The sequence below is a fragment of the Massilia eurypsychrophila genome (assembly GCF_002760655.1).
GTDB lineage: Bacteria > Pseudomonadota > Gammaproteobacteria > Burkholderiales > Burkholderiaceae_D > JAFCUW01.
Genome location: NZ_PDOC01000006.1, coordinates 1 through 57,671, shown reverse-complemented (window position 1 = coordinate 57,671; position 57,671 = coordinate 1). Strand labels below are relative to the sequence as shown.

The window sequence follows — 57,671 nt, the reverse complement described above, 5'->3', positions numbered from 1 at the left end:
CTGACGCTCTGATGAAAAGGCAAGCCAGTCATCGGTTGACGGATAGCCCGAGATACGGCCTTTTCGGGTCTAAACAGTACGAAGCGAAGGGAGCTCGTAGATTCAGTGGGGGGCGGCAGCGTCCAAAGCGCCTTTTAGATTCCAAAGGGTCGCAGTTCAGCATGTGGACGGCTTTGTGGCCAATTTAAACTCCCGTCTCACAGGCTCAGCGAGCTGGCGAACTGACGTGCTGATGGGGCATATGGCAACCACCGTAGCGCAGTGTTCCCTTCTGGATAGGTCCTGCGGCACGCGAACGACAAATGTGGCCGGTGCTCTGCGTGAGGCGTCATCGAGAACTGACGCTGGCACTACGCACGCCTCAACTTCAGGGGCTCGGCCGAGGTTTTGTTAACCGAACAGACGCCTGCATAGACGGCGAAACTTGCTTAGGTCAATAGTGCCTCAACATACCGCACAATTACGGCCTAAGAGGAGCTAAGATCAGGCCCCCCGCAAACAAAAAAAGGAATTACGATTTCTCGTAATTCCTTCAATTTTGCTTACTGCGCATTCGTGGTAGGCCGTGCGGGATTCGAACCTGCGACCAACGGATTAAAAGTCCGCTGCTCTACCAGCTGAGCTAACGACCCGAAAGAAGCAAGATTATAGGGGGCGCCAGCGTTCCTGTCAAATGCCCAAGGCCATATTTTTTTGCAATTTGCCTTACTTCAGCGTTGCCAGGCGGTCTTTCGCGGCGGCCGCGGCCGACGAGTCAGGGTACTTCAGCACCAGCTGCTGCAAGGCCTTCCTGGCGTTCTTCTTGTCCTTCAGCTCGGTGTAGCTGCTGGCAATGTTGAGGATCGCGTCAGGCGCCGTGGCACTGTCCTTGTACGTGCTTGCAACGACTTCCTGCGCCGTGATCGCGCTCTTGTAATCGCGCTGCGCGTAGAACGCGTTGCCGAGGTAGTACTGCGCGTTCGGCGAGTAGCTCGAATCGGGATAGCGGCGCACGAACGCCGACAGCGCATTGGCGGCCGTCTTGTAGTCGCCCGACTTGAAGATCGCCATCGCCGCTTGATACGACTTCAGTTCGCTGGCGTCGACTTCTTCCTGCTTGCCGTCGATGTTCACCTGGCGCGGCTCGAGTTTGGCGATGCGCGAATCGAGGTCGGCGTAGAAATCCTTCTGCCGTTTTTGCGAGTTGGAGATTTCGTTGGCCAGCACTTCGAGCTGGCCGCGCAGGCGCGCGATCTCCTGCATCGTCTGTTCGTGCTGATTGACCAGCTCGAGCGAGGCGCTCTTGTCGGACTTGGTGTCGATGCGCGCGTTCATGTCGCGCGACAGGTTCTCGACCTTCACGCGCAGGTCGAGGATCGCCTTGCGCGCTTCGTCGTCGTCGAGCAGGCCGGCACTGGCATGCAGCGGAATCCAGGCGGCCAGCGCCAGGCATGCGGCTGCAATGCGGAATTTGGTATTTTTCATGGTCGTGACTTTCTGAAAAAAGCGGGGCGGATGCAGTCTGTACCGCATGCCGCCCCGTTGTCAATCGGCCGTATCAGGCAATCGATTAATAGACGATATCGGCGCGGCGGTTCTCAGCCCAGGCCGCTTCGTTGGCGCCTACAGCTTTCGGCTTTTCTTCGCCCAGCGAGACCGCTTCCATCTGCGTCTCGGCTACGCCCATCGTGCTCATTGCCTTGCGCACCGCTTCAGCACGCTTCTGGCCCAGCGCCAGGTTGTACTCGGTGCCGCCGCGCTCGTCGGTATTGCCCTGGATCAGGACCTTGCGCGCCTTGTTCTTGGTCAGGTAACCGGAGTGGTTCTCGACCGTCTGGCGGGCATCGTCACGCACGACGAAGCTGTCGTAGTCGAAGTAGATGCTGCGCTTGGCCAGCACGCCTTTTGGATCGTTCAGCGGATCGGCGGAGCCGGTCTCGACTGGACGGATGTCGCGGCTGTCGGCCACTGGCTGTGCGGCGCGCTCTGGCGTGCGCTCGACAACCGGGGCGTCGTTCAATTTAACGGGCGAGCTGCAAGCGGACAGCAAGGCTGCGCTCGAAACTATGAAGGCCAAACTCTTAAAGTTGCGCATGTTATTTTCTCCTGGTCAGTGTTAAAAACTTACTTCATGAATGGGCCCCAGCTGGGCGCCCTGATATTTCCTGCATTCGTCGTCAGGCGCTGCTTGACGCGCCCGTCCACCGACACTACGGCCAGGCCGCTGCGACCGGCCGTCGCGTACATGATGTATTTGCCGTTCGGTGAAAAACTCGGTTCGGTGGCGCCAACTGCCAGGCGCTGTTCCTGGCCGCTGGCCAGGTCCATCGCGTACAGCGAGTAGGCGCCGTCGCGCTGCGAGATCCACGCCAGCGTCTTGCCGTCCGACGAGATGCGCGGGCTGACGTTGTAGCTGCCGTTGAAGGTGACGCGGGTGGCGTTGCCGCCGCTGGCGCTCATCTTGTAGATCTGCGGGCCGCCGCTGCGGTCGCTGAGAAAATAGATGCTCTGGCCATCGGCCGAAAACTGCGGCTCGGTGTCGATGCCGTTGCTGTTCGACAGCCGGCGCAGGCCGCTGCCGTCGGCATTCACGCCGTAAATCTGCGAGTGGCCGTCCTTCGACAAGGTCACCGCCAGGCGCGCGCCGTCCGGCGACCAGGCCGGCGCCGAGTTGCTGCCTTTTTGGTTCGAGATGACCTTGCGCTCGCCGGTGACCAGGTTCTGCACATAGACAACTGGCTTGCGCTGCTCGAACGACACGTAGGCGACCTTGCCGCCGTCGGGCGACCAGGCCGGCGAAATGATCGGCTCCTTGCCGCGCGCGGCGACCTGCATGCCTTCGCCGTCGGCGTCGGCCACTTCGAGGCGGTAGTCACTGTTGCTCACTTTGTTGACGTAAGCGATGCGGGTCGAGAAGGCGCCGCGCGTGCCGGTCAGCTTCTCGTAGATGTCGTCGGCGATGCGGTGCCCCTGCAGGCGAGCGTACTTGGCCGTGACGGTGTTCGACAGCGCCGACAGCTGCGACGACTTGATCGTGTCGAGCAGCTTGTAGCGCACTTCGAAGCGGCCGTCGGCGGCGCGCACGACGCTGCCGACGACGAGCGCATCGGCGCCGCGCGACTTCCACTGGGCGAAGTCGATCGCCGACGTGTCCGACAGCGCGGTGCCGGCGTCTATTACCTTGAACACGCCGCTGCGCTCGAGGTCGGCCTTGATGACGGCCGACATCTGCGCCGGCGCCACGCCTTCATCGGCAAACGCGGCAATCGCGATCGGGATCTGGGTGCTCGAGACACCCTGGATTTCAACGCGCACCTGCGCCTGCGCGGCGCCGGCGATCAGGCTAAGTCCAAACAAAAAGAGGGGGATTTTTTTCTTCATGGGTCGATTCGGTCCAGGTTGATGGAAACGGGCGCTATCATTTCAAGTCCTTCATCGCGAAAGCAATCTCAAGCGTGCGCAACACGGTACCATTTTTATTCTTTGGCAGTGGCGACGATTTGAGAATGCCTTTCTCTACCGCATCATCGAAGGCGGGGATGCCGCTGCTCTTGGTCAGCCGCACGGAGATAATCTCGCCGCTCGGCAACTGCTCAATCTTGAAGACCACTTCCGGCTTGCCGGGCACTGCGGTGCTGCCGGCGTACGACGTGCTGCTCTTGATCTTGCTGTTAATGGCTGCCAGGTAGCTGGTGTCGACGCGCGACGCGGTCGACTTCGCCGCTTCGCCGCTGGTGCCCGCGCCGGCCATCATGCGGCTCAGTTCGGCGGCGCGACGTTTCTCGGACGCTGCTTCCTCTTTCGCCTTGGCCATTTTTTCGGCCTTCAGCTTTTCGGCCAGCTTCTTTTCTTCCAGCTTCTTGGCCAGCTCTTGTTCTTTCTGCTCGGCTTTCTTGTCGGCCAGCTCTTGTTCCTTCTTGTCGGCCAGTTCCTGTGCCTTCTTGTCGGCCAGTTGCTTCGCCTTCATTTCCTTGGCCAGCTTCTGCTCTTCCAGCTTTTTCTCTTCTTCCAGTTCCTTGCGCTTTTCGGCCTTGCGCTTCTCGCGTTCGAGGGCGATGTCGGGCGCTTTCGGCGCGACCGGCTCTTCCACCTTCGGCGGCGGCTGCTGCACCACCTTCGGCACCGGCACCGGCACCGGCTGCGGCACCGGCACCGGCGCCGGCTCGATCACTTCCGGCGGCGGCGGTGGCGGCGGCGCCGCGCTTTGCGTCTTCATGTCCCATACTTCGGCCTCGACCTGCACCGGCGTGGTGTTCTGCCAGCTCACGCCGATGTACAGGAACGCGAGCAAACCGGCATGCACCGCCGCGGCCAGCACGATCGACGGCCAGCGGCTCGGTTCGGGCGGCACGTGGTAGGGGGCGCCGTTTGCAGTTGCGCTAGTCATTGTGTTCGGCCATTACTTGGTTGCCAGTCCGACCCGGTTGATGCCCATCTTCTTCGCTTCCGAGATCAGCTGGACGACGTCGTCGTACTTGCTTTCCTTGTCGCCGGCGATCAGCACCGGGTACTCCGGGTTTTCCGCGTGCAAGGTGCGCAGGCTGCGCAGCAGGGCGGTGCGGTTCGGCATGTCCTGCGGCGCGCTGCGGTTCTTGCCGTTGATGCCGATCGACAGCGACGTGTCCGGCTTGAGCACCACGTGGATGTAATCGTCCGGCGGCAACGCCGACTTTTCCGCGCTCGGCAGGTTGATCACGCTCGGGCTGTTGGCCGGCGGAACCACCATGAAGATGATCAGCAGCACCAGCATCACGTCGATGTACGGCACGACGTTGATCTCGGACTTGAATTTTCGGCCGCGGCCACCGCGCAAGCTGCTGGAAAAGGATGCCATCTGGTTCTCCGTTCAGTGCTTAGCGCGACTGGCGCTGCAAGATGTTCGAGAATTCTTCGACGAAGCTCTCGAAGCGGATCGCCAGGCGGTCGATGTCGTGGGTGAAGCGGTTGTACGCCACCACCGCCGGGATCGCGGCGAACAGGCCGATCGCGGTGGCGATCAGCGCTTCGGCGATGCCGGGCGCCACTGCCGCCAGGGTTGCCTGCTGCACGTTGGCCAAGCCGCGGAACGCATTCATGATGCCCCACACGGTGCCGAGCAGGCCGACGTACGGCGACACCGAGCCGACCGAGGCGAGGAAATTCAGGTGGATGTCGAGGCCGTCGAGCTCGCGCTGGAAGGCGGCGCGCATGGCGCGGCGCGCGCTGTCGAGCACGGCGCCCATGTCGAGCGCGTCCTTGGCGACCTGCTTGCCCTTGATGAATTCGCCCATGCCGGCTTCGAAGATGCGGGCCAGCGCGCCGCTCTGGTCGCGCTGGCTGCTGGCGCTCTGGTGCAGGGTGTGCAGGTTGCCGCCGGCCCAGAAGCTGCGCTCGAACTGTTCGGTCTGGCGGCGCGCGGCGCGGATCGCGAACATCTTGCGGAAGATATAGGTCCAGCTGGTCAGCGAGACGATCAGCAACAGCGCCATGATGAGCTGAACGATCAGGTGGGCGTTGCCGATCAGGGCCAGGAAGGAAAGATCTTGAGCTGCATTCATCGAGTGGTCGCTATGCTTTGAATAGGTGGGTGAGTGTCAGGCGGCACGCATTTTATCAGCGACCGCGTCGGGCAGGGGCCGCGGCTTGACGGCGCGGTCGACGCAGCCGACCTTGACGCGCGCGCTGGCCAGCAGCGCGTCACCGCGCGTTGCCTGCTGCACGAACAGAATCGACGCCCGGCCGAGCTTTTCGATCCCCAGTGTCAATGTTATAACATCATCGAGTTTCGCCGGCGCATGATAGTCGATGGTCGCCGACTTGACGACGAACATCGCGTCGTGCTGCGCGGCCAGTTCGTGCTGATCGACGCCGATTGCGCGCAGCCACTCGGTCCGCGCGCGCTCGAAAAACTTCAGGTAGTTGGCGTAGTACACAATGCCGCCGGCGTCGGTATCCTCGTAGTACACGCGGACGGTCCAGGTGAAAACAGAGGGCATTTCAATAGGCATTTAGTGAACTTGAGAAACATTTTACGGCATTTTGCGTTTCGAATGTACTGCAGCGTACATATGCCGGCCTGAGCGGGAAGGCGTCCGTAGTAGACGTTAGCGGGGGATGCGAGGCCAAGCGCCGTAACAATTGCTAACAATTAGCGGCACAACGATACATGCCGCCACCATTACCCCCACCTCCAAACCAAAAACCGTGCCGAGGTCTGTGGTCCGAATCGGATGTCCTAGACGCGCTTGATGGCGAACGGGCCGAAGCCCTGGCACGTCGGCATCATCTCGATACTGTTTACATTGATATGCGGCGGCAGCGTCGCGATCCAGTATGCCGTCTGCGCGATATCCTTGGCCGTCAACGGCACCGTGCCTTCGTACACCTTGGCTGCGGCCGCATCGTCGCCCTTGAAGCGCACGTTGGAAAACTCGGTGCCGCCGCACAGCCCCGGCGCCAGGTTGGTCGCGCGCACGCCCGTGCCCACCAGGTCGGCGCGCAGGTTCAGGGTGAACTGGTCGACGAACGCCTTGGTTGCGCCGTACACGTTGCCACCCGGGTAAGGATAGGCGCCGGCGACCGAACCGAGGTTGATGATCAGCCCGCTACCGCGCGCGACCATGGCCGGCAGCAGCGCGCGCGTCATCGTCACCAGGCCGGTGCAGTTGGTCGCGATCATGGTTTCCCAGTCGGCCAGCGGCGCCTCGTGGGCCGGCTGGGTGCCCAGCGCCAGTCCGGCATTGTTGATCAGCACGTCGACCTGGCGCCACGATTGCGGCAGCAGCGACAGCGCCTCGTTGATCGACGCCTTGTCCGTCACGTCCATCACCAGCGGCAGCGCCAGCTCGCCCAGTTCCGCGGCGAGTGCGTCGAGCCGGTCTTGGCGGCGCCCGCTGATGACCACCTGGTGGCCGTGGCCGACGAACGTGCGCGCCATCTCGGCGCCGAAGCCGGCCGAAGCGCCGGTAATGAATACGATCATGATGGAATTTCCGTGTGAGGAGGAAAGGAGGGGAGTTGGCATAAATTGTAGCTGAAACGGAAGCTTTTGCCCGTGTCTGCCTCGAATTGCCCCTTGAATGGCTGTTTCCTTGCCCAAACCGGGGCTTTAACTTACAATTTGTCCTCCATTACGTCTCACGTAACTGGCGAAAAGCCGCGGCCTGTCAGGCCAGTCGGCGAAAGGTGGGCTTCCACCGGGGAACGTGAGATTTCATTAGCCGTTCGCCTGGGCAGCCACCGATGGAAGTCGCGCGATGAGGCTGCCTGTTCGGTTCTCCGGTCTCCCTCATTTCGATCCATACTGCCAGGTGCTCCGCACCGATATTCGATTGGAGTTTTTTTCATGTTTGCAAAAGATCACACGCTCGCCAAGGTTGACCCGGACCTGTTCGCCGCCATCCAGAAGGAAAACCAGCGCCAGCAAGACCACATCGAACTGATTGCGTCCGAAAACTACACCTCGCCAGCTGTAATGGAAGCGCAAGGCTCGCAGCTGACCAACAAGTACGCCGAAGGCTATCCGGGCAAGCGCTACTACGGCGGCTGCGAATTCGTCGACATCGCCGAGCAGTTGGCGATCGACCGCGTCAAGCAGCTGTTCGGCGCGGAAGCGGCCAACGTGCAGCCGAACTCCGGCTCGCAGGCCAACCAGGGCGTGTTCTTCGCCATGCTCAAACCTGGCGACACCATCATGGGCATGTCGCTGGCCGAAGGCGGCCACCTGACCCACGGCATGGCGCTGAACATGTCGGGCAAGTGGTTCAACGTCGTCTCCTACGGCCTGACGCCGGAAGAAGACATCGACTACGAGGCGATGGAGCGCCTGGCGCGCGAACACAAGCCGAAGCTGATCATCGCCGGCGCCTCGGCGTTCTCGCTGAAGATCGACTTCGAGCGCTTCTCGAAAATCGCCAAGGAAATCGGCGCCTACTTCATGGTCGACATGGCGCACTACGCCGGCCTGATCGCCGCCGGCCTGTACCCGAACCCGGTGCCGCACGCCGACTTCGTCACCTCGACCACGCACAAGTCGCTGCGCGGCCCGCGCGGCGGCATCATCCTGATGAAGGCCGAATTCGAAAAGCAGATCAACTCGGCGATCTTCCCCGGCATCCAGGGCGGCCCGCTGATGCACGTCATCGCCGGCAAGGCAGTCGCCTTCAAGGAAGCGCTCGAACCTGCATTCGTCGAGTACCAGACCCAGGTCGTCAAGAACGCCGACGCGCTGGCCAAGGCGCTCATCGCGCGCGGCCTGCGCATCGTCTCGGGCCGCACCGAGTCGCACGTCATGCTGGTCGACCTGCGTTCGAAAAACCTGACCGGCAAGGAAGCCGAAGCGATCCTCGGCCGCGCCCACATGACGTGCAATAAGAACGGCATCCCGAACGATCCGCAAAAACCGTTCGTCACGTCCGGCATCCGCCTCGGCAGCCCTGCGTTCACCACGCGCGGCTTCAAGGAAGACGACGCGACCACGGTCGGCAACCTGATCGCCGACGTGCTCGATAACCCGAACGACGAAGCGACGATCGAACGCGTCAAGGTCGAAGTCAAGAAGCTGACCGACAAGTATCCGGTCTACGCCGCCTGAGTAGTTTGCAGCACCCCGCGGGCCGCCTGATGGTGGTCCGCGCCGATCAAGCAGCGCACGCAGGGCCACCATGAAATGTCCGTTCTGCCAGCATGACGAAACCCAGGTCCTCGATACGCGCGTGTCCGAGGAGGGCGACGCCGTGCGGCGCCGGCGCCGCTGCGCGCAGTGCGACAAACGCTTTACCACCTACGAGCGCATCGAGCTGTCGATGCCGATCATCGTCAAGAAGAACGGCAGCCGCACCGAGTTCGCGCCGGCCAAGCTGCGCGGCAGTTTCATGCTGGCGCTGCGCAAGCGCCCGGTGTCGGCCGAGGCGATCGACACCGCCGTGGCCACCATCGAGGAAAAGCTGCTCACCAGCGGACGCCGCGAAGTCGACAGCGGCTACGTCGGCGAACTGGTGATGCAGGAGCTCAAACGCCTCGACAAGATCGCCTACATCCGCTTCGCCTCCGTCTACAAGAACTTCGAGGACCTGGCCGAATTCCAAGAAGCGATCGCCGAAGTCGGACAAGCGCCCAAACCGCGCAAATAGCGCCGTCGTTTTTCACCTTCCCTGCACGATTGAGCCACCTCACGGCTGGCTTCAACACGCCTGATAACTTGGTACTCAAGCGATCCAGGTCACTACGCAGCATGCAGGCTCTGCAGTAAAAAACTGCCGGCCGCGCACGCGCCTGCAAGAGCGCAGCTTACGGAGGTGGAGTGGTGCGATTGGCTTTGCGGGCGCGTTATCATCTTCTTCTTCGTCCTTGTCGCCTGGCTTCCAGCAGCGGCTACTCGCTCCTTGAAGTGCTGGTGGCGGTCTTCGTGCTCGCCGTCGGCATTCTCGGCGCCGCCGCCACCCAGCTCGCGGCGCAGCGCACCCGCCACCAATCGAGCCTGATGTCGAACGGCGTGCAGCTGGCCAGCAGCCTGGCCGACAGCATGCGTGCCAATGCCGCTGCCGGCGCGCCTTTGCTGGACCTCGATTACGACGCCGCCGCCGACGGACCGCCCGCGCCAACTGGCCCGCACTGCCTGCCTGGCGACGCCTGCAGCGGCGCGCAAATGGCCGCCGCCGAACTCTTTCGCCTCAAGCTCGCCGTCCACGCCGGCTTTCCTGGCGGGCGCGTGGTGGTATGCCGCGACAGCGACGTGTGGGATCCGGCCCGCGGCGCGCTGCGCTGGGCCTGTGGCGGCGATGCGACCGCGCCGTTTGTCGTCAAGCTCGGATGGCGCGGCAAGGAGGGCAACGGCAGCGATGCGCATGACGGCGCCGGTGAATTCGCGCCCAGCGTGGCCATCGCGTGGCCGGGAGCTGCCAAATGATCGCGCGGCGGCGCCAGCGCGGCGCCACCCTGGCCGAACTAATGGTCGCCTGCGCCGTCGGCATGCTCGCTATGCTGCTGGCCGGCGGCCTGCTGGTGTCGGCCAATGCCGCCTACCTGGTGCAGGTCGACGCCGCGGGGCTGGACGACAATGGCCGCTACGCGCTCGAAGTCGTCACGCGCGCGGCGCGCCAGGCGGCGTTCGTCAACTGGGAGCGCGACCAGGCCGGCGCCGACCAGGCCACGGCGCCGCCGTACATCCGCGGCATCGACGCCCGCTCGCTCAGCCGCGCGGCCGAAGGCATCGACTCGCCGCTTGCCGACGCCGTCAACGGCAGCGACGTGCTGGCGGTGCGCTTCAGCGGCGCCGCCGACGGCAGCGTGGTCAGCTGCGCCGGCTTTGCCGTCGGCGAGGACGACGACGGCTGGAGCATCTTCTACGTCGGCCGCAACGCCGGCGGCGAGGCGGAGCTGCGCTGCAAATACCGCGGCAAGACCCGCTGGGGCGCGGACGCGATCATCGGCGGCGTCGATACCTTCCAGGTGCTGTACGGCGTCGATACCGATTCGCCGCCCGATGGCGTGGCCAACGAGTTTGCCAGCGCGTCCGTCGTCGACGAGCGCGACGCCGCGCTGGTGCTGGCGGCGGCCGACCCGGCGGCGCGCGAACGCGAACTGCGCCGGCGCACGCATTGGAAGCGCGTCACCGCCGTGCGGGTGGCGCTGGTGCTGCATGGCGCGCGGGCCCGGCCCGGCGGCGAGCCGATCGTGTTCGACCTGTTCGGCCGCGCATATTCCGACGGCTTCGGCGTCGCCGACCGCGGCGTGCAGCTGGCCGAAGACCGGCTGCCCGACGAGCTGCGCGACCGCGAGCGGCGCCTGTTCGCCGCCGCCGTCCTGCTGCGCAATGCGCCGGCCGAGGTGGCGCGATGAGGCGCGCTGGGCGCGCCGGCGGCGCTGCGTTGATGACGGCGCTGTTCGTGCTGGTGGCGATCACGATCGTCGGCCTGGCGGCGGCGCACACCGCGCTCAATGCCGAGAAATCGGCGCGCAGTGAACGCGACCGCCACATCGCCTTCCAGGCAGCGGAGGCCGGCCTTGCCGACGCCGAGCGCGACATCGAAGGCGGCGCCAATCCGGTGTCTGCGCGCGCCGCGCTGTTCGCCGGCGGCAGCGCGCTGGGCTTTGCCGACGGCTGCGGGCGAGGGCAGGACAACCTCGGATTATGCGCGTACGCGCAGGCTGCGCCGGCCTGGCACATGGTGAACCTGTCCGGCGCAACCGATGCCGCCGTCCCGTATGGACAATTCACCGGCGCCGCGCTGCCCACTGGCGGCGGCGCGCTGCCGGGCAGGGCGCCGCGCTATGTCATCGAACTGATGCCGCTGGGGCGCGCCGGCGAGGGCGCCGGCCAGCTGACTGCCAACGTCTATCGCGTCACCGCGATCGGATTCGGCGTTCGTCCCAGCACGCACGTGGTGCTGCAGTCGTTCTACCGCAAGGTGGTGGCGACAGGCCCGTCCGCGGCGCAGGGGTTGAGACGCCCCGCGGACGCGCTGCCCGGCCAGCGAGACGTAGCCGGCGCGACCGCTACTCCTAGTCGGGCAGGCAGGATAAGCCCGACAGCGTGCATGCGCGCCGCGGCCACGCCGCTTCAGCCAGGGCAACGCCCCGGCCGCTCCGCGGTCGCCGTGCGCGGCAATGGATCTGGCGTGCTGCTCGAATCAAGCTTCGACGATGTAACCTGGACCGGCCAACTGACTTCGCGCGGGTTGGCCGTTGGTGCGGACGGCACGGTCTCGATCGACGGCACACCGCTGTGGGAGGCGGGCGCCGTGCTGACGGGAAGTCCCACGCCGCGGCCATCCCCGCAAGAGCGCAAGATCTACACGCTGCTGCGCAACGCGGACGAATCAACCGCCAGCGTCCCATTCGAATGGGACGCTTTGGCCAACGAAGAACGTGGCTGGCTCGATGCCGGCGGGCTTGGCGCAGACCGGGTGGCGTTCCTGCGCGGAGAGCGGGGGCGCGAGATCGGCCAGCCGGACGGCGTATTCCGCCGCCGCGCCGGCGTCCTCGGCGACACCATTCACAGCACGCCGCTCTTCGTCGGCGCGCCATCGCCTGCGGTGGCGGGACCGGGCTACGATGCCTTTCATGCGCGCTACAGGCGCCGCGTCGAGGCGGTCTACCTCGGCGCCAACGACGGCATGCTGCATGCGTTCGATGCCCGCGACGGCGCCGAACTGTTCGCCTACATCCCCAACGCGCTGCTGCCCGTGCTCGGCCAGCTGAGCGACCCGGGCTACCGTCACCGCCCCTACGTCGACGCCAGCGCAGGCCAGGCCGAGGCACTGCTGGGCGATCGCTGGCGCTCGGTGTTGGTGTCGGGCATGGGCATGGGCGCGCGCGGCGTGTTCGCGCTCGATGTCAGCGACCCTGCCGCGTTCGAGGGCGGCGAGCGCGCCTTGTGGGAGTTCACCGAGCGCGACGACCCTGCCATCGGCCACGTCGGCCTCGCGCCGCTGATCGCCAGGATCAAGGTCGGCATCAAGGAATCGGCGCCGCAGTACCGCTATTTTGCGGTGGTCGCGAGCGGCGCCGAGGCCGGACCGGATGGCGCGCTGTTCCTGCTGGCGCTGGACAAACCGGCCACCGAGCGCTGGCAGCGCGACATCAACTACTACAAGCTCGATGTGATCCCGGCCGTCCCCGGCCTGGCAAACGCGCTCGGCCAGCCAGGGCTGGTGCGGGCCAGCGATGGCAGCGTGCGTTATGCCTACGCCGGCGACTCGCACGGCACGATGTGGCGCTTCGACCTGAGCAAGCTGCCGTTTTCCATCGGGCCGCTGTTCGAGGCGCGCGACGACGAAGGCCGGCGCCAGCCGATCAGCCATGCGCCGCAGGCGGTGTTTGCGCCTGGCGGCGGCTACCTGATCCTGTTCGGCACCGGCAGCCAGGACGGGCAGACGGCCAATTTCGCCGTGCAGTCGTTCTACGCGGTGAAGGACAGCGCGGCCAGTCCGCCGGAAATGGTGAACGGGCGCAGCGAACTGGTGCGCCGCACGCTGTCGGGCGATGAGACCTACACCATCGACGGCGATGAATTCGACTACACCGGGCCGCGCGCCAGGAAGGGATGGTATTTCGACTTTCCCTATTCGTCGACCGATGGCGAGCGGCTCGGCGCCAGCCCTGTTGTGGCGGGCCGCACAGTCCTTGTCAGCACGGTCATTCCAGGCGCCGATCCTTGCGCCGGCCCGTCGACCCGTACCTACATGCTCGATACGCTGTATGGATTCGCATTCGACAGCAGCGGCGCGGCGCTTGGCGGCAATTCAACAGGGAAGAAGAGGAAAGGCCCGCTTCCGGTCATTCTGCAACTGAGCGCCATCAGCGCCGCGCCCACGCCAACTGGCGCCGCGCGCGTGACCCGCAAGCTTGGCGTCGTTCACCTGCAGGCCGACGGCGGTGCGCCTGAGGTAGAGCAAGTCGACATCGGCGTGCCGGCTGGCCGCGTCAGTTGGCGCGAAGTGGCCAACTGGCAGGAACTGCACGAAGCCGCCACCAAGTAAAGGAAAGTGATGAAGCCCGAGCGCGGATTTACGCTGGTCGAGGTGCTGGTCGTGCTGGCGATCGTGGTGATACTCGCCGCCATCGCCTATCCGAGCTACGCCGGCTTCGTCACCAAGACGCGCCGGCTGGAAGGGCAGATCGCGCTGATCGAGACGATCCAGCAGCAGGAGCGCTTCTACACGCGCGCCAACACCTACATCGGCTTTTCGTCCGAGTCGAGCGACGCGCAGGAAAAGCGCTTCAAGTGGTATTCCGGCGGCGCCGCGGCCGGCAGCGCGTACGAACTGAGTGCGCGCGCCTGCCCTGGCCGCGAGCTGTCGCAGTGCGTCGAGGTGCTGGCCACGCCAGGCACCGCCAAGGTCGACGCCAATTTCCGCGACGCCGACTGCGAAACGCTCACGCTCAACAGCGCCGGTGAACGCAGCGCCAGCGGACCGTCCGGCCGCTGCTGGCCATGAGCACCCGGCGCCGGCGCGGCTTCACGCTGGTGGAACTGGCGGTCGTGCTGGCGATTGCGGCGGTGACGATGAGCGTCGCGCTGCCCGACCTGCGCCAGATGATCCGGTCGCAACAGCTGAAGGCGGCGGTCGGCGACCTGTTCGGCGCCATCGACCTGGCCCGCACGCAGGCGATCGCGCGCGGGCGCAAGGTGATGCTCGTGCCTGCCGACAGCGCGGCCGTTGACTGGAGCGGCGGCTGGGTGGTGTTCGTCGACGCGGATGGCGACCGCCGGCCCGGCGGCGCCGAGGAGGTCATCATGCGGCACGAGCCGCTGGCGCCGGGTATCGCCGTCGACGGCGCATTTTCGAGCCAACAGGGCGCGGCCTATCTTGCTTATAATAGTATGGGTCGCAGCTGTTCCGATACCAGCAGCCTGGCGGCGCGCTGGGGCACGCTGTCGCTGGCGATGGGCCAGCAGCGCCGGCGCATCAAGATCAACATGCTGGGCCGCGCGCGCATCTGCGATCCGGCGCGCGACGGCGCCAGCTGCGGCGGCGACGATCCCTGATTCACCAACCGACAAGACGACCGTGCAAATACTGAACGACACCGATGGCATGACGCTGGCGCTGGAATGGGCCGCCCGCGGCATGTTCATCACCGCGCCCAATCCGCGCATCGGCTGCGTGATCGTGCAGGGCGGCGCGGTGATCGGCGCCGGCCACACGCAGCCGGCCGGCCAGGCGCACGCCGAGATCGAGGCGCTGCGCGACGCCGCCGCGCGCGGCAACGACGTGCGCGGCGCCACCGCCTACGTCACGCTCGAGCCGTGCAACCACCATGGCCGCACGCCGCCGTGTTCGGACGCGCTGGTGCGCGCCGGCCTTGGCCGGGTGGTGGCGGCGATGGAAGACCCGAATCCGCTGGTGGCCGGGCAGGGGCTGGCCAGGCTGAAGGCGGCCGGCATCGCGGTCGCCTCCGGCGTGCTGGCCGAGCAGGCCTACGAAATGAACATCGGCTTCTTCTCGCGCATGCGGCGCGGCCTGCCGTGGGTGCGCCTGAAGGCGGCGGCCAGCCTTGACGGCATGACGGCGCTGCACAGCGGCGAAAGCCAGTGGATTACCGGGCCCGAAGCGCGCGCCGACGGCCACGCCTGGCGCGCGCGCGCCTGCGCCATCCTGACCGGCATCGGCACCGTCAAGGCCGACGATCCGCAACTGACCGTGCGCGGCATCGACACGCCGCGCCAGCCGCGCCGCGTGATCGTCGACAGCAACCTCGACATCGCGCTCGACGCGCGCGTGCTGGCTGGCGCCGCCAGCTGGATCGTCGCGGCCAGCGCCAATCCGGCGAAGGAAGCGGCCCTGCGCGCAGCCGGCCATGAAGTCATCATGCTGCCCAACGACGCCGGCAAGGTCGACCTGCCGGCGCTGATGCGCGAACTGGGACGGCGCGAGATCAACGAGGTGCACGTCGAAGCCGGCGCCAAGCTGAACGGTTCGCTGATCCGCGAGGGCTGCGTCGACGAGCTGCTGGTGTACCTGGCGCCCAGCCTGATCGGCGACGCGCAAGGCATGTTCGCTATCGGGCCGCTGCAGTCGCTGGAGCTGCGTCAGCGGCTCAAATTCCACGAGGTCAAGCAGGTTGGAGAAGACTTGCGTATCCTTGCAAGAATCCCCCATATTTAGGAAGTACGCCGCATGTTTACTGGAATTGTCGCCGCCGTAGGAAAAATCAGTTCGGTCCAACCGCTCGCTGGCGGCCTCGAAGCGGGCGTGCGCCTGGACATCGACGCCGGCCCGCTGTCGCTGGACGACGTCGCGCTGGGCGACTCGATCGCCATCAACGGCGCCTGCATGACCGTGGTCGAAAAGACGGCGTCCGCATTCAGCGTCGACGTCTCGCGCGAGAGCCTCAACTGCACCGCAGGGCTCGATGCCATCGGCGAAGTCAATCTCGAAAAGGCGCTGACCCTGGCCGAGCGCCTCGGCGGCCACCTGGTGTCGGGCCACGTCGATGGACTGGGCATCGTGCACCGGTTCGAGGCGGTCGGCGAATCGTGGGAGCTGGTCATCGATGCGCCGCGCGAGCTGGCCAAGTTCCTGGCATTTAAAGGGTCGGTGGTGGTCAATGGCGTGTCGCTGACGGTGAACCGGGTCCAGGATATCGACGGCGGCGTGTGCCGCTTCTCGATCAACCTGATCCCGCACACGATTTCGGTCACGACGCTCAAGCACCTGCGCGCCGGCAGCCGGGTCAATCTCGAGATCGACCTGATTGCGCGCTACGTCGAGCGGATGCTGTCGGTGCAAAAGGCATAGTCAAACGGTTCGCTGGAAGCAAAAACGCCGCGTCATGTTCGCGGCGTTTTCTTTGGTGCTCCTGGCACATCATCGTCCAGCAGTCGCGCGTCCCTATTTCTTTTCGGGGTACAGCACCAGCTGCACGTAGTTGTTCAGGTCGAAGTAGCGCCTGGCCGCTTCCTTCAGGTCGTTCGCCGACACCGCCGCCAGCCGCTGTTCGTACGTCAAAATCGAATCCGGCTCATAGTCCTGCAGCGCCGTCAGCTTCAGGTACGACAGCCAGTAGCCGTTCTCGCGAATCGAGCGGCGGTGCGTCTGCAGCAGGTTCTGCTTGACCTTGTCGAGGTCGGCCGCGGCCGGCCCCTGTTCCTTCATCTGCGCGATCTCGGCAAAGGTCGCGGCGATCACCTTGTCGACGTTGGCCGGCCCGGTCGGCAGCGACACGCCGATCGAATAGCTGCCGTACGGGATCTTGCTGACGGTGCCGCCCATGCCGCCGCCGTAGATCAGCGTGAGCTTCTCGCGCAGGATATCGGTGATGCGGATGTTCATCACGTCCATCAGCACGCGAAGGCGCAGCGCTTCTTCGCGCGAGTACACGGCGTCGCCGTGGAAGGTGAGCGAGACATGGCTCTTCGCTTCCGAGCCGGCGTACACCTCTTTCTTGACCACGCCGGTCACCGGGCGCACGCCGACGTCCTTGTAGCCGATGGGCAGATCGGTGGTCGGCAGGCTGGCCAGGTAGGTGGCGATCAGCGGCCGGATCCTGGCTTTGTCGAAGCTGCCGACCACGATGAAGGTCATGCCCTTGGCGCTGCTGAAGCGTTCCTTGAAAATGGCGATGCTGCGATCGAGGCTCAGCTTCGAAAAGTCGTCCGGCCGCGGCGGCCGCGCGATCCACGGATTGTTGTTGTACAGGGTCGAGATCAGGGTGTCCTGGAACACCGCCTCCGGCTGAGCCATGACGTTGCGCGCGCTCTCCACCTGCTTGCCCAGGAAGGACTTGTACAAGTCCTCGTCGCGCCGCACGGTGGTGAACTTCAGGTACAGCATCTGCAGCATGGTCTCGACGTCGGCCGTGCCTGAGCTGGCCAGGATATTGTCGGCGTATTGGCCGAGGCCGACGCTGACCGAGGCGGCTTTGCCGGCCAGGACCTTGCGCATCTCCTGCAAGGACATGTCGGCCAGGCCCATCGTTGTGACGACCGCGCTGGCGTAGCGCGCGTTGAGGATGTCGGCTTCGGCAAACAGGGTCTGGCCGCCGAAGCGGTCGGCGCTCAGGATCACCTGGTCGTTATTGAAGTCGGTCGGTTTGAGGATGACCTTGACGCCGTTCGACAGCGTCAGCGTGGTCAGGCCAAGCGCCTTGTCCTCGACTTCGCCGACGATGCTGCCGGCGGTCGGCAGCTTTGCCATCAACGAATCGGCGACCGGCTTTTCTTCGCGCGCGGCGACCTTGACCCTGGCGGCGGCGCCGGTCCAGGCCAGCAGCTGCGGGCCGGTCGGCGCCGGCGTTTCGGCCTTGTCCGAGCCGGAGTACGCCACCAGCATCGAGGTGTCGACCGGGATCGTCTTGCGCGCGAAGCGGTTAACTTCATCGACGCTAATGCCGGGCACGAGCTCTTGCACGTAGCGGTATTCGTTCTCGATGCCGGCGATCGATTCCTGCTGCAGGAAGTTGCGGATGTATTCGGCGGCGTAGACGCGCGAGTTGGTTTTATCGCGCTCGCTGTGGGCGCGTTCCATGGTGCGCATCAGGTTTTTCTTGACGCGTTCGAGTTCCTGCGCGCTGAAGCCGAACTGGCGCGCGCGCTGGTTTTCCTGCACCAGCGCGTCGATCGCCGGCGCCGCGCCGCCCTTGCCGAGCGCCGCGTTCAGCTCATACGCTTCGTAGCGCGGGGTGATGCGCGACAGCGAACTGCTGGCGGCCATGAACGGCGGCTCGGCCTGCTGCGCCATTTCCTGCAGCCGCTGGCTCATCATCGAGGCGAACAGCGACTGGATCAGCTTTTCGCGGTAGTCGGCAAAAGTATCGCGGTCGCGCGCTTCCTGGACCGGATAGCGGATCGTGACGGTGTTTCCCGATGCCTCCTTGTCGGTGACGACCACCGCCTCGGTGTTCGACAGGGTCGGGATGCGCACCGGCTGGCGCGCGCGCGGGCGCGGCGGATTTTTCAGGCCTGAAAAGTGCGCCTTGACCAGCTTCTCGGCGGCGGCCGGCTCGATGTCGCCGACCACCACCACCGCCATCAGGTTGGGGCGATACCAGTCGCGGTAGAAGCGGCGCACGGCGTCGTGCTTGAAGTTTTTCAGTACCGCTTCCTGGCCGATCGGCAGGCGCTGCGCGTAGCGCGAGCCGTTGAAGAACTTCGGCAGCAGCACCTTGCTCATGCGGTCGTCGGCGCCTTTGCCGAGGCGCGCCTCTTCGAGCACGATGCCGCGCTCCTTGTCGATGTCGTCCGGGTTCAGGGTCATGCCCTGGGCCCAGTCCTGCAGCACCAGGAAGCCCTTGCGCACGTTCTCGCTGCTGTCGGTCGGGATGGGCAGGATGTAGACCGTCTCGTCGAAGCTGGTGTACGCATTCAGGTCGGCGCCGAACTTGACGCCGATCGACTGCAAGTACGAGATCAGTTCGTGCTTCTTGAAGTTGGTCGAGCCGTTGAAGGCCATGTGCTCGAGGAAGTGGGCGAGGCCCTGCTGGTCGTCGTCTTCGAGCACCGAGCCGGCCTTGATCACCAGGCGCAGTTCGAGCTTCTTTTCGGGCTTGCCGTTTTTCTGGATGTAGTAAGTGAGCCCGTTGGGCAGCTTCCCCACCTTCACTTGCGGGCCGACCGGGATCGGGTCGGACAGCCGGATGGCGGCCAGCGCCGCGGAAGCGTGCAGCAGCAGGGAAGCTGCCAGACATACGGTGGTGAGGAGATTTTTCTTGGTCATCGGGACGAGTAGAATAGGAGTGGCCGCAAGAAGGCGCGCGATGGCGCATTGTACGGGCGAACGGCCGGGTTCCGAATGGTCGAGATGATTAGTCTATCAGCAATGTTTCCGGGCGGCCCGACGAATTTCGCTGCCGATGAGTTGAACTGCGGCAGCGTTTAGCCGGTGGGATGCCGCCAAATCCTTTAAAATAGCGGATTGCGCAACTCGCCCGTCCCAGAGGAATCCCATATGTCTATCTCCAGCACCCAGGAAATCGTTGCCGAACTGCGCGCAGGCCGGATGGTCATCCTGGTCGACGAGGAAGACCGCGAGAACGAGGGCGACCTGGTGCTGGCCGCCGATTTCGTCACGCCCGAGGCCATCAATTTCATGGCCAAGCATGCGCGCGGCCTGATCTGCCTGACGCTCACCGAAGAGCGCTGCGACCAGCTCGACATCGGCATGATGACGTCGCGTAACGGCACCTCGTTTGGCACCAATTTCACCGTTTCGATCGAGGCCGCCGAAGGCGTCACCACCGGCATCTCGGCCGCCGACCGCGCCAAGACGGTGCAGGTGGCCGTCGCCAAGGGCGCCAAGCCGTCCGACATCGTGCAGCCCGGCCATATCTTTCCGCTCAAGGCCGTCAAGGGCGGCGTGCTGATGCGCGCCGGCCACACTGAAGCCGGCTGCGACCTGACCGAGATGGCCGGCCTGACGCCGGCGTCGGTGATCTGCGAGATCATGAACGACGACGGCACCATGGCGCGCCTGCCGGACCTGCTCGAGTTTGCCAGGGAACACAAGCTGAAGATCGGCACCATTGCCGACCTGATCCATTACCGCGGGCAGAACGAGTGCCTGGTCGAACGCGTGGCCGAGCGCCAGGTCAACACCGAGTTTGGCGAATTCCGCCTGGTCGCTTTCCGCGACACGCCGAGCGGCTCGGCGCACTTGGCGATGGTGCATGGCGAACTGGCGCCGAACCTGGAGTCGCTGGTGCGCGTGCACCAGCCGGTCTCGATCCTCGACTTGCTGGAAAGCCGCGCCACGACGCACTCGTGGACGATGGCGTCGGCGATGCAGGCGATCAAGCAGTCCGAACGCGGCGTGATGGTGTTGCTCAATTGCGGCGAATCGGCCGACCAGCTGTTTGCCCACTTTGCCGCGCTCGACACGCCGGCGCTCAAGCCGGCCGGCCGCGCCGCCAGCATGGACTTGCGCACCTACGGCATCGGCGCCCAGATCCTGAAGGACCTTGGCGTGGGCAAGATGCAACTGCTGGCCAGCCCGCGCAAGATGCCGTCGATGACAGGTTTCGACCTCGAAGTGACCGGATATCTCGCCAAGCCGGGCGCCTGAAGCGTACCATTGACGCATTCATTCAAATATTTACCCACATATCAAGAGGCCAGCCATGACGGTAGGAACTTATGAAAGCAATTTGACCGGTAGCGGACTGCGCATCGGCATCGTGCAGGCGCGCTTTAACGCCGACGTCGGCCATGGCCTGTTGTCGTCCTGCCTGGCCGAGCTCAAGCACCTGGGCGTGTCGGACGAAGACGTGCTGCACGTGACCGTGCCGGGCGCGCTGGAAATTCCGCTGGCGCTGCAGAAGATGGCCGAGACCCAGCAGTTCGACGCGCTGGTGGCGCTGGGCGCGGTGATCCGCGGCGAGACCTACCACTTCGAGCTGGTATCGAACGAGTCCGGCGCCGGCATCACCCGCATCGGCCTCGACTACGGCATGCCGATTGCCAATGCGGTGCTGACCACCGAGAACGACGAGCAGGCCGAAGCGCGCATGGCGGAGAAGGGCACCGAAGCGGCGCGCTGCGCCGTCGAGATGGCCAACCTGCTGCTGGCGCTCGAAGAGTTGCAAGCCGACGAAGATTAAAACCGGATTTAAGAACAGGTAAGTACACCATGACAGACAAGACCCCGCACGCCAACCCGAGCAAGAACCGCACGCCCCGTCATCGGGCGCGCGAGTTTGCGTTGCAGGGACTATATCAGTGGCTGCTCAATAATGAAGACGCGACCACCGTCGTCAACAACATCCGCGCCGCACACGGTTTCGAGAAGGCCGATGCCGATCACTTCGCCGCGTTGCTGTATGGCGCGATCAAGGATTCGGTGGCGCTGCGCGAGGCGTTCGCGCCGCTGATCGACCGCGGCGTCAAGGAATTGTCGCCGATCGAGCACGGGGTGTTGCTGCTTGGCGCATACGAGCTGAAGAACAATCTGGAAATTCCTTACCGCGTGGTCATCAACGAGGCGGTCGAGCTGACCAAGTCGTTCGGCGGCATCGACGGGCACAAGTATGTCAACGGCGTGCTCGACAAGCTGGCGCCGAAGCTGCGCGCCGACGAAGTGGCGGCGGATTCGCGCCGGTAACCGGTTCGCAGGCAGCATCGATGCAATGAAAAAGCCGCCGCAGTGATGCAGGCGGCTTTTGCACATGTGTGCTCAGCATGGTTCCTCGCGAAGATGGCGGGGACGTAAAAAAAGCCACCGCAGACTGCCGGTGGCTTTTTTACGTGCGTCGCGGTCAGATTACAGACCGGCGATGGCGTCGTTGCCTTGCTCCGGCAGCGTTACTTCAGGCTTCGGCTCTGCCGGGGCGGGCGCCGCCTTGGCAACAACCTGGGCTGGCGAGTTCGTCGTCGGTACGCGCTGGCCGCCGGCAACCTGCTTCAGGCGGCGATACTCAGCCAGCACCTTCGAGCCGTAGCCGGAGTCGGTCTCGAACGCGGCAGCGCCAACGTACTTTTTCAGGCCGGCTTCAATCGAACCGCCGCGGGTGACGTAATCCTTGAGGATCAGCGCGCCGACGCGGATGTTCGCCACTGGATTGAGCGCAGCCTGCACGCCGCCCAGCTTCTGGAACTTTTCGTGGTGAATCTTCGACATCACTTGCATCAGCCCCTGCGCGCCAACCGAACTTTCAGCAAACGGGTTCAGGCCCGATTCGATCGCCATCACGGCCAGGATCAGCAGCGGGTCGAGCTTGATGTCGTGCGCCGTGGAGTAGGCGGTCGATACCAGCATGTTGGCGGCGTCGCCGGCAACGCGGTAACGCTTGGCCAGCCACGAGGTGACGAATTGCTGCTGCTTCGTGTTGCCTGCCATTGCCTTGCCGGATGCGACCGGTATCGGCGCCACGTCGACGGCGGCACTGGCCACAGGCTGCTCATGCATCAGCGAAGCGAGTACTGGCGCGGGCGCTGACGCTGGCGCCGCCTGTGCAACTACCGGCGCCGGCGGCGCAAGGAACTGCGAAACCTGGTGTGCCATGTCGGGACGGGCATACAGGACGGCCACAACTGCTACTGCGGAAAGACCGAATACGGTCAGGGTGTGCTGCGCGGTGGTCGCGAGACCACGGGCCGTTTTCGTCACGGAAGACCACGTGACAGGCTGGGCAGCCATAGTTTGGGCGAGCTTTACTGTCGCCCCGTTGAAACGATTTATCATCGAATTCCCCTTTGTCGCGGAAAAAGCTGTCCCCACGGCGCTAAAAAAGCGCACATCGGACATCAAATGCCGTGCATCAGAAATATCGTCTATCGCCGCTGTTGCGTGCGAATCAACGCCGTCATTGCTTGCTTGAGCTGGCCGTTCCCAGAGGTATTGGGCCAGTGGCTAAACAACTGTTTCCGGGGATAAGGCAGACGCCTATTGGAAACACTCCTAAAATGTCATGTGGGGCCCCGACCCCGTGAAAGTATGAGAACAGGCTAAAATCATGTCCTTTGGACGTACCGCTCTCATCAAGTAGGCAAATTGTAGAAGCTGGTTTATATCAAGTCAATACTAGCACGACAGTTCTTTATAACTTTTAGATCTTACTTATGATACTGCATCGCAGCAAAGTCGCATGAAATCAATCACTTATCGTGGCTAATTCAACAACTCCCTATCTGCCGAAGAAAAATTAAAAACCGATGAAATACACTGATCTGCGTGATTTTGTTTCTCAGTTGCAAGAAATTGGCGAATTAAAGCGCATTTCCACGCCCGTTTCGCCAAATCTGGAGATGACTGAGGTGTGCGACCGCGTTTTGCGCGCCGGCGGACCGGCCTTGCTGTTCGAGCATCCCACCGGCCACGACATGCCGGTGCTGGGCAACCTGTTCGGCACGCCGCGCCGGGTCGCGCTCGGGATGGGCGCCACCGACGTGGGCGAGCTGCGCAAGATCGGCCACGTGCTGGCGCAGCTGAAGGAGCCGGAGCCGCCGAAAGGCTTCAAGGACTTGATGGGACTCGGTTCGCTCGTGAAGGCGGTGTGGGACATGTCGCCGAAGGAAGTGCGCGGCGCGCCTTGCCAGGAAATCGTCTGGGAAGGCAACGACGTCGACCTGTCGCGCCTGCCGATCCAGCACTGCTGGCCGGGCGACGCCGCTCCGCTCATTACCTGGGGCCTGGTCATTACCAAGGGGCCCAACAAGAAGCGCCAGAACCTGGGCATTTATCGCCAGCAGGTGCTCGGGCCCAACAAGGTGATCATGCGCTGGCTGGCGCACCGCGGCGGGGCGCTCGACTTTCGTGAGCACGGCATTGCCAGCAAGGGTCAGCCGTATCCGGTTGCCGTCGCGCTCGGCGCCGATCCGGCCACCATCCTGGGCGCCGTGACGCCGGTGCCCGACAGCCTGTCCGAATACCAGTTCGCCGGCCTGTTGCGCGGCAGCCGGACCACGCTGGTGAAGGCGATTGGCAGCGAGCTGCGCGTGCCGGCCTCGGCCGAGATCGTGCTGGAAGGCCATATCCTGGCCGATCCGAACCATCCGTCCGGCTACGAGCACGCGCTGGAGGGCCCGTTTGGCGACCATACCGGCTATTACAATGAGCAGGACAGCTTTCCGGTGTTTACGATCGAGCGCATCACGATGCGGCGCAATCCGATCTATCACTCTACGTATACAGGCAAGCCGCCGGACGAGCCTGCCGTGCTGGGCGTGGCGCTCAACGAGGTCTTCATTCCGCTGCTGCAAAAGCAGTTCAGCGAAATCACCGATTTCTACCTGCCGCCGGAAGGCTGCAGCTATCGGATGGCGGTAGTGCAGATCAAGAAGCAGTATGCCGGCCATGCCAAGCGGGTGATGTTCGGCGTCTGGAGTTTCCTGCGCCAGTTCATGTACACCAAGTTCATTGTCGTGGTCGACGAAGACGTCGACATCCGCGACTGGAAGGAAGTGATCTGGGCGATCACGACCCGGGTCGATCCGCTGCGCGACACGCTGCTGGTCGACAACACGCCGATCGACTACCTCGATTTCGCCTCGCCGGTGAGCGGCCTTGGCAGCAAGATGGGCATCGACGCCACCAACAAGTGGCCGGGCGAAACGAACCGCGAATGGGGCACGACGATTGCGATGACGCCGGCCGTGAAGGCGCGCATCGACACCATCTGGCAAGAACTCGGCATCTAACTTCCTCCGGGGTCAGTGCCGGCAATCGGACACGAGCTCAACATCAGCCGCCGCTACACCTCCGGGGGGGTGGTGGTTGTTTCCATTATCGAGCGGGTCGGTTATAATGATCGCTGGCGGGCCCCTGCGCATCGTGGCATGGCTAACCTGGTCAGGTCGGGAACGAAGCAGCCACGGCTATTACCCATGAGTGCCGCAGATCAGGCTCGCCTCCTCATTCTTTCTCAGCGCGTTTTCGACGCGCTTTCAGTGCCGCTTTCACCCTCCCCACATCGACTGCTACAATTGCCGCCCAGGCAGCATGTTTCCCCGCTGCGCCCGCTATCTACGGTAAAATCCCAGCATGTCCTATCAAGTTCTCGCCCGTAAATACCGTCCCCGCAACTTTGAAACGCTGGTCGGCCAGGAACACGTCGTCCGTGCCTTGTCGCACGCGCTGCAAACCGGCCGCCTGCACCACGCCTATCTGTTTACAGGTACGCGCGGCGTCGGCAAGACCACGCTGTCGCGGATCCTGGCCAAATCGCTCAATTGCATCGGCCCGGACGGCACCGGCGGCATCACCGCCACCCCGTGCGGCGTGTGCGATGCCTGCACCGCGATCGATGCCGGCCGCTTCGTCGACTATATAGAGATGGACGCGGCGTCGAACCGCGGCGTCGACGAGATGGCCCAGCTGCTCGAGCAGGCGGTGTACGCGCCATCGAACGCGCGCTTCAAGGTCTACATGATCGACGAGGTGCACATGCTGACCAACCACGCCTTCAACTCGATGCTGAAGACGCTGGAAGAGCCGCCCGAGCACGTCAAGTTCATCCTGGCAACGACCGATCCGCAGAAGATTCCCGTCACCGTGCTGTCGCGCTGCCTTCAGTTCAACCTGAAACAGATGCCGCCGGGGCATATCATCAGCCACCTCGACAATATTCTCGGGCAGGAGGGCATTACCTTCGAACAGCCGGCGCTGCGCCTGCTGGCGCAAGGCGCGCACGGCTCGATGCGCGATGCGCTGTCGCTGACCGACCAGGCCATCGCCTACGCCGCCGGCGAAGTGACGCTCGAAGCGGTGCAGGGCATGCTCGGCGCGCTCGACCAGTCGTACCTGGTGCGCCTGCTCGACGCGCTGCTGGCGCAGGACGGCGCCGACCTGATGGCGGTGGCCGACGAGATGGCCAGCCGCAGCCTGTCGTACAACGGCGCGCTGCAGGATCTCGGCACCTTGCTGCACCGGATCGCGCTGGCCCAATCGGTGCCGTCGGCGGTGCCGGAAGACTTGCCGGAACTGGCCGACATCATGCGCCTGGCAGCGGCCTTCGATGCGCAGGAAGTGCAGTTGTTCTACCAGATCGCGGTGCATGGCCGTAACGAGATCGGCCTCGCGCCGGATGAGTACGCCGGCTTTGCGATGACCTTGCTGCGCATGCTCGCTTTCCGTCCAGGCAATGGCGGCGCGGAAGGCGTTGCGCCGGCCGGCCCGGCTGTCGCGCGTCCGCCGGTGCAGCCGCGTCCGGCTCCATCGCCAGCGCCGGCGCGCGCCGCGTCCGCGGCAGTGGCAAGCCACGCCGCGGTGACGCCGCCGCCGCCGGTCCAGCAGGCACGTCCGGCGCCGCCGCCGCCGGTGCAAGCTGCGCCGCCGGCCGCTCCCGCAGCGACCGGCGCGCCGGCAATGAATTCGGCGCGCGCCGCCATCAATGCAGCCCTTGAAGCGGCCCGCGCGGCCAGCCGCGGCCAGAACGTGTCGCCGAAGCGGCCGACAGCGATGTCGAACCAGGCAGCCGCCAACGCCGCCGCGCCGCAAGCGGCGGCGCCGCCGCCTGACCCGGAGCCCGCGCCGCCACCACCGCCGCCAGCCGCGGCCGCCGCGGCGCCATCAGTTGTGGCCAAGGCAGCGCCGTCCGCGCCGTCCGCGCCGCCGCCGCCATGGGATCAGCCTGCCGCGCAGCAAGCCGACGAGGATGACGGCCCGCCATCGTGGGTCACCGAATTTTCCGACGACACCGCGCTGACGCAGGAAGCGCCGGCCGTGGCCGCCGCACCGGCCGCCGCGCGCGCGCCGGCCGCGCCGCGCCCTGAGTACGTGATTGCGCCGGTGCCGGAAATCGAATGGGACGGCAACTGGCCGGCGCTGGCGGCAACGCTGGCATTGCGCGGCGTGTCGCAGCAGCTGGCGCTGCAGACCGAACTGATCGACTGCACCAGCGACGGCCACCAGAGCACGTTCCGGCTGCGCGCGCCGATCGATACGCTGCGCGCCGGCGGCAACACCGAAAAGCTGACGGCCGCCATCCAGGACCGCTTCCCGAACACCCGCGTCGCCGTCGAGATCGACCTCGGCCAGGTGTGGTACACCGCCAGCGTCGAGGCGCAGGCTTACCGCGAGCAACGCATGCAGCAGGCCGAGCAGACCGTCGCCGCCGATCCGTTCGTGCAGGAAATGGCGCGCCAGTTCGGCGCCTTCGTTGTGCAAGGTTCAGTGCGACCGCCGGCCGTCGCCCCCTGAACGGAATTAATCACCCTATTGTTTGTCTACTTTTTAGATCTCGGAGAACACCATCATGATGAAGAACCAGCTCGCAGGCTTGATGAAGCAAGCCCAGACCATGCAGGACAACATGAAGAAGGCGCAGGAGCAGCTGGCGCTGGTCGAAGTCGAAGGCCAGTCCGGCGCCGGCCTGGTGAAAATCGTCATGACGTGCAAGAACGACGTCAAGCGCGTGTCGATCGATCCGTCGCTGCTGGCCGACGACAAGGACATGCTCGAAGACCTGGTCGCCGCCGCCTTCAACGATGCGGTGCGCAAAGCGGAAGCGACTTCGGCTGAAAAGATGAGCGGCATGACCGCCGGCATGGCGCTGCCGCCAGGCTTCAAGATGCCGTTCTGATTCGCCCATGTCGAAGTCGCTCGATTTCCTGACCGAGGCGTTGCGCAGGTTGCCAGGCGTCGGCCCGAAATCGGCGCAGCGCATGGCGTTTCATTTGCTGCAGCATGACCGCGAGGGCGCGGCGATGCTGTCGCGCGCGCTCTACCAGGCGGTCGACACGGTGCACCACTGCGCCATGTGCAATACCTTCGCCGAAACCGACGTGTGCGACCTGTGCCAGGACGACGCGCGCGACCGCGCCTTGCTGTGCGTCGTCGAAACGCCGGCCGACCAGATGATGATCGAGCAGACGCTGACGTACAAGGGCCTGTACTTCGTGCTGATGGGGCGCCTGTCGCCGCTGGACGGCATCGGCCCGAAAGACATCCACCTCGAAAAACTGATCGGGCGCGCCGCCGACGGCGTCGTCGGCGAAGTAGTGCTGGCCACCAACTTCACCAACGAAGGCGAAGCGACGGCGCACTACATCAGCGAGATGCTCAAAGCGCGCGGCCTGCGCGTGTCGCGCCTGGCGCGCGGCGTGCCGGTCGGCGGCGAACTCGAATACGTCGACGCCGGCACCATCGCGCGCGCCATGCTCGACCGGCGCGCTACCTGAGCCGGCGCCACTACTGAACGCCGAGCGCCGAGCGCCGAGCCCGCCACTGCCGGCGCGCCGCGCTGCAAGGTCGTTGACCGGATCCATTTGAGTGTGCGCAAACCGCCGCTGTCATGCGCTGCTATCGTGGGCCTCACTCAAGTGGGTCTCCAGCATGCACCTCGTCGATATCACCATGTTCTATGCCGCGGAAGGCGGCGGCGTCAGCACCTACCTGAACGCCAAGGCCCGCTGGCTGGCCCAGCGCAGCCGCATCGCCCACAGCATCGTCAGCCCGAATGTCCATAGCGGCGGCGTCGCGCCGGCGCTGGTGGAGATTCCTTCCATCCCGTTTCCCGGCATCCACGGCTACCGCATGCCGACGTCGATCGGCGCCACCGCCAACATCCTGCGCGCGCTGCAGCCGGACCTGATCGAGGCGGGCGATGCCGGTCACGGCGCCTGGGCGGCGCTGCGCGTCAAGCGCGAGCTCGGCATCCCGGTGGTGGCCTTCTACCACTCCGACCTGCCGCGCCTGATGTTGAACCGCTTCGGCGATTTGGCCATGCGCGGCACCCGCAGCTACCTGGCGCGGCTGTACCGCCGCTTCGACATGGTGATGGCGCCGAGCAAGCTGATGGTCCAGCAACTGAACGAGATGGGCATCGACGGCGCGGTCCACCAGCCGCTCGGCATCGATGCCGACATCTTCCGCCCGCAGCGCCGCATCGAAACCTTGCGTCAGCACCTGCACCTGCCGGGCGACGCGCGGCTGCTGGTGTACGCCGGCCGCTTCACGGCGGAGAAAAAACTCCAGGTGCTGATCGACGCGGTGCGCAAACTCGGCCGGCCGTATCACCTGGTGCTGGTCGGCGGCGGCGAAACGCTGCCGCGCTATCCGCAGATCACCTACATCCCGTTCAAGCGCGACCAGCGCGCGCTGGCGCGGCTGCTGGCCAGCTGCGACGTGATGGTCCATCCGGGCGATTGCGAAACGTTCGGCCTGATCGCGCTCGAGGCAATGGCGTGCGGCCTGCCGGTGGTGGCCACCGGCGGCGGCGTTGCCGAACTGGTCGACGAGAAAACCGGCCTCGTCGTACGGCCCGACAGCGCGGCCTGCCTGGCCGAAGGCATCGAGGCGATCTTCTGCCGCGACCTGGCAGCGCTGGGCGTCAATGCGCGGCGCAAGGCGCAGGAGCATTACGACTGGAGCCTGATCATGCCGCAACTGCTGAACCGCTACGGCGGCCTGCTCGCCAGCCACCAGCGCGCCGAATTCGACGCCGAGCGCATCTGTGCCACTGACTGACAGAACGCTGTGCGTGGCCATCCACGACGTCGCGCCCGACACCTGGGACGACTGCCTGCGCCTGCACCAGGCGGTGCGCGCGGTGGCCGATATTCCGCTGACGTGGCTGGTGGTGCCGCGCTATCACGGCCGCTCGCTGCCGTCGGCGCCGATGGAGCGCGCGCTCGACGCGTTGCTGGCGCAAGGCCACGAGCTGGCGCTGCACGGCTACACGCACCTCGACAGCGCGCCGCCGCACGCCAGCTGGCGCAGCCGCTTTCTGCGCAACGTGTTCACGCAAGGCGAGGGCGAGTTCGCCGCCATCGGCGAGCAGGAGGCGCGGCAGCAGATCGAACTGGGCCTGGCCTGGTTTGCCGAGCGCGGCTGGGCCGTACGCGGCTTCGTGCCGCCGGCCTGGCTGCTGGGGGCGGGCGCGTGGCGCGCGCTGCGCACCTTCGCGCTCGACTACACCACCACAATGACGCACTTCCACCTGCTGCGCACGCGCCGGTCGTTGCTGGCGCCGTCGCTGGTGTACACGGCGCGCAACCGGGCCGGGCGCCTGCTGTCGCCGCGCCTGGCTGGCGCCACGGCGGCGGCGATGAAGCCGGCGCCGTTAGTGCGCCTGGGCCTGCATCCGCGCGACGCGCACTATCCGGCCCTGCTGCGTCATGCGCAGCGCCTGGTCGAGCGCCTGCTGGCCGAGCGGCGCCCGCGCACCAAGGCGGAGTTCGCGGCCGCGTGGGACGATGTGCCGGCCAAAACAGGCGTCACCAGTATGGACCCCACAGGCCGCCGCCGCCCCAGTGCGAACGCCCAAAGCCCCCATACACGCGCGTCGGATGGCCATAGCGGGTGATGTCGTCCTTGGTGCTGAGCTGCAGCACGCAGTTGCGCCACGGATCCGACTGCGGCTGGTAGCCGAGCCTGGCACATGCGGGACCGTACTCGACGATGATGCGATCCATGTCCGCTTGCATGCGGGCGGCGCGGTCCTGGGGAGTGGTGCAGCCGGCGAGCAGGAGCGCGCTGGCCGCGGCGAACATGAGCTGTCGCATATCGATTCCTTTCAATGTGCAGCGGACGCCTCGCGGCAGAGCGCTAGATTTCAGCTTAGGAGCGAGCCCTTCGCGATGCCTGATCCATGTCAATCGGGCCGAAGAAAACCGATGGCAGAGGCGGCGCCGAAATTGTTCCCGAGTTGGTAGTTTTCTGGCACCATTCCTCCAAACACAGATAACGAGGGGAATCGATGCGACGAGGCGCCGTCAAGAGCTGGTCGGTACGGGTACTGTTGGGACTGCTGGCCCTGCTGGCGCTGGTGTTGCTCGGCGCGTGGCTGTATCTGCGCGCCAGTCTGCCGCAGCTCGACGGCGAGCGCCGCGTCGCCGGACTGAACGCCGCCGTGACGGTGACGCGCGACGATCATGGCGTGCCGCTGATTGCTGGGAGCAATCGCCACGACCTGGCCTACGCCACCGGTTTTATCCATGCGCAAGACCGCTTTTTCCAGATGGATCTGCTGCGCCGGGTCGGCGCCGGCGAACTGGCCGAGTTGTTCGGCCCCAAGGCGGTACCGGTCGACGCGGTTCGCCGGAAGCACCGCTTCCGCGCGCGCGCCGAGGCAGTGCTCGAATCGATGCCGGCCGACGACCGCCAGTTCATCGAGCGTTACGTCGCCGGCATCAACGACGGCCTGCACGCGCTTGGCGCCAGGCCGTTCGAGTATGCGCTGACCGGCACCGCGCCGCGGCCGTGGAGCGCGGCCGATTCGCTGTTGGTGGTGTGGGCGATGTTCTTCGATTTGCAGGGCATGCAGGAGCCGCGCGAACTGGCGCGCGGCTGGATCGCCGACCACACCGATGCCGCCCAGCGCGCCTTTTTGCTGCCCGAGTCGACCGAGTGGGACGCGCCACTCGACCAGGGTGCGGTGGCCGCATCGCGCGCGCCGATTCCACCGGCGGCGCCAGCCTGGTGGGGCCAGCGTCGCCCGGTTGGCGCGCCGCTGCGCACCGCGTCGGCGGACTTCGTCGATTCCGTCGGCAGCAATAACTGGGCCGTCGCCGGCAGCCGCAGCGCGGACGGCGGCGCCATCGTATCGGACGACATGCACCTCGGCCTGCAGCTGCCGACCACCTGGTATCGGCTGGCGCTGCAGTTCCCTGACGCCCAGGGCAAGCCGCGCCGCATGGTGGGCATTACCTTGCCCGGCTCGCCGCCGGTGGTCACGGTCGGCAGCAATGGCCACGTCGCCTGGGGCTACACCAACAGCTACGGCGACTTCCTCGACCTGGTCGCGCTCGAAGCCGATCCGGCCAACGCGGCGCGCGTACGCACGCCGAACGGCTGGGAGACGCTGGCCAGTATCGAAGAGACGATCCTCGTCAAGGGCGCTCCGGCGCGGAAAATCATCGTGCGCGAAAGTTCGCTGGGACCGGTGCGCGAGGCGGGCGGGCGCACCTATGCGATCCACTGGATCGCGCATTTGCCGGCGTCGCTCAACCTCAATCACCGCAAGCTCGAGACGACCGACACGCTCAATGAAGCCTTGAGCGTGGCGGCGACGATCGGCATCCCGGCGCAAAATTTTGTCGCCGGCGACGACAAGGGCAACATCGGCTGGACCATCACGGGCGTGCTGCCGCACCGCACGCAGGACGCGGCAACGGCCAGCTTTCCGATCGCTGCCGGCGGCGCGGCGACGACATGGGACCGGCCGCTGGCGCCGGCGGAATATCCGCGCTTGATGAATCCGGCCGACGGCCAGCTGTCGACCGCCAACAGCCGCCAGCTGATGGGCGCGGGCGCTAGCGTGATCGGCGACGGCGGCTTCGACATCGGCGCGCGCAACCGGCAGGTGCGCGACGGCTTGCGCGCGCTCGGGCCGAAGGTCGACATCAAGGCGGTGTACGGCGTCGCGCTCGACGACCGGGCGATCTTCATGGCCGGCTGGCGCACGCGCGCCATCGCCGCGCTCGACGCCGCTGCGGTAAAGGACAAGCCGCAGCGCGCCGAATTTTTACGCTTGCTGCAAACCGGCTGGAGCGGACGCGCCAGCGTCGACTCGACCGGCTACCGGCTCGCGCGCGGCTTCATGTGGGCGCTGCACGACCAGCTGTTCGATGCGGCCAACAGCGCCATGGCGGCAGTCGACGACAAGGCGACGATGCAGGCGGCGAGCACGCGCTGGCCGGCGGTGGTGGCGCGCCTGCTCGACGAGCGCCCGGTCGGCTGGTTGCCGGCGGCGTATCCGGACTGGCGCGCGCTGCAGCTGGCGGCGATCGACCAGGTGATCGCCGAGCTGACGCGCGACGGCGCGCCGCTGGCCTCGGCGACATGGGGCGCGCGCAACACGGCCGCAGTGGCGCATCCGATCAGCATGGCGGCGCCGGCGCTGCGGCGCTGGCTGTCGGCGCCGCCCGACCAGCTGGCGGGCGACTCGAACATGCCGCGCGTGGCCGGCCGCGCTTTCGGCCAGTCGCAGCGGATGACGGTCACGCCGGGGAAAGAGGAGCAGGGGATTTTCAACATGCCGGGCGGGCAGAGCGGGCATCCGCTGTCGCCGTTTTTCCTGCGCGGGCATGCCGAGTGGGTGGCCGGAACGCCGGGCCGGCTGCTGCCCGGCCCCGCGGTCCACACGCTGCGCTTCGAGAGGTAGCCGAAGCCACCAGGCTCGCAGGTCGGATTCGCCGCAGCGCTTATTTCGTCGGGGTTGGCTCGGCGCAGGGCTGCAGCAGCATCTGCGTGATCGCCTCGTGCGGCGACGGGTGGCCCAGGTAGAAACCCTGCACCAGGTCGCAGCCGTACTCCTGCAGCAGCCCCAGTTGCGCGTCGGTCTCGACACCTTCGGCCACCACCACCATCTTCAACCCATGCGCCATCGCGATGATGGCGCGCGTGATGGCGGCGTTCTCGGAGTCCTGCGGCAGCCCGCTGATGAAGCTCTTGTCGATCTTTAGCGCCCGCACGTCGAAGCGCTTGAGGTAGTTCATCGACGAGTAGCCGGTGCCGAAGTCGTCGATCGACAGGTGCACGCCGATGCCGCGCAGCTGCTCGAGCGTGGCCATCGTCGCGCGCGCGTCGTCCATCAGCGTGCCTTCGGTCAGCTCGAGTTCGAGCAGCCGCGGGTCGAGCCCCGTGTCGTGCAGCGCCGACACCACGATCTGGGTCAGGTTCTCGTCCTTGAACTGCTTGGCCGACAGGTTCACCGCCATCCGCAGCGACCGCTTGGCCACGCGCTGCCACGCCATCGCCTGTTTGCACGCGGTGCGCAGCACCCATTCGCCGATCGGCACGATCAAGCCGGTTTCTTCGGCCAGCGGGATGAATTCGGTCGGCGAGATGATGCCGCGCTCGGGATGGCGCCAGCGCACCAGCGCTTCGACGCCGACGATGTCGCCGGTGCGCACGTCGATCTGCGGCTGGTACAGCAGGTACAGCTCTTCGTTCTTGAGCGCCTTGCGCAGGCCCACTTCGAGCTTCACGTGGCTCATGATCTGCATCGTCAGCGATGAGCTGTACAGCTTCGCGTTGTTCTTGCCGCAATTCTTGGCGTGGTACATCGCGGTGTCGGCAAACTTGAGCAGCGAATTGCAGTCGTCGCCGTCTTCCGGGAACAGCGAGATGCCGATGCTGGCGGTGACGAAAATCTCGTTGCCCTCGATGAGGAACGGCCGGCGCATCGCTTCCTTGACGCGGTGCGCCACGGCGAGCGCGTTCTCGACCCGTTCGAGGTCCGGGATCAGGATCGTGAATTCGTCGCCCCCCAGGCGCGCCAGGTTGTGCGACTGGTCGCCGCGCGACACCAGGTCGCTCGGCCGGGTCGTTTCGCGCAGGCGCTCGGAGACGATCTTGAGCAGGTGGTCGCCGACGTTGTGGCCGAGCGTGTCGTTGATGCGCTTGAAGGCGTCGAGGTCCATGAACAGCACCGCGAACTTCTTGTTGCCGACCTTCGAGCGATGCAGTTCGCGTTCCAGCGTTTCGAGGAAGGCCTGGCGGTTCGGGATGCCGGTCAGGCTGTCGCAGTAGGCCAGCCGGCGGATCTGTTCTTCGGTGCGTTTGCGCTCGCTGATGTCGCGCACCAGGCCAAGCACTTCGCTGGCGCCGGTGGCGACCAGGCGCGCTTCGTAATGATGGATGACGCCGAAGCGCACCAGTTCGTAGTCGACCGAGCGCACGTGCAGCGTATCGAGCACGCCGCGCATCTGTTCGAGCAGGCGGTCGGCGATGTCGCGCGGGAGCACCTCGGTGATGTGCTTGCCGACGCAGGTCTCGACCGAGAAGGCGGCGATCGCGTCGTGGCCCTGCATCTCGTTGCCTGGCTCGTAATCGAGGTAGACGCCGTCGCGATTGAGGCGAAAGAAGGTGTCGGGGATCGCCGCCAGCACCGCGCGGTTGTGGGCGTCGGCCATGCGCAGGCGCACGATGGCGTCGGAGGCGCGCAGCACGTACAGCACGCGGTGGCCGAGGATCGGCCAGTTGATCGGCTTCGAGACGAAGTCGGTGGCGCCGGCTTCGTAGGCGCTGGTGACCGCTTCGATGTCGTCGCCGCCGGTGACCATGATGATCGGCACCGGCGCGCCCGTTTCGATGCGGCGGATTTCGCGGCAGGCCGAGAAGCCGTCCATGTTCGGCATCTCGACGTCGAGCAGGATCAGGTCCGGCGCCATGCCCTGGAAGTAGGCGACGGCCTGCTTGCCGTCTTCCGCTTCGATGCCGTCAAGGCCGACCTGGCCGAGCATTTCGATCATCAGCAATCGCATCACCGGATCGTCGTCGGCAACCAGGACGACGCCGCGCTTGTGGGTGGTAGGAGAGACCATGTCAAGTTTCCTTCTCTAGGATGGCACTGAGCGAATCCCGGACTGCCTGGAATTCGTGCTCCATGTCGGTGAGGATGCCGGATGCGCCTTCAGTGCTGTCGGTGCGGCCGAGGTTCTCCATTTCCTTGCACATCTGCGCCAGCGCCTCGGCGCCGACGTTCGCGCTGCTCGACTTGAGGCTGTGCGCAACCTTGCGCAGGCTGCCGGTGTCGAACCCGGCGATGGCCTGGCGCAGCGTCTTCAGGTGCTGCGGCGTGTCGCCGACGTAGGCCGCAACGACGCGCTGCACCAGCGCGCCGCCGCGGTCGGCCGACAACGCGCGGATGTTCTCGAGCGCGTGCATGTTGATGACGTCGCGCTGCAGCGGTTCGCGCGTGGCCGCCGGCAGTTGCGGGCGCTGCTCGCTGTGGTGGACCTTGGCCACCAGCGGGGCAACCGCGGCGGCCGGGCGCGGATCGGTGCGGCGCACGTTCGGCACCACCAGCGGCGTCATTGGTGGCGCCACCGCCTGCACGGCGCGCTCGCCGTCGTGGCCGGCGGCGGCCGCCAGCGGCAGCGCCATCCAGCGGCTCAACACGGCGGCCAGCTGCTGCTGCGTGAACGGTTTGCTGAGGTAGTCGTCCATGCCGGCGGCCAGGCACGATTCGCGGTCGCCCTGCAGCGCGTTGGCGGTGATGGCGATGATCGGCAGGCTGCGCGCGCGGCCGTTTTCGCGCTCGTGGCGGCGGATTCCGGAGGTGGCGGCAAAGCCGTCCATCACCGGCATCTGGCAGTCCATCAGCACGGCGTCGTATTTACCGGCCTGCACCGCGTGCAGCGCTTCTTCGCCATTGCGCGCGCACGTCACCTTGAGGCCCAGGCTATCGAGCATCGCCATGGCCACTTCGACGTTGACCGGGTTGTCTTCGGCCAGCAGCACCTTGCGCAGGCGCGCCGGGCCGCTGACGGGCTGGCGCAGCGGCGGCGGCGCCTCGGCTGGCGGAGCGGCGACGACGGCTGCCTTGCGCTGGCGCGCGGCGACGCACTCGAACAGGTCGCCGGCGCGCACCGGCTTGATCAGCTGGTAGGCCACGCCGGCTTCGCGCCGCTGCACTGGATCGGCCGCCAGGCGGTCGGCGCTGACCAGCAGCAGCCGGGTGGCGCGGGTAGCCGGATCGGCCTTGATGGCGGCGGCGACCGACAGGCCGCTGGTGCGCTCGAGGTCCATGTCGAGGATGGCGACGTCGTACGGACGGCCGCTGGCGGCGGCCGAGGCCAGGCGCTCCGGCACTTCCATCGAGGAGCCGACGCTGTCGCACGCGACGTTCCACGCCAGCATCTGGCGTTCGAGTTCTTCGCGGCTGCATTCGTGTTCGTCGACGATCAAAACGCGCAGTCCTTCGATGGTGGTCAGCGAAAATCCGGGCTCGTCGGGGTCGACGCGGCGCTTGTCGAAACATACCGTGAACCAGAAAATGGAGCCTTGCGTTAAGGCATTGTCGACTCCGATTTTGCCGCCCATCAACTCGACCAGCTGCTTCGAGATCGCCAGGCCGAGGCCGGTGCCGCCGTACTTGCGGGTGGTCGAGCCATCGGCTTGCGAGAACGCTTCGAAGATGCGCCCGCGTGCTTCGCGCGAGACGCCGATGCCGGTGTCGTGCACTTCGAAGCGCAGCGCCACCGATTGCGGGTCTTCGCGCGTGACCTGCACCGTGGCCAGGATGCGGCCGTGGTCGGTGAACTTGATGGCGTTGCCGAGCAGGTTGGCCATGATCTGGCGCAGCCGGTTCGGGTCGCCGCAAATCGAGATCGGGATGTTGTTGGCGATGTCGAAGTCGAGTCCGATGCCCTTGTTCTGCGCCTGCGGGGTGTAGACGTTGTTGATGTCGTCGAGCAGGTCCCAGAGATTGAAGTTGATGTATTCGACCGACAGCTTGCCGGCCTCGATCTTGGAAAAGTCGAGAATGTCGTTGATGATCACCAGCAGGTGTTCGCCGGAACTTTTGACCAGCTTGGTAAATTTGCGCTGGGTGTCGGTCAGGCTGGTGCCGAGCAGCATTTCCGTCATGCCGAGCACGCCGTTCATCGGCGTGCGGATCTCGTGGCTCATGGTGGCCAGGAACGCGCTCTTGGCGGTGCTGGCCGCTTCGGCGGCGTTCTTGGCCTTTTCCAGCTGCTCGGTGCGCACGCTGACCTGGCGCTCGAGCTCGTCGCGATGGTGGGTCAGGGCGGCGCCGCGGCCTTCGATCTGCGCCAGCATGTCGTTGAAGCTGTCGATCAGGGTGCCCAGTTCGTCGGTGCGTTCGTGCGCAATGCGCAAGGTGTAGTTCTGGCTGGCCGACACTTTCTGCGCCGCGTTGATCAGCTTGGTGACCGGATCGGCGATGCAGCTCTTGAAGCGCGACGCCAGCAGCAGCGCCACCGTCAGCGAGCCGCCCATCGCCGCGGCGATCACGCCCAGGCTCTTGAGGATGTCGAGCCACATGTTGGTCAGGTCCGCTTCGATCATGACGATGCCGACCGCGTGCTCGCTGCCGGTGACGGGGCGGTACAGGCGCATCCGCGTGCTCCAGAACGCGCTGCCGTTGGCGTTGGCCTGGGCGAGCGCTTCCTCGTTCATGCTGACCGGTTCGACGTTCTCGAATGCCTCCTCGGCCCGGCCGGGCGCAACGTAGCGGGCGAACACCTTGCCGTTGCGGTCGAACAAAGTGGCGTTGGATATTTCGTCCTTCGCCTTCAGCGCCGACAAGGTGGCCTGGGCCGAATTGCGGTCGTTGAAAACGAGCGCATCGACGCTGTTGGTGCCGATCACGCCGGCGAACGAGGACAGTTGCATGCCCTCGTCCTTGCGGTGATTGAGTACCGACGTCACGGCGAAGGCGATGAAGACGAATATCAGAGCCGTGCCAGTCGAGAGGAACGAAATGATCGTCAGTTTCTGGTTGAGGCTGGAGCGCTCAAAATTTAGCATGGGGCCCACCTGTTGGGCGAACGTTAAGGGATGGGCGATTTGCCCTACAGGGGATTGCAATTCCGGCAGGAAAAATATACGGGTAAAGATTCTCGACACCCTTGACGTGTCGCAAATGAGACCAGTCCCAGTGGAAACAGATAGGTTTTTCTGCGGAAATACGTGGTAGGAAAACGGGAAGGGTGCATCGGAGAATGCCCGGCGTGGCGCGATGGCTCATGCGGTGTTGGCGCTTGCAGAATCCGCGATCACCGATTTGCGATACCAAAATGAACGTCTTCCCCGCGAAGGCGGGGATCCATGCTGAGCTTGATGGCGCACCGGTGCTTGCTCAGTATGGATTCCCGCCTGCGCGGGAATGACGGCGCTACTTTTATCGGTGCAAGCGACGCGATGAGGTTGGCGTCGATCCACGCCCGTCACTCGCGTGCAGAGCGGCCATTCAGCAGCAGCCGCCGCCTTTGCCGGCGCCGCCGTAGCGCGCGGCCTGGCGTTCGCGGAAGAACTCGTCGTAGCTCATCATCGGCTCGCCCGGATGCGTGTTCTCCATGTGCGCCACGTAGGTGTCGTACTCCGGCAGGCCAACCATCAGGCGCATGCTCTGCCCCAGATAGCGGCCCGCCTTCGCCAGTTCGTCGAGCATCACGGCACCTGCGGCATCGGCGTGAACGGCGTTTCCTTCGACGTCGGCGCGCTTTGCCCGCGCGCTTTCATGATCGTGCGCACGCCGGCGATCAGCACCGCCACGACGACGAACATGAAGAACGCGGCCAGCCCGGCGTCCAGGTAGTCGTTGAACACGATCTGCCGCATCTGCGCCATCGTCTTGGCCGGCGCCAGAATCACACCCTGGTCGATCGCCGTCTGGAACATGTTGGCGTGCGAGACGAAGCCAATCTTGATGTCCGGATGGAAGATCTTATGCCAGCCGGCCGTCAAGGTGCACAGCAGCAGCCAGATGGTCGGGACGATCGTCACCCACGCGTACTGGCCGCGCTTCATCTTGAACAGCACGCAGGTCGCCAGGATCAGCGCGATGCCGGCCAGCATCTGGTTGGCGATGCCGAACAGCGGCCACAAGGTGTTGATGCCGCCCAGCGGGTCGACCACGCCCTGGTACAGGAAATATCCCCATGCCGCCACGCACAGCGACGTGGCGATCAGGTTGGCCGGCAGCGACTCGGTGCGCTTGAGCTTGGGCGACACCACGCCCATCAGGTCTTGCAGCATGAAGCGGCCCGCGCGCGTGCCGGCGTCCACCGCGGTGAGGATGAACAGCGCCTCGAACAGGATCGCGAAGTGGTACCAGAAGGCCATCATCGCTTTGCCGCCGATGACGCCGGCGAGGATCTGCGCCATGCCGACCGCCAGGGTAGGGGCGCCGCCGGCGCGCGAGACGATGCTGTGCTCGCCCACGTCGACCGCCGTCTGCGACAGCATCTCCGGCGTAATGACGAAGCCCATCTTGTTGACCGCGGCGGCGGCCGACTCCACCGTCGTGCCCAGCACCGCGGTCGGGCTGTTCATGGCGAAATAGATGCCGGGGTCGATCACCGAGGCGGCCACCAGCGCCATGATGGCGACGAACGACTCCATCAGCATGCCGCCGTAGCCGATGAAGCGGGCGTGGGTTTCGTTCTCGATCATCTTCGGCGTGGTGCCCGACGAAATGAGGGCGTGAAAGCCGGACACCGCGCCGCAGGCAATGGTGATGAACAGGAACGGGAACAGGCTGCCGGCCCACACCGGGCCGGAGCCGTCGATGAAGCGGGTGACGGCCGGCATCTGCAGGTTCGGCGCGACGATGACGATGCCGATCGCCAGGCCGACGATGGTGCCGATCTTGAGAAAGGTCGACAGGTAGTCGCGCGGCGCCAGCAGCAGCCACACGGGAATCACCGCGGCCACAAAACCGTAGCCGATCAGCATGAAGGTCAGCTGCTCGCCGGTGAAGTTAAACATCGGGCCCCAGGTTGGCGAGTCTTGCACCCACTGGCCGCCGATGATGGCCAGCATCAGCAGCACGAAGCCGATGATCGACACTTCGCCGATGCGCCCGACGCGGATGAAGCGCGAATAGACGCCCATGAACAGCGCGATCGGGATGGTGGCCATCACCGTGAAGCTGCCCCAGGGCGAACCGGTCAGCGCCTTGACGACGATGAGCGCCAGCACCGCCAGGATGATCACCATGATCATGAAGGTGCCCAGCAGCGCGATGATGCCGGCCACTTCGCCCAGTTCGGATTTGATCAGGTCGCCAAGCGAGCGGCCATCGCGGCGCATCGAGATGAACAGCACCATGAAGTCCTGCACCGCGCCGGCCAGCACCACGCCGGCGAGGATCCACAGCATGCCCGGCAGGTAGCCCATCTGCGCGGCCAGCACCGGCCCCACCAGCGGCCCGGCGCCGGCGATCGCGGCGAAATGGTGGCCGAACAGCACGTAGCGGTTGGTCGGCACGTAATCGAGGCCATCGTTGAATTTGTAGGCGGGCGTCTGGCGCGCGGGGTCGAGCTGCATGACGCGGCCGGCAATGAACAAGCTGTAGAAGCGGTACGCGATCAGGTACACGCTGACGGCCGCGGCCACAATCCACACCGCGTTGATCGACTCGCCCCGCTGGAGGGCGACGTAGGCGAGCGAAGCCGCGCCAAAGAGCGCCAGCGCGGCCCAGCCGAGCTGGCTCTGTAGACGTTTCATCGTTGATTCCTCCAATGGTTGACCACCACCTTTGGAGTTAGACCGGGCAAGGTCGAATTGAATTCACGCGCCGGGTGCAAAAGAATTACGTTTTGTGTCCGCCGGGCAAGTAAATCATTGCTATTACTTAATTGCTGAACTAGTATTAATGCTATTTCATCGTGTAAAGACGAAAGATGGCCGCTCCGGAGTTTCCACAAATACCGTTGGTTGACATGCGCGCCGCGGCCAACACGGGCAACCAGTGGGTGGCGGTGACTTTGCGCGTCGATGGCGCCGGCGTGGCTGGGCCGGCCGATGTCAGCGCTGCGTGGCACGCCGTGTTCGCAAGTCCCGACCTGCTGTCTGCCGTCGCGCCGCTCGACTGTGTCGTTGTTGTCGCCAACCCCTTTATCCTGACCGCCGCGCTGCTCGACCTGATGCCGCCGAGCCGCGTGGTCTTCGCCATCGACGCCGATGCGCTGTCCGACGAAGGCGCGCCAGGCCGCATCAGCGCGCTGCACGATGAAGGCTACCGCATCCTGATCGACGGCGCCTTGCCGGCCGGCTTTGCGCCGCCGCCGATGCTGCGCGCCGTTTCGCTCGACTGCACCGACCGCATGTTCTCGCCTGGCACGCTGTCGGCCCTGTTCGGTCCGCACCTGGCGCGCGCCGTGAACACCGCCGCCCAGCGCGAACAATGCGAGCGGGCAGGCTTCTCGTGGTTCAGCGGCAGCTATGCGATCCACCCGGCAGCATCGGGCACGCCGGACGACGGCAGCTCGCGCAAGCGCTTGCTCAGCCTGCTCGGCCTGCTGGCGGCGGACGCCGACACGCGCGCCCTCGAAACGTTGCTCAAGCAAGATCCGGCGCTGTGCTTCCAGCTGCTCAAGCTGGTCAATTCCGCCGCGTTCGCCCTCAGTATGCCGATCACCAGCTTCGGCCAGGCCATCGGACTGCTCGGCCGGCGCCAGCTGCAGCGCTGGCTGCAACTGTTGCTGTACGCGCGACAGCGTGAAGACGGCCTCGCCAATCCGCTGCTGCCGGTTGCCGCGTTGCGCGCCGCCCAGATGGAGTCGCTGTGCAAGCAGCGCGGCGGCGACCGCGACGAGCAAGACCTGGCATTCGTCGTCGGCGTTTTCTCGTTGCTTGATGTGCTGCTGGGAATGCCGATGGACGACATCGTCGGCGCGCTGAACCTGGCGCCCGGCGCCGCCGCCGCGCTGACCGAACGCAGCGGTGCGCTCGGCCGGATGCTGCGGCTGGTCGAAACCGATGCGCCATCGCCAGACATGCTGCGCGAAGCGAACGTGACGCCGCTGCAGTGGTGGGCCAGCCAGCTGCACGCCCATCACTGGGCGATCCAGGTCAGCCGGAACTTATAGATGCTCGTGCACCCCGCCTCCGACTTCATCGCCAGCAGCGGCGCCTTGTGCGACGCGGTGCTGAGGTTGCGCGGCAAGGTTCTGCACGAAGAACTCGGCCGCATTGCGCGTTGCCTGTTGGCCAGCCCGTACGGCGTGTTTGCGCCGGCCAATAGCGTCGGCATCGCCGAGGGCGAAGCATTGCCGGCCGACGTCGGACAATTGCGCCAGGAAGTTTCCAGCGACGACAATTACTTCGGCCTCTACACCGTGTTTGGCCGCAGCAGCTTCAGCGACGACGACCGCCATCTGCTGGCCAGCCTGGCCAAGCTGACCGCCGGCCTCTTGCAGGTGCATTCGCTGGCGCAGCGCTCCACGCATGCCTACGTGCAGGTGGAGGCGCAGCTCGCGCATCAGTTGCAGATTCTCGACCAGATCCAGGAATCGGTCCTCACGCTCGACCCGATGGGCTACATCACCAGCTGGAACAAAGGCGCCGAGCGATTGTTCGGCTACAGCGACATCGAGGCGATCGGCAACCACATCCTGTTTTTATATGTCGACGAAGAGGCCGGTCACGACGCCGGCTTTGCCGATGCGCACGGAAGCATGATGGAAGTGCGCCGCCGCAAGAAATCGGGCGAAGTATTCTGGGCCAGCATGACGCTGACGCCGCTGCGCAACGGCGACGAGCAGGCGGTCGGCCTGATCGCCTACCTCAGCGACATCACCGAGCGCAAGCAGGCCGAAGAGCGGCTGCATCACCTGGCCTATTACGACGCGCTGACCAGCCTGCCGAACCGCACGCTGCTGACCAAGCTGATCGACCAGGCGCTGATGGCCGCGCAGCGCAACTCGACGACCGGCTGCGTGCTGTTCATCGACCTGAACCGCTTCAAGTGGATCAACGACACGCTGGGACGGCGCATCGGCGACGAACTGCTGCGCCAGGTATCGCTGCGTTTCCGCGCGACGCTGCGCGAAGAAGACATCGTCGCGCGCCTGTCCGGCGACGAATTCGTCGTCGGCCTGTTCGACATCCGCCAGCACTTCGAGGCGACGACGGTGGCGCAGAAGCTGCAGGCGTCGCTGCTTGAGCCGTTCCTGATCGAAGGCCACGACCTGCTGGTGGGCGCGAGCATCGGCATCAGTGTCTATCCGCAAGACGGCGGCGACGCCGAAACCTTGCTGCGCCTGGCCGACATCGCGATGGCGCGCGCCAAGCAGAGCCACGACAGCCTGGACGACAGCGTGGCGTTCTACAGCCTCGACATGAACCAGGGCATGCACGAGCGCATGCGCATCGAATCGGGCCTGCGGCACGCGCTCGGCAACGGCGAATTGCTGCTGCACTACCAGCCGAAATTCCAGATTGAGGGCGGGCGCATCGTCGGCGCCGAAGCGCTGGTGCGCTGGCTGCATCCCGAACGCGGCATTGTGCCGCCGGCCGATTTCATCCCGCTGGCCGAAACGACAGGGCTGATCGTGCAAGTGGGCGAGTGGGTGCTGGAAGCGGCCTGTGCGCAGGCGGCCATCTGGCAGCGCGCCGGCGTGCCGCCGCTGCGCATCGCGATCAATGTATCGGCGCGCGAATTTACCGCGACCTTGCCGGGCCGGCTGGCGGCGACGCTGGCGCGCTACGGGTTGGACCCGTGCTGGCTGGAACTGGAGATCACCGAAAGCGCGCTGATGCACGACATCGAGCGCGTGATCGACATCATGGGCCAGATTAACGCGCTGGGCGTGACGTTGTCGCTGGACGATTTCGGCACCGGATATTCGAGCTTGTCGTACCTGAAGCGGTTCCCGATCCATACGCTGAAGATCGACCGATCGTTCACCACCGGGCTGCCGGGCGACGCCAGCGGCTGCGCGATTGCGACGACCATCATCAGCATCGGGCAGCAGCTCAAGCACAAGGTGATCGCGGAGGGCGTGGAGACGGTGGAGCAGCTCGAGTTTCTGCGCGCATCGGGCTGCGATGAGGTGCAGGGATACTTGTTCTCGCGGCCGCTGCCGGCCGACGCGTTCGAGACGGCGTTGCGGGAGAACTGGCTGCTGGTCTGATAGGCGAGGGCGGCTTGCATCGCTATCGGCGGGGGGATGATTTATGTATAATGCGGGTCTGCAGGAAGCGTGGCCGAGCGGTTGAAGGCACCAGTCTTGAAAACTGGCGACGGGTTACACTGTTCGTGAGTTCGAATCTCACCGCTTCCGCCATTTTGTGCCGGTAACTCGTTGATATTTAACGAAATTTGTTATTGTAGCATTTGTCCGACACACAAGCCAACAATCAAATGTGTTTGATTGAGATGGTTGACGCAACAAGCACCGATAGAGTTGTTGCGCCCAGCCTTTATCCTTTCGCAAGCAATTCCTCCACGTAAAGAGCTATCGTGCAGCTCCTGATGCCTCCACGCTTGGCTGCCCATCTCCCTCCTGACACGCCAAATTTGTTACCTTGGCGTACTCCGATCTTGCCACGAGCGCGAGAGGCATGATTTGTCGAACGGAGCACCCGCTCTTGAGATTCATTCCTATCCGCGCAGATAGTCCCCGGTCCGCGAGCCACAGTTCTCAATCTTGAAGTGCCTCGATTATAAAAATGGCAACTTTCACGAATCCCCGCGCTAGGCCGCGTTCAGTTACCGTTTGGCTATGCGACTACCAACTCAACTGTTTGCACGGCGTGTCTGGCCGTTTAAGTGGCTTGTCTAGCATTTAGCGAACCGGTATCGAATCGGCTCGCCTCAGTTCACGTTAAATCGATCATGCTGGTAATTTTACCGACTCCGCCAGCATCAACTTAGGGATGGTTAGTTATGCCCCAGAGCTGTTAGGTCCTCGCAAATGTTGCCTTGTTTCCTCATCAGGCAAGATATTACGTGCGCGCGATCTAATGCAATGAGGCTTCCGTCAGTTACCAATCAAGCGTTTCCCCCTGGGCTTGCTCTGCCGCCGATGTCAGGTTGAGGTACGGCCAACGATCCGCGCCGGACGGGCGCCGCGCGCTTTGCGCCAGCAGCACGGCCTGTCTGAAACCTTCTGTTAGCCGGGATGTCGCGCTTGAATAAATCTAGCTGCGACGTACGGTGAAGCAATGGCACACCCGCATAGTCCGCTTCTGGATGGGAGATTGTTTTAATAGCAATAGCTCGCTAAATTTGCTCAGAATTCCAGATTTCTTTGGCTAAGCCCTTGACCTTAGTACACATGGGAACTATGATTCGTGTCCTCGGAGTGTGGCGCAGTCCGGTAGCGCACCTGGTTTGGGACCAGGGGGTCCAAGGTTCGAATCCTTGTACTCCGACCAAAAATACAAAACGGGCTGTCATTTGTTTGACAGCCCGTTTTTTTAATTGAGGCGTCGAGGTGTCGAGCCACCGTAAGTCATGACACTTGGCTGGAATTCTCTTGGTCGGTGAAATTTCCTCGTCTGCTTTTTAAAGGCCGCTTTTGTCTCGGTTGCACGGGATACAAAGCATTTGGCAGTTCTCAGCGATGGTTTTGCCGCCCTTAGACCATGGAGTAATGTGGTCGCCTTGCATCTCGTCGATCTCAAAGACATGCTGGCCGGTGTTATTGCCGGGGGTGTGGCAGCGGGTGCCAAAGGCGCATTTGTGATTCTGGCGCTCATAGGCTGCGCGCCTCTCACGCGGGTCAAATTGGCGGATGCTAAGGTATCGCTCGTCACCGATGAGCAGGTAGGTATAGATGCCCTTATGCTTAGTCACATCGGGGTCTTGCATCAGCTCAGACGTGCGCATCTCCAATTCATCCGTATTAAATTGCCGGTCATTAAAGCGGTCGTACAGGGGCCCCCACTCGACGCCCTTCATCTCCTTACGGTAAGTCGTGAAGGTTTGCTGCACCCACCAAACGACGTTTTGGAAGTAATTCCACAACTCGTTTGCGTTTTGGTCATGTTGGTGGACTGACATGTAGTGCTCGATCTCGCCGTCGGACTTCCAATAGAGAGCCTTCTCCAACAACTCCTGCCGAATGGGGGCGCCGGAAACGTACTTGCTCGACAGCCCATAGGCGGCACCGTTTGTTTTGCTAAAGATAGACTTGGCGTGAGTCAACCATGGGCCAGCGTAAACTGCATTCCGCAGCTCTTGCGCGGTCAACTCGGCACCGGCAATATTGATTGTCTTGAACCAGTCGAGTTTGTCCTGATCGTTGCCCTCGCAAGCGTAGACCATGAGCTCGTAGTTGAGGATTTTTTCCTTCTCGGGATGCGTCAAGTTATGCATCGCCATCGGGTGGCCATCAATATTTATTGAGAAATGGCCTGCGGCATACTGGCAGAAGCTGATCGTGCGCTGCTGGCCGTCGAGGACCTCGTACGTGCCGTCCTCGTTGACTGCCCAGTACATGACATTAAGTGGGAACCCTTTGCGGATAGTCTCGACGACGGCGTCTCGCTGTTTGGCATCGTAAACGAACTCGCGCTGGTATTTCGGACGGATGTTCAGCTTGCCGTCGTAGCCGATTACTCCGTCCTCATCGTTGTCGAGGTAGTTTTCCGCGACCTGGCGGACCGTGACTCTAATCAGCTCTATCCTCATGATGCCGCCCCGATCCGCTTGATAATGATGCGCTCGTAGACGCCCTCATGCTTGCCATTGGCTGCGGGAAGGAAGAGTTTGCCAGTTCCTCCGACCACTTTGCCGTTCTTGCTCATGTAATCTTCCTTAACCGCATAGCGCGACATGGGCTCGGCGAGCTGAGTGCTAATGCCGACGATTTGGAACTGCTCGGGGTTGTACTTATCCAGGAACGTGATTGGCACTCCCATGTTCCCGTCATAATCCATTGGTATCTCAGCTACTTTTTGCACCTCGATGGCCGAATAATTGGTGTACATGGGGTACTCTTCCGGCGTGTAGCGCTTGAATAACGTCATGTTCTCGTGGCGCCTAGTGGTCTCGAGGTTGGTGTACCAGTAGATCCTACCCATGCTCTGATATTTGACGCCATCGACGACCTTCTTGCGCGACTCGGTCTTGATCTCATAGTCATTTGGCACCCGGAACCATTTGATCCCGCCATTGTTGTAGCCAAACCAGAGTCTGTTGGCCACAATGTGCGGAAAGATTGACGAATACTTTGATCCGTTTTGGTCGCCTAAAACAAGGAACTGCTTGCCGTGGTCGATAAGCAGGTTTATATACTCACGGAAAAGGCTGAATGGTGGGTTGGTCACCACGATGTCGGCTTCGTCGAGTAGCGCCACACACTCGGTGCTGCGGAAGTCGCCGCCACCCGTCAGCGGTGTCATCACGTTAGCGTTATGGCGTAGGAGGTACTCGACATCTGCCAGATCAATCGCGCCGTCATCGTTCAAGTCGGGCACTTCGCTGATGACAACTTTGTATGGCTCCCTGGGCGTCGGGATGTTCCGAAGCCCCGCGGTCTCTAGTAGAGGCAGCTGTTCTCCACTGATCGGCGAGCCCGCGTAACAAGTCGTGATGAGCCGCTTCAAACCAAGATGGTTGAAGTTCATTGCGAAATACTTGAAGAATGCGGACTCATAAGGGTCGTCGCAGTTGCAGAACACGACCTTTCCCTTGAACTGGGCTCGGTAATGGCGCAGCTCGGCCTCGATGTCCGGGAGCTGGGTGTACCATTCGTCGAGGGCCGCACCGTTTCGCGCGCTGAGTGTTGCATTACTTGCCATCGGTGTACCGGCTTTCCTTTTATCGTGTCATTCGGAGGGATAATATCCGTAACGCAATATGATATACGGCTTGATGGTTTTCGCCAACTCATCGTACTTCCTCGTATCTTATTTCCATGGGTTTCACCCAAATCGTGCTCTTGGCCCTCCTGTCAAGGCCCCAGGATGCCAGCGAGTTCAGGCATTGAAAACCCAAGTACATTCACGTCAAACCGATTTGGTTGGACTTCAGAAGTTTGAACGGGCCTTGGTCGACGAAGCAAGAGCGCGCCGTAGGTGATCGATTGGAAATATCTTTCAGCGTTGCGGTAAGCATGTGCGACAGAACATTGCATACTTCGCCTAGCGAGACGAGTTCGTCGGGGTTCGACGAAAAATCGAAGCCGCGAACGTCAGCTGGATGCCATCTTGGCAGGATCGAAGTAGTTGCCTTAAGTGCCTTCGCGCTTCCGTAGGGATACCATACCCCAAAATCGTGCTTATAATTGATGGAGTTGCGCATCAAAGAAGGCCATGCGCCATTGTTCCGGCCCTGATTACACAACTGGGCTCGCAACTTCGTCGAGACGTCAACGGCAGCCAGTGTCGCTGGGTTCTGCCCCAAATTTGAGATTATCGAAACTTCCACGTCTTTAAGGAAAGCGTTCAAAATCGACCACATATCCTCGTGGGTACCGCCACCTGCCGATAGGCGTTCCAATGTTACGTCAGTAGGATCAGAAATCCCACGTCGAAAACAGTACAGCCCTCTGGTAATACCCGGCGATACGCCAAGGTACTGGCCCCCAAGTTTATTCAGCGTTGCCGCTATATCCCCAGAAAAGAAATTTAGAGAAATGCCTCCGACTCGGAGCAGTGCGTGCGCAGCGAAAAACGCTGCGTAGTAATGGCGAATTAGTTGCCATCCCAAGGCTCTGTTGCGCGCCGCCGGAGGAGATGCATCCAACAGTGATTCGTAAGACGCACAACTGAGTCTCGAAACTTCACTGGCAATTGCGTCCGTTAACGCGCCACGACCGAGCGGCACCGTGAGAGAAATCTTCGCGGCAGTGGCGGTTTTCCACACGTATGCGCCTCTAACTAGCCAGTCCTCGATAGAGCGAAAGGCCGGCACCTGAACACCATTAATTCCGTTGACCCATTGGTGGCGAAGTCCATCGGCGAAAGCTTGTTTGGCAACTTCACTTGGCATGGCTATCCAATAACGAAGCCTGAGCGCAGGGTTTTGAGTAGTTCGCCGGCGAGTTCTTTGTGCGACTTTGGCGGTCTCGTGAACGTGGCCGCCTTTGTTCGCGCGTATAGAGGCGACAATACGTCATCGAACGCTTCGTCTTTGAATCCTGGACCATATCGGTCCATCGCGCGTTGTGCAACTTCCGGAAAGATCTCAAAAATCGAACGGAATACGGTCGCGTTGACCAGAGTGTTTCCGACGCCAAGACCAATCATGCCGCGATTGAAGGCCCGCAGGTAGTTGCGGAGAGCCGGATAAACAACGGACATATTTGAACTTGCAAATGTCGACAGAATTGGCTTTACTGCAGCGTTGAAGGTTACGCGAGTAAGTTTGCCATTAACTTTCGATGCAGGGCTCAGCAGCCCAAGAAGTGGGCTCTCCAAATCGGAGTTAAACTCGTCAAAGAGTTCACGCAGAATGATTAGTTGATCGGACTCGTCGTCGGCTAATTTCTTGATATCTAAAAGCAGCTCGTTCGGGACAGGACGTTGTTTGGTATTGATATCAATAAAGAGCTTCGATTCTTGCTGCTTGCTGAGGTCATTATAGATAACGACAGGAACTCGTAGTTTGGTGCTCGCCTTTGAGAAGCCGAACACGCGGTGTTGCCCGTCAATAATGAGGAAGGCGTGCGGATTAAAAGTAAACTCCAGCGTCTTGCCTTTGCCAACATCTTCGAGTCGCGCATCGGGTTGGGCTGACAAGATGATTGAGCTCGGAATCGTACCAAACCCCATATCCATGTAGTCAGCGATTTCCTGGGCTCGTTTTTCGTCAAGCACGCGTTGGAATCCTGCAATGGGATCCTCTTCACGATTGGTTGCGAAACAACATTTGGCAAGCACTTCAGTTGGCATCGTCAATGTATAAAATCGATGATTCCCTTGAGTTACCAGACTTACAGAGTAGCGAACTCGCTCCCCAGCTATTAGCAATCCGTCGGCTCGATCTGAGTGCCCTGTGGGTTTTGACCTGATCAGTCTGGTTGCCATTACATCCTCAAGTTTGTGTATTACTGACAACCTATTGTACTCGACAGTAGCCCCGTTGAGGCCATAGTTGCCTCGCCGGCCGGCCGCCGGTTGAACGGGGTTGGTGCCGTCGCCACCGGCCCGCGGTGCGTGCCGGTTGGTCCAATTTTCCCGACGTCAAAGCGCAGGGTGATTGCCGATGCTGTCGCAGGCTACCTGTCCGTCAGGTTCCCTCGTCTGTCCCGCACAAAGTTATTTAATTGTGTATGTATAAATATTTATGATATGATATGGTTTCAAGCGGTGCCATGGCGACCAGCCGCCGCCGCTTGATCGAACGCGCAGTAACGCCTCTCTTAAAGTGGTCAACCCAAGTTAGCTGCGACCGCATTCCCGTAAATTCCTAAGAAAATCCTTCGCTACCGGCGTTACTACCGGTGGGCGTCGCTGCGCGTATTCCCTTATTTCATCAGGAGCACAACATGACGGCAATCCCAACAACCCTCAAATCAACAGCCGCGGGCTTTGAACCCGCGTATAGCCATGTAAGCACCAAAGGAGATAGGCATGCCGATCTATTCTGCGCTATAGCAATTGTCGCGCGCACGACTTTGCCGGACGTTTTTAAGGCTGCTGAAGCCCTCGGCTTGCCAAAGACAGGGCCGTACTACCACTTCCTCACCGAAGAGCTTTTGAGTGGCATAGGAGCTAGCTTCGGGCTCGTCTTCACGGTCTGGAAGGAAGTAACCAAGATTGCAAACCTGCCCGACCTAAGCATTGTGATTATTCGCTATTCGGAAGACTACGAAGTTGGTGAGTCCTGCGTTTTTCATCGCGCGAAAGCTAGTCACGACGGAAAGATGGTTACATATGCAATTTTGCCGTCTGCTACTGCTGCGACGGAACAGGTAAGGACTGAGCTCGATTCTTTGGCGCCAGCTTGGTACATCGGAGTGCATTCGATGAAGACAGCGACAACAAAGAAATAGTCGATATCAGCGAGCCGCGCTTCGACGCTATGGTTCGTTGAGTGAGGCCCGGTTCGCGCGACTGGGCGGTTCGCCCACTTCTTCGGCGACCGTAACAAACAGATTTGCGAGCGTAACCCCGAGCGCGCGGCACTGGGCGGCCAACGGCGGTTTAATTAATCACCTGCCAACTGCGGAATTTATATCGTTCGCCACCAGTCCATGCCACTGCCGCGACGTTTCGTGTTTACGGTCGTATTAGCAAAGGCGCGGATTACCCCGTCGCGACGACGAAAATGACGCGTCCTTAGCTCGCCACAACATATTCACAATCACTACCACGCACGTGACACGATCCGCTCTAGGCGGTGCATTGTACCGTGTGGGGAATCGCTTCGCTAATTAGAGATCGAGGTAGGAAATGAATTCACCAAAAGTCGCATCCACAAATCGGCCCAGCTACACAGGCAGCGGCATCGCGCTATTTTCGCTCGGAATGGTCGGAGCAACGCCGGGGGCGCTCGACCTGTTGGATCGCACAGGCACGAACGCGGCAATTATTCTAGCAAGACATCAACGCGCCGACTTTGGTTCTATCGGTGCCGAGGATGTCCTGGCCAACAAATACGCAATAGGAAACGGCGGTCGAATTCTGTCCGCTTACCTGCTTGGTGGAGAGAGTCTTTGGATTGTCACCGAAGCAGACCGATCATCTACAACGCTACTGCTGCCTGACGAGTACTAAGTGGAAACGATGGCGCCGTCCTGGGGGCGAGGAACACCATCTTGAAAAGAGCTATTAAGGATCGATTGCAGTACCGCCGATGGAGACCTTAAATTGACGGTCGGACAAGCTCCTGTAAGTCGCAAGTAAATTAACTTTACTGAAGAATGGAAGATCTTGTCGTACGGTCGTTGGATCTCCTCCGAGTACCAAGAATACGATCTCGCATTCACTAGGAACCAATTTCGCCGTCGGAATTAGCTTTTTCGCTGCGCCCTTAAGGTGCAACCGCGCGTTAACCCGAAAGTTTTGATCCGATAAAAGTAGTTCGCCCGCAACTCGCCCTTGAGCGAAGAGATGGCTTAACCCGGCCGAGTAACCTTTTCTATGTTTAACATGAATGAAGTGCCCCTTATCGGACAATAAATCACAAACTTCAATGGGTGATGCGCTACCATTCGACCGTACCAATTTTTTGTCTAATAGGTGCATTTTTAGAGCCAGCGCAATCCGTGCGTTATAATCCCCTTCGGTTTCCAATGAAGTCGACTTTACCGCTTTAGCGCCTTTTCCTACCTTAATAGCAGACCCACTCAGCGTTTTTGCTGGTTTGCTGGCTAGGGCGACAGGTACGGTTTTAACATTGGGAAATTTCAAGGCTGACAGCGGAACTTCATTCAGCGATAACTCGACTCTAGTGACATAATCCTGGTCAATCGTGAACCATTCTTTAGAGAATAATATGTGGAGCTTTCCGTCGTAAATACATTCAAAATAGATGGATTCATATATTGAGTACGACGAATCGTCGCCATTCATGGTGGTGCAGAATAGGCGATGCGTTCTTAACTTATCGAGAGTCAACCCTGCGCCTGGATTTGCCGCGTAATAATCTACTATTTCCGGACTTGGTTTGTAATGGGTTTTCGCATTCGTGTAGGTAAAGCCAAATATATTGCTCCAGTCACTGGCGCCAGGAAGAGAGAGCTTGACACTGTCAACATTCTCGGCATTGAACTCGGTAAGTAATAGCGCATTCAGATCGTCAATTAGCTTACCATTCCTAATGCGTTGAATATTATCGACCCACGAAAAACGGGCCTGATAATCTGTTACATCATATTTCGCGATCAACTTCCGCCCGACTTCAGTTAGCTCTTCATATTTCTTTATCTTCACGGTAAAACTGTACTGCCCACCCCCGCCAGAAATCGACGCCCACGGAATGTCTTTAATTGGATCGCCCGTAACAGCTTTCAGCACATCGCGGCTGACATCAACCCCAAACATATTGATATTTGAGCCTTTAATCGCTTGGCTCTTCCGCTGAATGGGTTCCTGTTCCAGCGAAAAAAGATCAACCGTTCTTAGTGAGTCATGGTTGAGAGTGTTAAGTGCGGTTTTTATCCCGAAGTCGGGCACCAAATTGTCTTCATTAAGTAAATAACGACCATATCCGAACGAGAAGATTACGATTTTTCCGTCGATTCGTAGCGCCAAAACGGCCGATGACGAAGAGGTTTCCAGTCCTTCAACAGGTTTCCCATGCAGGAAGTCGAGAGACTTCGCCCACGGGGGGCGCTTGGCCTCGGGCGGTTTTTTCTTGACGTAAATCATCCCCTCTAAGTTCATCTTGGGATCGATTTCGAGCTGCTCAACCTCATTCAGCTGCACACTAAGTAACGACGCGAGATTAGCAACGTCACCGTCATAAAGAAAAGCTCCGAGTCTGACCGAAAACTCGTTTGGGTCCTTGACAGGCGTTGGCGCTAGCATTTTCGACCTTATTGTTTATTGTGCAATGCGGACAATGATAGCACCAGGAATTTATTAAAAGCAATGTGGATCTAGCCGATAAATCAAAAAAGGCGCCTGTTTTCGATGGAGCGATCTACGCCCGGCGCCACCGTCCAGTTTGCCCAAGGCATGCCAGCCACCTCCGATAAACCGTCAACCGACAGTCATTTGTCGCCATCATTTTGAATCGGTCAGATTCCCCTAATGCAATATTGTGAGCCACTACGCCAGCCATGAAAACTTCAAAACGCACGCACCTACTCGTCGTCCCTTTCCCGATAAATGCTCCCACCACAGGGCCGCTTAAAGCGACCGATAGTGGCTCGGCAGTGCTCGCGGCCAAGTACGCCGCAGCAGCGCAATCAAAAGCCACGCTGCGCTCGTACGCTGATGATATGCGTCACTTCCGCCAGCACGGCGGCAGTGTGCCAGCAACGCCAGAGTTTGTGGCCGAGTACTTGGCCAGCTTTGCGGGAGTGTTGGCCGTCGCGACACTCCAACATCGACTGATCGCTATACACCGAGCGCACACCGATTTGGGGCTTGAGTCCCCCACCATGAATCGCATGGTCAGGCTGACTTTTCTTGGAATCAAGAGGACCTTTACTGTAAAGCAGCGACGCGTTAAAGCCCTCGTGAAAGATGACCTACTAGAGCTCATGGTTCATATCGACAAGAGCAAGCCCATGCGTCGTGCGAGGGACTCCGCCGTAATACTTTGCGGCTTCGCCGCCGCTCTGCGCCGTTCGGAAATAGTTGCCTTGCGCGTCGAGGACATTATTGCTTACCCAAACGGAATAGAGCTACAAATCCGGCGATCCAAGACCGACCAGGAGGGCGCGGGTCGCGCAGTGTTTATCCCGTTCGCACGCGGTGCACGTTGCCCGGTTAAGGCCCTGCGGCATTGGCTGGCTTTAAGTGGGATAACTGAAGGTCCGCTGTTTCGTCAAATAAGCCGTCACGACCAGATCGTCGGCTACAAAGCGCTGGTGCCAAAATCGGTGGCTTTGATCATCAAGGCGGCGGTGCGAACAATGTCTGGAGATGAGGCGGCTAAGCAGGTCGCTGGCCATAGTCTGCGCGCCGGCTTCTGCACCGAAGCGGCGGAAGCAGGCGTGCCTACCTTCCTCATTGCTGGACAGACTGGACATAAAAACGGAAGTACATCCCTCTCCCGATATATACGCCCAGCTAGTCAGCGCAAGATCCCAACATTGCTTTGACGTGACTTGTCGATCAGTAGCCCGACATTCGTCAGCATGCTAAAACTTAGGTCTTGAGCCTGGCGTGCCAGTCCAACGCCACAGGCCTTAACGTTTGGTCGGGCTTGTCCATCTGTTTAGCATTGAGCGCATAATGTAGAATTGCCGAAACTAACTTGAATTGAGATTCCCGTGGCCGAAATTACCCGCAAGCGAACTGGCGAATTCCTTCGAGAGCTTTTCAGCATATTGTTGTCGACTCAAACCGGGCTTCCTGCACGAGAGGCTTTACATCAGCTCGCCGCGAGAGTGACGCTTTCCCCTTACGAGGCTGATAACTACGAATCAGGCGGAAGGCGGTTTGAGAAAATCGTCAGGTTCGCGACGGTTGACTGTGTAAAGGCCGGGTGGCTAATAAAGGAAAAAGGGACTTGGTCGGTTACCGAAGAGGGAAGGCAAGCTTTGGTCGAGTTCCCCGAACCTGACGCATTTTATCGAAGGGCAGTCAAGTTGTACGCGGAGTGGAAAGCTTCGCAACCGAACTCTGACGCCAGTGAAACCGTAATTGGTGTTTTAAAACCTTCAGATGAAATATCTGACGAGTTGGACACTTCTGCTAAGGCGGTAAGTGTTACTTTTGATGAGGCTGAGGAACAGGCTTGGTCAGAAATATCCACCTATCTAAGAGCGATGAATCCATACGAATTTCAGGACTTAGTGGCTGATCTTCTACGGGCGATGTCGTATCACGTAAGTTGGGTTTCGCCGCCGGGTAAGGATGGAGGGGTTGATATCCTCGCCTGGCCAGATCCTCTGGGCACTCGGCCGCCACGCATTAAGGTACAAGTCAAGCGACAGCAGCAAGCAGTCTCGGTGGAGGGCTTGCGATCATTTATGGCGGTCCTGGGTGATGATGATGTTGGGCTCTTCGTCTCCACCGGGGGGTTCACGAAGGATGCGGAATTCGAGGCACGAACTCAGGAAAAGCGTCGTATCACTCTCATCAACCTCGACAAGCTTTTCGATCTTTGGGTTGAGCATTACGAAAAGTTGACCGACCACGCGCGACGTCGTTTGCCCTTGCGGCCTATTCGCTTTCTATCCCCACTCACTTGAGCATTCTATGGCAACCTATGCTGATGTAGCTGTGTTAGCTGCCCGCAAACTCGGGTATGATTTTTCCGCAGCGCCGCGCGACGCCTGGGCAAACGCAGCGGCTGAAGCGTTTCCAAACAGCCCCTCAATGCGGGCGAAAGGTTGCCCGCAAACAATTTTTCTTGCTTTATGCGCGAGCGGCGCTGTGACTGGTGTCGCGGCCACAGGTGCGGTGCGAGACAGTGAAAATGTTCGACATGCTCGGGATTGTTTGACGCTTCTCGAAAAAAACCCGAGCTACGTGGGAATGGAGCCGCGAGAGCTGTGGGCGCTAATCACGCATGCGTCTGGCAAGGCTTACAACCAGCAAATGCATGTTGTCCTGGGCTTAGCTAAAGCAGGGCTGCTAATCACAGCGCGAGCTAAGCAGACTACCATTTAGTCACCTCCCTTGGACGTTTCACAGATGTCGCATCTGTAAGGGCGATGGCGACTCGGTTGTTTAAAAGGCGAACCAATAGGTCGCCGCTATCCAGCAATCGGACGGTGACAATCGAACCCGAGACCAGGCCTGCGGCACTCGCGATTTCTTTCGGCAATCTGACTCCTAGGCTTCCGCCCCAGCGGTTAATCTTCGCCATCTTGAGCTCCTTACTCAATGATATACAAAACGTATCAACTGAAATTGGCGTTCTCGCCGTCGCGGCGCACTCGTTACCAGCCGAAACTGGCCTGCTTTGGTGTGCGCCGCCTACGGTTTATGACCCGATAACGGTCACACCCTCGAATATAGGAAGGTGGCCTTGATCGCCCTTGTGAAACAGCCGCTGAAGGCGCTTGCTGAGCTCCGGCTTAGTAATCCGGCGAAGGCGGGTATTCTGCTTGTACCAAGGCATGTACGCAGCGTAAATGTCTTTCAGGAAGGTGACGCTACCCGGCGATTCGATCAAACAATCGGCGAAGAAGGCCTCGAAAGGGTCGACCTCGTGACGCTGTTGTGTAACAAAGTCGCGCACTTTTTCGGGCACAACCAGACCATGCTGAAGATAGTCGTGCGCACCCGCAAGCATCATGTTCAGAATGCCGGTTCTCTCCTTTTCGAGTTTGTCTGCTAGGTTTTTGTCATCCTCTTCTGGAGTGAAAGTACGGTTAAACGGCACGACGAGAGCACGGCGCCAGAGTCCATTATCATCGTCCATGGCGGCCGGCATGTAGTTGGCAACCATCAAAATAACAGCTTCAACTGGCATGTCCTTGGGCGCGCCATAGTTGTCGCGGACGTTTATATGACCATCGCCTGTAAGCTGCTTAATCAGACTCGAATCCAGCGACTGCTTGGCGGTAGGTTCCGACACCACTGCAAGACGTTTCCCCGCCAGTTGGGCTATGGCAGGGTTCGCACCGTCTGAAGTGTGTGACTTCACCATGAGCGCGGCCGTTGGCAGGAAGGTGAAGTACGGTCCCAATACACTCTTCATTACCTTCACCAAGAGTGACTTGCCGTTGCTCGCCGAACGTCCCAGCCAGACAAAGAAATATTGCTCAGGGCGGCCGAGCAGCATCAGGCCAAAAAGTTGGAACATGAAGCGGACCATGGTCTCATCGTTCTCAAAGATATCATTGACAACACGAGTAAACAATGGAGCCTGCGCTGCTGGGTCATAAGCGATAGCATTCGCGCAGACGGGCAATGGCCGATACTTTTCCGGTACGACCTCCAATGACAGCAGGTTCAAGACGCCGCCCTTGAACGGAAAGTACGGGAAGGACGTAAGCGTCCGGCGGCCCCACCTTGCCGGGCGGTTTAGTTTTGCTTAAGGTTCGGGAATGGCAGCAAAGAATCGATCTGACTGTTAGGGCACGTCGGGAGACGTTCCAAAGTGCTGGCCAGCCATTG

48 protein-coding genes, 3 tRNA genes, 1 other RNA gene and 1 riboswitch are annotated in these 57,671 nt (G+C 62.4%); of the genes, 29 read left to right on the top strand and 23 right to left on the bottom strand.

From position 1 onward, the window contains the following. Positions 1-556: 556 nt before the first annotated feature. The 9 genes from CR105_RS12005 to CR105_RS11965 all read right to left on the bottom strand — a co-directional run bounded on the left by CR105_RS12005 (position 557) and on the right by CR105_RS11965 (position 6,940). Positions 557-632: transfer RNA gene (locus CR105_RS12005), tRNA-Lys, on the bottom strand. Between the two features lie 73 nt (positions 633-705). Further along, positions 706-1,464, bottom strand: a complete 759-nt coding sequence (gene ybgF, locus CR105_RS12000; protein WP_099788890.1) for a tol-pal system protein YbgF — start codon at positions 1,462-1,464, stop codon at positions 706-708. Positions 1,465-1,549: 85 nt separating this feature from the next. After that, complete coding sequence (pal, locus tag CR105_RS11995) at positions 1,550-2,074, bottom strand: peptidoglycan-associated lipoprotein Pal (protein ID WP_099788694.1); 525 nt, start codon at positions 2,072-2,074, stop codon at positions 1,550-1,552. Positions 2,075-2,103: 29 nt separating this feature from the next. Next, positions 2,104-3,360, bottom strand: a complete 1,257-nt coding sequence (gene tolB / locus CR105_RS11990; RefSeq protein ID WP_099788693.1) for a Tol-Pal system beta propeller repeat protein TolB — start codon at positions 3,358-3,360, stop codon at positions 2,104-2,106. Positions 3,361-3,397: 37 nt separating this feature from the next. After that, complete coding sequence (tolA, locus tag CR105_RS11985) at positions 3,398-4,366, bottom strand: cell envelope integrity protein TolA (protein ID WP_099788692.1); 969 nt, start codon at positions 4,364-4,366, stop codon at positions 3,398-3,400. Positions 4,367-4,378: 12 nt separating this feature from the next. Further along, positions 4,379-4,813, bottom strand: a complete 435-nt coding sequence (locus tag CR105_RS11980; protein ID WP_099788691.1) for an ExbD/TolR family protein — start codon at positions 4,811-4,813, stop codon at positions 4,379-4,381. 19 nt (positions 4,814-4,832) lie between these two features. Continuing rightward, entirely contained in the window at positions 4,833-5,516 is a 684-nt protein-coding gene (gene tolQ, locus CR105_RS11975) for a protein TolQ (RefSeq protein ID WP_099788690.1), read from the bottom strand. Positions 5,517-5,552: 36 nt separating this feature from the next. Beyond that, positions 5,553-5,954 carry a tol-pal system-associated acyl-CoA thioesterase gene (gene ybgC, locus CR105_RS11970; RefSeq protein WP_099788889.1) on the bottom strand — a complete coding sequence of 134 codons (402 nt, stop codon included), beginning with the start codon at positions 5,952-5,954 and terminating at the stop codon, positions 5,553-5,555. Positions 5,955-6,193: 239 nt separating this feature from the next. Beyond that, entirely contained in the window at positions 6,194-6,940 is a 747-nt protein-coding gene (locus tag CR105_RS11965) for an SDR family NAD(P)-dependent oxidoreductase (RefSeq protein ID WP_099788689.1), read from the bottom strand. 149 nt (positions 6,941-7,089) lie between these two features. Beyond that, a riboswitch (ZMP/ZTP riboswitch) is annotated at positions 7,090-7,199 on the top strand. A gap of 104 nt (positions 7,200-7,303) precedes the next feature. Between CR105_RS11965 and glyA the strand changes: the two genes are divergently transcribed. From glyA to CR105_RS11920, 9 genes are all read left to right on the top strand, one after another. Next, positions 7,304-8,551 (top strand): serine hydroxymethyltransferase, encoded by a 1,248-nt coding sequence (glyA, locus tag CR105_RS11960; RefSeq protein WP_099788688.1) that lies wholly within the window; start codon positions 7,304-7,306, stop codon positions 8,549-8,551. Between the two features lie 70 nt (positions 8,552-8,621). Next, positions 8,622-9,089, top strand: coding sequence for a transcriptional regulator NrdR (gene nrdR / locus CR105_RS11955; RefSeq protein ID WP_099788687.1), 468 nt, complete (start codon positions 8,622-8,624; stop codon positions 9,087-9,089). A 170-nt stretch (positions 9,090-9,259) separates the two neighbouring features. After that, entirely contained in the window at positions 9,260-9,865 is a 606-nt protein-coding gene (gene pilV / locus CR105_RS11950; RefSeq protein ID WP_370660681.1) for a type IV pilus modification protein PilV, read from the top strand. Beyond that, positions 9,862-10,797 (top strand): PilW family protein, encoded by a 936-nt coding sequence (locus CR105_RS11945; RefSeq protein ID WP_099788686.1) that lies wholly within the window; start codon positions 9,862-9,864, stop codon positions 10,795-10,797. Before pilV ends, CR105_RS11945 begins: the two co-directional genes overlap by 4 nt. Continuing rightward, on the top strand, positions 10,794-13,439 hold the full coding sequence (locus CR105_RS11940; RefSeq protein ID WP_099788685.1) for a PilC/PilY family type IV pilus protein: 2,646 nt from the start codon (positions 10,794-10,796) through the stop codon (positions 13,437-13,439). Before CR105_RS11945 ends, CR105_RS11940 begins: the two co-directional genes overlap by 4 nt. A gap of 9 nt (positions 13,440-13,448) precedes the next feature. Beyond that, positions 13,449-13,898: a type IV pilin protein gene (locus CR105_RS11935; protein ID WP_099788684.1), complete on the top strand. Its 450-nt coding sequence runs from the start codon at positions 13,449-13,451 to the stop codon at positions 13,896-13,898. Next, positions 13,895-14,449, top strand: a complete 555-nt coding sequence (locus CR105_RS11930; protein ID WP_099788683.1) for a GspH/FimT family pseudopilin — start codon at positions 13,895-13,897, stop codon at positions 14,447-14,449. The genes CR105_RS11935 and CR105_RS11930 overlap by 4 nt, the downstream gene beginning before the upstream one ends. A gap of 49 nt (positions 14,450-14,498) precedes the next feature. After that, the gene (gene ribD / locus CR105_RS11925; protein WP_180288183.1) at positions 14,499-15,569 is read left to right on the top strand and encodes a bifunctional diaminohydroxyphosphoribosylaminopyrimidine deaminase/5-amino-6-(5-phosphoribosylamino)uracil reductase RibD; all 1,071 of its coding nucleotides are present in this window, start codon (positions 14,499-14,501) and stop codon (positions 15,567-15,569) included. Between the two features lie 12 nt (positions 15,570-15,581). Further along, positions 15,582-16,202, top strand: a complete 621-nt coding sequence (locus CR105_RS11920; RefSeq protein WP_099788681.1) for a riboflavin synthase — start codon at positions 15,582-15,584, stop codon at positions 16,200-16,202. 93 nt (positions 16,203-16,295) lie between these two features. Here the strand turns inward: CR105_RS11920 and CR105_RS11915 are convergent, their stop codons facing one another. After that, positions 16,296-19,118, bottom strand: a complete 2,823-nt coding sequence (locus CR105_RS11915; protein WP_099788680.1) for a M16 family metallopeptidase — start codon at positions 19,116-19,118, stop codon at positions 16,296-16,298. Positions 19,119-19,349: 231 nt separating this feature from the next. On the opposite strand from CR105_RS11915, the gene ribBA reads away from it, so the two are divergent. Genes ribBA through nusB form a run of 3 tightly spaced genes read left to right on the top strand, consistent with a single transcriptional unit; the run spans position 19,350 to position 21,497 of the window. Beyond that, a complete protein-coding gene (ribBA, locus tag CR105_RS11910; RefSeq protein WP_099788679.1) occupies positions 19,350-20,462 on the top strand; it encodes a bifunctional 3,4-dihydroxy-2-butanone-4-phosphate synthase/GTP cyclohydrolase II in 1,113 nt (370 codons plus the stop codon). Positions 20,463-20,517: 55 nt separating this feature from the next. Next, positions 20,518-20,997 (top strand): 6,7-dimethyl-8-ribityllumazine synthase, encoded by a 480-nt coding sequence (gene ribH / locus CR105_RS11905; protein ID WP_099788678.1) that lies wholly within the window; start codon positions 20,518-20,520, stop codon positions 20,995-20,997. A gap of 29 nt (positions 20,998-21,026) precedes the next feature. Beyond that, complete coding sequence (gene nusB / locus CR105_RS11900; protein WP_099788677.1) at positions 21,027-21,497, top strand: transcription antitermination factor NusB; 471 nt, start codon at positions 21,027-21,029, stop codon at positions 21,495-21,497. A 159-nt stretch (positions 21,498-21,656) separates the two neighbouring features. On the opposite strand, the gene CR105_RS11895 is transcribed toward nusB, so the two are convergent. Next, positions 21,657-22,532, bottom strand: a complete 876-nt coding sequence (locus CR105_RS11895; RefSeq protein WP_229413904.1) for a transglycosylase SLT domain-containing protein — start codon at positions 22,530-22,532, stop codon at positions 21,657-21,659. 515 nt (positions 22,533-23,047) lie between these two features. Here CR105_RS11895 and ubiD point away from each other — a divergent pair. From ubiD to CR105_RS11860, 7 genes are all read left to right on the top strand, one after another. Further along, positions 23,048-24,532 (top strand): 4-hydroxy-3-polyprenylbenzoate decarboxylase, encoded by a 1,485-nt coding sequence (ubiD, locus tag CR105_RS11890; RefSeq protein WP_099788675.1) that lies wholly within the window; start codon positions 23,048-23,050, stop codon positions 24,530-24,532. Between the two features lie 115 nt (positions 24,533-24,647). Beyond that, positions 24,648-24,746: signal recognition particle sRNA small type (gene ffs / locus CR105_RS11885), an RNA gene on the top strand. A 129-nt stretch (positions 24,747-24,875) separates the two neighbouring features. Further along, positions 24,876-27,032, top strand: coding sequence for a DNA polymerase III subunit gamma/tau (locus CR105_RS11880; RefSeq protein ID WP_099788674.1), 2,157 nt, complete (start codon positions 24,876-24,878; stop codon positions 27,030-27,032). A 55-nt stretch (positions 27,033-27,087) separates the two neighbouring features. Further along, a complete protein-coding gene (locus CR105_RS11875; RefSeq protein WP_099788673.1) occupies positions 27,088-27,414 on the top strand; it encodes a YbaB/EbfC family nucleoid-associated protein in 327 nt (108 codons plus the stop codon). Between the two features lie 7 nt (positions 27,415-27,421). Further along, positions 27,422-28,012 carry a recombination mediator RecR gene (recR, locus tag CR105_RS11870; protein WP_099788672.1) on the top strand — a complete coding sequence of 197 codons (591 nt, stop codon included), beginning with the start codon at positions 27,422-27,424 and terminating at the stop codon, positions 28,010-28,012. A gap of 154 nt (positions 28,013-28,166) precedes the next feature. Then, complete coding sequence (locus CR105_RS11865; RefSeq protein ID WP_180288170.1) at positions 28,167-29,300, top strand: glycosyltransferase; 1,134 nt, start codon at positions 28,167-28,169, stop codon at positions 29,298-29,300. Continuing rightward, positions 29,287-30,138: a DUF2334 domain-containing protein gene (locus CR105_RS11860; RefSeq protein ID WP_099788671.1), complete on the top strand. Its 852-nt coding sequence runs from the start codon at positions 29,287-29,289 to the stop codon at positions 30,136-30,138. The genes CR105_RS11865 and CR105_RS11860 overlap by 14 nt, the downstream gene beginning before the upstream one ends. On the opposite strand, the gene CR105_RS11855 is transcribed toward CR105_RS11860, so the two are convergent. Beyond that, positions 30,050-30,337, bottom strand: a complete 288-nt coding sequence (locus CR105_RS11855) for a hypothetical protein (protein ID WP_229413903.1) — start codon at positions 30,335-30,337, stop codon at positions 30,050-30,052. The two genes, CR105_RS11860 and CR105_RS11855, sit on opposite strands and share 89 nt — an antisense overlap. Before the next feature lie 194 nt (positions 30,338-30,531). On the opposite strand from CR105_RS11855, the gene CR105_RS11850 reads away from it, so the two are divergent. Next, positions 30,532-32,937 (top strand): penicillin acylase family protein, encoded by a 2,406-nt coding sequence (locus tag CR105_RS11850; protein ID WP_099788669.1) that lies wholly within the window; start codon positions 30,532-30,534, stop codon positions 32,935-32,937. Positions 32,938-32,977: 40 nt separating this feature from the next. Here the strand turns inward: CR105_RS11850 and CR105_RS11845 are convergent, their stop codons facing one another. The 4 genes from CR105_RS11845 to CR105_RS11830 form a co-directional block, all read right to left on the bottom strand. Then, a complete protein-coding gene (locus CR105_RS11845) occupies positions 32,978-35,101 on the bottom strand; it encodes a putative bifunctional diguanylate cyclase/phosphodiesterase (protein WP_099788668.1) in 2,124 nt (707 codons plus the stop codon). Position 35,102: 1 nt separating this feature from the next. After that, positions 35,103-38,051: a hybrid sensor histidine kinase/response regulator gene (locus CR105_RS11840; protein ID WP_099788886.1), complete on the bottom strand. Its 2,949-nt coding sequence runs from the start codon at positions 38,049-38,051 to the stop codon at positions 35,103-35,105. A 442-nt stretch (positions 38,052-38,493) separates the two neighbouring features. Then, on the bottom strand, positions 38,494-38,694 hold the full coding sequence (locus CR105_RS11835; RefSeq protein WP_099788667.1) for a YbdD/YjiX family protein: 201 nt from the start codon (positions 38,692-38,694) through the stop codon (positions 38,494-38,496). Further along, positions 38,694-40,754, bottom strand: coding sequence for a carbon starvation CstA family protein (locus CR105_RS11830; protein WP_099788666.1), 2,061 nt, complete (start codon positions 40,752-40,754; stop codon positions 38,694-38,696). Before CR105_RS11830 ends, CR105_RS11835 begins: the two co-directional genes overlap by 1 nt. Before the next feature lie 215 nt (positions 40,755-40,969). On the opposite strand from CR105_RS11830, the gene CR105_RS11825 reads away from it, so the two are divergent. The 4 genes from CR105_RS11825 (at position 40,970) to CR105_RS11810 (ending at position 45,410) form a co-directional block, all read left to right on the top strand. Next, entirely contained in the window at positions 40,970-42,118 is a 1,149-nt protein-coding gene (locus CR105_RS11825; RefSeq protein WP_229413918.1) for an EAL and HDOD domain-containing protein, read from the top strand. After that, a complete protein-coding gene (locus CR105_RS11820; RefSeq protein WP_099788664.1) occupies positions 42,119-44,164 on the top strand; it encodes a putative bifunctional diguanylate cyclase/phosphodiesterase in 2,046 nt (681 codons plus the stop codon). A gap of 63 nt (positions 44,165-44,227) precedes the next feature. Then, positions 44,228-44,317 (top strand) — tRNA-Ser (locus CR105_RS11815). Positions 44,318-45,333: 1,016 nt separating this feature from the next. Beyond that, positions 45,334-45,410: transfer RNA gene (locus CR105_RS11810), tRNA-Pro, on the top strand. Between the two features lie 130 nt (positions 45,411-45,540). Here CR105_RS11810 and CR105_RS11805 read toward each other — a convergent pair. The 4 genes from CR105_RS11805 to CR105_RS11795 form a co-directional block, all read right to left on the bottom strand. Next, positions 45,541-46,668: an HNH endonuclease family protein gene (locus CR105_RS11805; RefSeq protein WP_099788663.1), complete on the bottom strand. Its 1,128-nt coding sequence runs from the start codon at positions 46,666-46,668 to the stop codon at positions 45,541-45,543. Continuing rightward, positions 46,665-47,780 carry an adenine-specific methyltransferase EcoRI family protein gene (locus CR105_RS11800; RefSeq protein WP_099788662.1) on the bottom strand — a complete coding sequence of 372 codons (1,116 nt, stop codon included), beginning with the start codon at positions 47,778-47,780 and terminating at the stop codon, positions 46,665-46,667. Before CR105_RS11800 ends, CR105_RS11805 begins: the two co-directional genes overlap by 4 nt. 202 nt (positions 47,781-47,982) lie before the next feature. Continuing rightward, positions 47,983-48,972, bottom strand: coding sequence for a hypothetical protein (locus tag CR105_RS27780; RefSeq protein WP_131021821.1), 990 nt, complete (start codon positions 48,970-48,972; stop codon positions 47,983-47,985). A 2-nt stretch (positions 48,973-48,974) separates the two neighbouring features. Then, on the bottom strand, positions 48,975-50,009 hold the full coding sequence (locus tag CR105_RS11795; protein ID WP_099788661.1) for a DGQHR domain-containing protein: 1,035 nt from the start codon (positions 50,007-50,009) through the stop codon (positions 48,975-48,977). Positions 50,010-50,470: 461 nt separating this feature from the next. On the opposite strand from CR105_RS11795, the gene CR105_RS11790 reads away from it, so the two are divergent. Both CR105_RS11790 and CR105_RS11785 read left to right on the top strand, forming a co-directional pair. Beyond that, complete coding sequence (locus tag CR105_RS11790) at positions 50,471-50,977, top strand: hypothetical protein (protein WP_099788660.1); 507 nt, start codon at positions 50,471-50,473, stop codon at positions 50,975-50,977. A 400-nt stretch (positions 50,978-51,377) separates the two neighbouring features. Continuing rightward, positions 51,378-51,701 carry a hypothetical protein gene (locus tag CR105_RS11785; RefSeq protein ID WP_099788659.1) on the top strand — a complete coding sequence of 108 codons (324 nt, stop codon included), beginning with the start codon at positions 51,378-51,380 and terminating at the stop codon, positions 51,699-51,701. Positions 51,702-51,755: 54 nt separating this feature from the next. Here CR105_RS11785 and CR105_RS11780 read toward each other — a convergent pair whose 3' ends face one another. Next, entirely contained in the window at positions 51,756-53,456 is a 1,701-nt protein-coding gene (locus CR105_RS11780) for a DUF6119 family protein (RefSeq protein ID WP_099788658.1), read from the bottom strand. A gap of 254 nt (positions 53,457-53,710) precedes the next feature. Here CR105_RS11780 and CR105_RS11775 point away from each other — a divergent pair, with 254 nt between their 5' ends. From CR105_RS11775 to CR105_RS27775, 3 genes are all read left to right on the top strand, one after another. Continuing rightward, positions 53,711-54,700: a site-specific integrase gene (locus tag CR105_RS11775; RefSeq protein ID WP_229413902.1), complete on the top strand. Its 990-nt coding sequence runs from the start codon at positions 53,711-53,713 to the stop codon at positions 54,698-54,700. Positions 54,701-54,871: 171 nt separating this feature from the next. After that, a complete protein-coding gene (locus tag CR105_RS11770; RefSeq protein WP_099788656.1) occupies positions 54,872-55,795 on the top strand; it encodes a restriction endonuclease in 924 nt (307 codons plus the stop codon). A 7-nt stretch (positions 55,796-55,802) separates the two neighbouring features. Beyond that, positions 55,803-56,216, top strand: a complete 414-nt coding sequence (locus CR105_RS27775) for a DUF6979 family protein (protein WP_131021820.1) — start codon at positions 55,803-55,805, stop codon at positions 56,214-56,216. On the opposite strand, the gene CR105_RS29475 is transcribed toward CR105_RS27775, so the two are convergent. Continuing rightward, positions 56,206-56,415 (bottom strand): AbrB/MazE/SpoVT family DNA-binding domain-containing protein, encoded by a 210-nt coding sequence (locus tag CR105_RS29475; RefSeq protein WP_099788655.1) that lies wholly within the window; start codon positions 56,413-56,415, stop codon positions 56,206-56,208. The genes CR105_RS27775 and CR105_RS29475 overlap by 11 nt on opposite strands. A 117-nt stretch (positions 56,416-56,532) precedes the next feature. Continuing rightward, complete coding sequence (locus CR105_RS11760; RefSeq protein WP_099788654.1) at positions 56,533-57,510, bottom strand: DNA primase family protein; 978 nt, start codon at positions 57,508-57,510, stop codon at positions 56,533-56,535. Positions 57,511-57,671 lie beyond the last annotated feature (161 nt).

Excerpts from the sequence above, each read along its gene's own strand:
- CR105_RS11820 (WP_099788664.1), top strand. The coding sequence starts at position 42,119 with ATGCTCGTGCACCCCGCCTCCGACTTCATCGCCAGCAGCGGCGCCTTG.
- nusB (WP_099788677.1), top strand. The coding sequence starts at position 21,027 with ATGACAGACAAGACCCCGCACGCCAACCCGAGCAAGAACCGCACGCCC.
- ribBA (WP_099788679.1), top strand. The coding sequence starts at position 19,350 with ATGTCTATCTCCAGCACCCAGGAAATCGTTGCCGAACTGCGCGCAGGC.
- CR105_RS11965 (WP_099788689.1), bottom strand. The coding sequence starts at position 6,940 with ATGATCGTATTCATTACCGGCGCTTCGGCCGGCTTCGGCGCCGAGATG.
- CR105_RS11855 (WP_229413903.1), bottom strand. The coding sequence starts at position 30,337 with ATGCGACAGCTCATGTTCGCCGCGGCCAGCGCGCTCCTGCTCGCCGGC.
- ybgF (WP_099788890.1), bottom strand. The coding sequence starts at position 1,464 with ATGAAAAATACCAAATTCCGCATTGCAGCCGCATGCCTGGCGCTGGCC.
- CR105_RS11840 (WP_099788886.1), bottom strand. The coding sequence starts at position 38,051 with ATGCTAAATTTTGAGCGCTCCAGCCTCAACCAGAAACTGACGATCATT.
- CR105_RS11825 (WP_229413918.1), top strand. The coding sequence starts at position 40,970 with ATGCGCGCCGCGGCCAACACGGGCAACCAGTGGGTGGCGGTGACTTTG.
- tolQ (WP_099788690.1), bottom strand. The coding sequence starts at position 5,516 with ATGAATGCAGCTCAAGATCTTTCCTTCCTGGCCCTGATCGGCAACGCC.
- CR105_RS11945 (WP_099788686.1), top strand. The coding sequence starts at position 9,862 with ATGATCGCGCGGCGGCGCCAGCGCGGCGCCACCCTGGCCGAACTAATG.
- ribD (WP_180288183.1), top strand. The coding sequence starts at position 14,499 with ATGACGCTGGCGCTGGAATGGGCCGCCCGCGGCATGTTCATCACCGCG.
- CR105_RS11835 (WP_099788667.1), bottom strand. The coding sequence starts at position 38,694 with ATGCTCGACGAACTGGCGAAGGCGGGCCGCTATCTGGGGCAGAGCATG.
- tolB (WP_099788693.1), bottom strand. The coding sequence starts at position 3,360 with ATGAAGAAAAAAATCCCCCTCTTTTTGTTTGGACTTAGCCTGATCGCC.
- CR105_RS11875 (WP_099788673.1), top strand. The coding sequence starts at position 27,088 with ATGATGAAGAACCAGCTCGCAGGCTTGATGAAGCAAGCCCAGACCATG.
- CR105_RS27775 (WP_131021820.1), top strand. The coding sequence starts at position 55,803 with ATGGCAACCTATGCTGATGTAGCTGTGTTAGCTGCCCGCAAACTCGGG.
- CR105_RS11920 (WP_099788681.1), top strand. The coding sequence starts at position 15,582 with ATGTTTACTGGAATTGTCGCCGCCGTAGGAAAAATCAGTTCGGTCCAA.
- CR105_RS27780 (WP_131021821.1), bottom strand. The coding sequence starts at position 48,972 with ATGCCAAGTGAAGTTGCCAAACAAGCTTTCGCCGATGGACTTCGCCAC.
- pal (WP_099788694.1), bottom strand. The coding sequence starts at position 2,074 with ATGCGCAACTTTAAGAGTTTGGCCTTCATAGTTTCGAGCGCAGCCTTG.
- CR105_RS11930 (WP_099788683.1), top strand. The coding sequence starts at position 13,895 with ATGAGCACCCGGCGCCGGCGCGGCTTCACGCTGGTGGAACTGGCGGTC.
- nrdR (WP_099788687.1), top strand. The coding sequence starts at position 8,622 with ATGAAATGTCCGTTCTGCCAGCATGACGAAACCCAGGTCCTCGATACG.
- CR105_RS11800 (WP_099788662.1), bottom strand. The coding sequence starts at position 47,780 with ATGGCAAGTAATGCAACACTCAGCGCGCGAAACGGTGCGGCCCTCGAC.
- ribH (WP_099788678.1), top strand. The coding sequence starts at position 20,518 with ATGACGGTAGGAACTTATGAAAGCAATTTGACCGGTAGCGGACTGCGC.
- CR105_RS11805 (WP_099788663.1), bottom strand. The coding sequence starts at position 46,668 with ATGAGGATAGAGCTGATTAGAGTCACGGTCCGCCAGGTCGCGGAAAAC.
- CR105_RS11845 (WP_099788668.1), bottom strand. The coding sequence starts at position 35,101 with ATGGTCTCTCCTACCACCCACAAGCGCGGCGTCGTCCTGGTTGCCGAC.
- CR105_RS11880 (WP_099788674.1), top strand. The coding sequence starts at position 24,876 with ATGTCCTATCAAGTTCTCGCCCGTAAATACCGTCCCCGCAACTTTGAA.
- CR105_RS11780 (WP_099788658.1), bottom strand. The coding sequence starts at position 53,456 with ATGCTAGCGCCAACGCCTGTCAAGGACCCAAACGAGTTTTCGGTCAGA.
- CR105_RS29475 (WP_099788655.1), bottom strand. The coding sequence starts at position 56,415 with ATGGCGAAGATTAACCGCTGGGGCGGAAGCCTAGGAGTCAGATTGCCG.
- CR105_RS11775 (WP_229413902.1), top strand. The coding sequence starts at position 53,711 with ATGAAAACTTCAAAACGCACGCACCTACTCGTCGTCCCTTTCCCGATA.
- CR105_RS11915 (WP_099788680.1), bottom strand. The coding sequence starts at position 19,118 with ATGACCAAGAAAAATCTCCTCACCACCGTATGTCTGGCAGCTTCCCTG.
- ubiD (WP_099788675.1), top strand. The coding sequence starts at position 23,048 with ATGAAATACACTGATCTGCGTGATTTTGTTTCTCAGTTGCAAGAAATT.
- recR (WP_099788672.1), top strand. The coding sequence starts at position 27,422 with ATGTCGAAGTCGCTCGATTTCCTGACCGAGGCGTTGCGCAGGTTGCCA.
- CR105_RS11895 (WP_229413904.1), bottom strand. The coding sequence starts at position 22,532 with ATGGCTGCCCAGCCTGTCACGTGGTCTTCCGTGACGAAAACGGCCCGT.
- CR105_RS11785 (WP_099788659.1), top strand. The coding sequence starts at position 51,378 with ATGAATTCACCAAAAGTCGCATCCACAAATCGGCCCAGCTACACAGGC.
- CR105_RS11850 (WP_099788669.1), top strand. The coding sequence starts at position 30,532 with ATGCGACGAGGCGCCGTCAAGAGCTGGTCGGTACGGGTACTGTTGGGA.
- CR105_RS11830 (WP_099788666.1), bottom strand. The coding sequence starts at position 40,754 with ATGAAACGTCTACAGAGCCAGCTCGGCTGGGCCGCGCTGGCGCTCTTT.
- CR105_RS11790 (WP_099788660.1), top strand. The coding sequence starts at position 50,471 with ATGACGGCAATCCCAACAACCCTCAAATCAACAGCCGCGGGCTTTGAA.
- CR105_RS11935 (WP_099788684.1), top strand. The coding sequence starts at position 13,449 with ATGAAGCCCGAGCGCGGATTTACGCTGGTCGAGGTGCTGGTCGTGCTG.
- ybgC (WP_099788889.1), bottom strand. The coding sequence starts at position 5,954 with ATGCCCTCTGTTTTCACCTGGACCGTCCGCGTGTACTACGAGGATACC.
- glyA (WP_099788688.1), top strand. The coding sequence starts at position 7,304 with ATGTTTGCAAAAGATCACACGCTCGCCAAGGTTGACCCGGACCTGTTC.
- tolA (WP_099788692.1), bottom strand. The coding sequence starts at position 4,366 with ATGACTAGCGCAACTGCAAACGGCGCCCCCTACCACGTGCCGCCCGAA.
- CR105_RS11940 (WP_099788685.1), top strand. The coding sequence starts at position 10,794 with ATGAGGCGCGCTGGGCGCGCCGGCGGCGCTGCGTTGATGACGGCGCTG.
- CR105_RS11865 (WP_180288170.1), top strand. The coding sequence starts at position 28,167 with ATGCACCTCGTCGATATCACCATGTTCTATGCCGCGGAAGGCGGCGGC.
- CR105_RS11795 (WP_099788661.1), bottom strand. The coding sequence starts at position 50,009 with ATGGCAACCAGACTGATCAGGTCAAAACCCACAGGGCACTCAGATCGA.
- CR105_RS11980 (WP_099788691.1), bottom strand. The coding sequence starts at position 4,813 with ATGGCATCCTTTTCCAGCAGCTTGCGCGGTGGCCGCGGCCGAAAATTC.